Source organism: Arthrobacter livingstonensis, assembly GCF_003219815.1.
GTDB classification, from domain to species: Bacteria; Actinomycetota; Actinomycetes; order Actinomycetales; family Micrococcaceae; genus Specibacter; species Specibacter livingstonensis.
This window is the reverse complement of record NZ_QJVD01000007.1, coordinates 113,578-167,544: the sequence shown is the minus strand read 5'-3', so window position 1 is coordinate 167,544 and position 53,967 is coordinate 113,578. Positions and strand designations below refer to the sequence as shown.

At 66.3% G+C, this 53,967-nt stretch carries 59 protein-coding genes (1 of these 59 only partly in view); 39 read left to right on the top strand and 20 right to left on the bottom strand.

All coding sequences use genetic code 11. From position 1 onward, the window contains the following. Positions 1-111: 111 nt before the first annotated feature. Complete coding sequence (locus CVV68_RS08775) at positions 112-669, bottom strand: YceI family protein (RefSeq protein WP_110500616.1); 558 nt, start codon at positions 667-669, stop codon at positions 112-114. Positions 670-877: 208 nt separating this feature from the next. On the opposite strand from CVV68_RS08775, the gene CVV68_RS08770 reads away from it, so the two are divergent. The 5 genes from CVV68_RS08770 to ccsB all read left to right on the top strand — a co-directional run bounded on the left by CVV68_RS08770 (position 878) and on the right by ccsB (position 5,828). Then, on the top strand, positions 878-1,540 hold the full coding sequence (locus CVV68_RS08770; protein ID WP_110500615.1) for a histidine phosphatase family protein: 663 nt from the start codon (positions 878-880) through the stop codon (positions 1,538-1,540). 124 nt (positions 1,541-1,664) lie between these two features. Next, positions 1,665-2,258, top strand: coding sequence for a TlpA family protein disulfide reductase (locus tag CVV68_RS08765; protein WP_211320767.1), 594 nt, complete (start codon positions 1,665-1,667; stop codon positions 2,256-2,258). A 47-nt stretch (positions 2,259-2,305) separates the two neighbouring features. Further along, positions 2,306-3,022, top strand: a complete 717-nt coding sequence (locus tag CVV68_RS08760; RefSeq protein ID WP_110500658.1) for a cytochrome c biogenesis CcdA family protein — start codon at positions 2,306-2,308, stop codon at positions 3,020-3,022. After that, positions 3,022-4,728, top strand: a complete 1,707-nt coding sequence (gene resB / locus CVV68_RS08755; RefSeq protein WP_110500613.1) for a cytochrome c biogenesis protein ResB — start codon at positions 3,022-3,024, stop codon at positions 4,726-4,728. The genes CVV68_RS08760 and resB overlap by 1 nt, the downstream gene beginning before the upstream one ends. After that, on the top strand, positions 4,728-5,828 hold the full coding sequence (gene ccsB / locus CVV68_RS08750) for a c-type cytochrome biogenesis protein CcsB (protein WP_110500612.1): 1,101 nt from the start codon (positions 4,728-4,730) through the stop codon (positions 5,826-5,828). Before resB ends, ccsB begins: the two co-directional genes overlap by 1 nt. 199 nt (positions 5,829-6,027) lie before the next feature. Here the strand turns inward: ccsB and CVV68_RS24185 are convergent, their stop codons facing one another. Both CVV68_RS24185 and CVV68_RS08740 read right to left on the bottom strand, forming a co-directional pair. Beyond that, positions 6,028-7,020 carry a putative endonuclease domain-containing protein gene (locus CVV68_RS24185; RefSeq protein WP_245933426.1) on the bottom strand — a complete coding sequence of 331 codons (993 nt, stop codon included), beginning with the start codon at positions 7,018-7,020 and terminating at the stop codon, positions 6,028-6,030. A 349-nt stretch (positions 7,021-7,369) separates the two neighbouring features. Continuing rightward, positions 7,370-7,783, bottom strand: a complete 414-nt coding sequence (locus CVV68_RS08740) for a PLDc N-terminal domain-containing protein (RefSeq protein ID WP_110500611.1) — start codon at positions 7,781-7,783, stop codon at positions 7,370-7,372. Positions 7,784-7,854: 71 nt separating this feature from the next. Here CVV68_RS08740 and CVV68_RS08735 point away from each other — a divergent pair, with 71 nt between their 5' ends. Then, the gene (locus CVV68_RS08735; protein ID WP_110500610.1) at positions 7,855-8,184 is read left to right on the top strand and encodes a DUF4229 domain-containing protein; all 330 of its coding nucleotides are present in this window, start codon (positions 7,855-7,857) and stop codon (positions 8,182-8,184) included. A 74-nt stretch (positions 8,185-8,258) separates the two neighbouring features. After that, positions 8,259-8,897, top strand: coding sequence for a TIGR03085 family metal-binding protein (locus CVV68_RS08730; protein WP_110500609.1), 639 nt, complete (start codon positions 8,259-8,261; stop codon positions 8,895-8,897). Positions 8,898-8,964: 67 nt separating this feature from the next. Here CVV68_RS08730 and CVV68_RS08725 read toward each other — a convergent pair whose 3' ends face one another. The 4 genes from CVV68_RS08725 to CVV68_RS08710 form a co-directional block, all read right to left on the bottom strand. Further along, on the bottom strand, positions 8,965-9,843 hold the full coding sequence (locus CVV68_RS08725) for a 1,4-dihydroxy-2-naphthoate polyprenyltransferase (RefSeq protein ID WP_110500608.1): 879 nt from the start codon (positions 9,841-9,843) through the stop codon (positions 8,965-8,967). 62 nt (positions 9,844-9,905) lie between these two features. Further along, a complete protein-coding gene (locus tag CVV68_RS08720; protein ID WP_110500607.1) occupies positions 9,906-11,087 on the bottom strand; it encodes an AMP-binding protein in 1,182 nt (393 codons plus the stop codon). Positions 11,088-11,105: 18 nt separating this feature from the next. Further along, a complete protein-coding gene (locus CVV68_RS08715; RefSeq protein ID WP_110500606.1) occupies positions 11,106-12,086 on the bottom strand; it encodes a 1,4-dihydroxy-2-naphthoyl-CoA synthase in 981 nt (326 codons plus the stop codon). A 245-nt stretch (positions 12,087-12,331) separates the two neighbouring features. Next, a complete protein-coding gene (locus CVV68_RS08710; RefSeq protein ID WP_110500656.1) occupies positions 12,332-12,766 on the bottom strand; it encodes a VOC family protein in 435 nt (144 codons plus the stop codon). A 202-nt stretch (positions 12,767-12,968) separates the two neighbouring features. Between CVV68_RS08710 and CVV68_RS08705 the strand changes: the two genes are divergently transcribed. The 6 genes from CVV68_RS08705 (at position 12,969) to CVV68_RS08680 (ending at position 18,760) form a co-directional block, all read left to right on the top strand. After that, the gene (locus CVV68_RS08705) at positions 12,969-13,577 is read left to right on the top strand and encodes a GNAT family N-acetyltransferase (RefSeq protein ID WP_110500605.1); all 609 of its coding nucleotides are present in this window, start codon (positions 12,969-12,971) and stop codon (positions 13,575-13,577) included. Continuing rightward, on the top strand, positions 13,578-14,270 hold the full coding sequence (locus CVV68_RS08700; RefSeq protein ID WP_110500604.1) for a tyrosine-protein phosphatase: 693 nt from the start codon (positions 13,578-13,580) through the stop codon (positions 14,268-14,270). It begins immediately after the preceding gene. Positions 14,271-14,333: 63 nt separating this feature from the next. Further along, entirely contained in the window at positions 14,334-14,948 is a 615-nt protein-coding gene (locus CVV68_RS08695) for an RNA polymerase sigma factor (RefSeq protein WP_110500603.1), read from the top strand. Then, positions 14,945-15,685, top strand: a complete 741-nt coding sequence (locus tag CVV68_RS08690; RefSeq protein WP_110500602.1) for a peptidase M56 family protein — start codon at positions 14,945-14,947, stop codon at positions 15,683-15,685. The genes CVV68_RS08695 and CVV68_RS08690 overlap by 4 nt, the downstream gene beginning before the upstream one ends. A 149-nt stretch (positions 15,686-15,834) precedes the next feature. Continuing rightward, the gene (gene secA2 / locus CVV68_RS08685) at positions 15,835-18,114 is read left to right on the top strand and encodes an accessory Sec system translocase SecA2 (protein ID WP_211320766.1); all 2,280 of its coding nucleotides are present in this window, start codon (positions 15,835-15,837) and stop codon (positions 18,112-18,114) included. 79 nt (positions 18,115-18,193) lie between these two features. Next, positions 18,194-18,760, top strand: coding sequence for a dihydrofolate reductase family protein (locus CVV68_RS08680; RefSeq protein WP_110500600.1), 567 nt, complete (start codon positions 18,194-18,196; stop codon positions 18,758-18,760). Here CVV68_RS08680 and CVV68_RS08675 read toward each other — a convergent pair. Continuing rightward, positions 18,757-19,509 carry a M50 family metallopeptidase gene (locus CVV68_RS08675; RefSeq protein ID WP_110500599.1) on the bottom strand — a complete coding sequence of 251 codons (753 nt, stop codon included), beginning with the start codon at positions 19,507-19,509 and terminating at the stop codon, positions 18,757-18,759. The genes CVV68_RS08680 and CVV68_RS08675 overlap by 4 nt on opposite strands. Positions 19,510-19,615: 106 nt before the next feature. Here CVV68_RS08675 and CVV68_RS08670 point away from each other — a divergent pair, with 106 nt between their 5' ends. Beyond that, positions 19,616-20,629: an NAD-dependent epimerase/dehydratase family protein gene (locus CVV68_RS08670; protein WP_110500598.1), complete on the top strand. Its 1,014-nt coding sequence runs from the start codon at positions 19,616-19,618 to the stop codon at positions 20,627-20,629. A gap of 220 nt (positions 20,630-20,849) precedes the next feature. Here the strand turns inward: CVV68_RS08670 and CVV68_RS08665 are convergent, their stop codons facing one another. Beyond that, positions 20,850-21,056, bottom strand: coding sequence for a helix-turn-helix transcriptional regulator (locus tag CVV68_RS08665; protein ID WP_110500597.1), 207 nt, complete (start codon positions 21,054-21,056; stop codon positions 20,850-20,852). A gap of 19 nt (positions 21,057-21,075) precedes the next feature. Then, the gene (locus CVV68_RS08660) at positions 21,076-21,489 is read right to left on the bottom strand and encodes a hypothetical protein (protein WP_146238860.1); all 414 of its coding nucleotides are present in this window, start codon (positions 21,487-21,489) and stop codon (positions 21,076-21,078) included. Between the two features lie 145 nt (positions 21,490-21,634). Here CVV68_RS08660 and CVV68_RS08655 point away from each other — a divergent pair, with 145 nt between their 5' ends. The 5 genes from CVV68_RS08655 to CVV68_RS08635 all read left to right on the top strand — a co-directional run bounded on the left by CVV68_RS08655 (position 21,635) and on the right by CVV68_RS08635 (position 24,270). Then, complete coding sequence (locus tag CVV68_RS08655; protein ID WP_110500595.1) at positions 21,635-21,880, top strand: type II toxin-antitoxin system Phd/YefM family antitoxin; 246 nt, start codon at positions 21,635-21,637, stop codon at positions 21,878-21,880. Next, positions 21,877-22,131 carry a Txe/YoeB family addiction module toxin gene (locus CVV68_RS08650; RefSeq protein ID WP_110500594.1) on the top strand — a complete coding sequence of 85 codons (255 nt, stop codon included), beginning with the start codon at positions 21,877-21,879 and terminating at the stop codon, positions 22,129-22,131. The genes CVV68_RS08655 and CVV68_RS08650 overlap by 4 nt, the downstream gene beginning before the upstream one ends. 175 nt (positions 22,132-22,306) lie before the next feature. Then, entirely contained in the window at positions 22,307-23,341 is a 1,035-nt protein-coding gene (locus CVV68_RS08645; RefSeq protein WP_170133127.1) for an ATP-binding cassette domain-containing protein, read from the top strand. Beyond that, complete coding sequence (locus CVV68_RS08640; protein ID WP_211320765.1) at positions 23,238-23,963, top strand: ATP-binding cassette domain-containing protein; 726 nt, start codon at positions 23,238-23,240, stop codon at positions 23,961-23,963. The genes CVV68_RS08645 and CVV68_RS08640 overlap by 104 nt, the downstream gene beginning before the upstream one ends. 10 nt (positions 23,964-23,973) lie before the next feature. Further along, positions 23,974-24,270 carry a hypothetical protein gene (locus CVV68_RS08635; protein WP_110500591.1) on the top strand — a complete coding sequence of 99 codons (297 nt, stop codon included), beginning with the start codon at positions 23,974-23,976 and terminating at the stop codon, positions 24,268-24,270. A gap of 6 nt (positions 24,271-24,276) precedes the next feature. On the opposite strand, the gene CVV68_RS08630 is transcribed toward CVV68_RS08635, so the two are convergent. Together CVV68_RS08630 and CVV68_RS08625 are read right to left on the bottom strand one after the other, a co-directional pair. After that, positions 24,277-25,188: a serine protein kinase RIO gene (locus tag CVV68_RS08630; protein ID WP_110500590.1), complete on the bottom strand. Its 912-nt coding sequence runs from the start codon at positions 25,186-25,188 to the stop codon at positions 24,277-24,279. 241 nt (positions 25,189-25,429) lie between these two features. Next, complete coding sequence (locus CVV68_RS08625) at positions 25,430-26,164, bottom strand: hypothetical protein (RefSeq protein ID WP_110500589.1); 735 nt, start codon at positions 26,162-26,164, stop codon at positions 25,430-25,432. A 207-nt stretch (positions 26,165-26,371) separates the two neighbouring features. Here CVV68_RS08625 and pta point away from each other — a divergent pair, with 207 nt between their 5' ends. The 4 genes from pta to CVV68_RS23440 all read left to right on the top strand — a co-directional run bounded on the left by pta (position 26,372) and on the right by CVV68_RS23440 (position 30,535). Next, the gene (gene pta / locus CVV68_RS08620) at positions 26,372-28,480 is read left to right on the top strand and encodes a phosphate acetyltransferase (protein ID WP_110500655.1); all 2,109 of its coding nucleotides are present in this window, start codon (positions 26,372-26,374) and stop codon (positions 28,478-28,480) included. Then, entirely contained in the window at positions 28,480-29,619 is a 1,140-nt protein-coding gene (locus CVV68_RS08615) for an acetate/propionate family kinase (RefSeq protein WP_110500588.1), read from the top strand. The genes pta and CVV68_RS08615 overlap by 1 nt, the downstream gene beginning before the upstream one ends. After that, on the top strand, positions 29,612-30,196 hold the full coding sequence (locus tag CVV68_RS08610; protein WP_110500587.1) for a GNAT family N-acetyltransferase: 585 nt from the start codon (positions 29,612-29,614) through the stop codon (positions 30,194-30,196). The genes CVV68_RS08615 and CVV68_RS08610 overlap by 8 nt, the downstream gene beginning before the upstream one ends. 165 nt (positions 30,197-30,361) lie before the next feature. Next, positions 30,362-30,535, top strand: coding sequence for a hypothetical protein (locus CVV68_RS23440; RefSeq protein WP_170133125.1), 174 nt, complete (start codon positions 30,362-30,364; stop codon positions 30,533-30,535). Between the two features lie 133 nt (positions 30,536-30,668). On the opposite strand, the gene CVV68_RS08605 is transcribed toward CVV68_RS23440, so the two are convergent. Beyond that, a complete protein-coding gene (locus CVV68_RS08605) occupies positions 30,669-32,888 on the bottom strand; it encodes a S9 family peptidase (protein ID WP_110500586.1) in 2,220 nt (739 codons plus the stop codon). Between the two features lie 256 nt (positions 32,889-33,144). On the opposite strand from CVV68_RS08605, the gene CVV68_RS08600 reads away from it, so the two are divergent. The 5 genes from CVV68_RS08600 to CVV68_RS23840 all read left to right on the top strand — a co-directional run bounded on the left by CVV68_RS08600 (position 33,145) and on the right by CVV68_RS23840 (position 38,700). Continuing rightward, entirely contained in the window at positions 33,145-34,374 is a 1,230-nt protein-coding gene (locus CVV68_RS08600; RefSeq protein ID WP_110500585.1) for an acetyl-CoA C-acyltransferase, read from the top strand. After that, positions 34,374-35,198 carry an enoyl-CoA hydratase/isomerase family protein gene (locus tag CVV68_RS08595; protein WP_110500584.1) on the top strand — a complete coding sequence of 275 codons (825 nt, stop codon included), beginning with the start codon at positions 34,374-34,376 and terminating at the stop codon, positions 35,196-35,198. The genes CVV68_RS08600 and CVV68_RS08595 overlap by 1 nt, the downstream gene beginning before the upstream one ends. Continuing rightward, a complete protein-coding gene (locus CVV68_RS08590) occupies positions 35,195-36,085 on the top strand; it encodes a 3-hydroxyacyl-CoA dehydrogenase family protein (protein WP_110500583.1) in 891 nt (296 codons plus the stop codon). Before CVV68_RS08595 ends, CVV68_RS08590 begins: the two co-directional genes overlap by 4 nt. A gap of 58 nt (positions 36,086-36,143) precedes the next feature. Beyond that, the gene (gene paaZ, locus CVV68_RS08585) at positions 36,144-38,291 is read left to right on the top strand and encodes a phenylacetic acid degradation bifunctional protein PaaZ (protein ID WP_110500582.1); all 2,148 of its coding nucleotides are present in this window, start codon (positions 36,144-36,146) and stop codon (positions 38,289-38,291) included. A gap of 238 nt (positions 38,292-38,529) precedes the next feature. After that, on the top strand, positions 38,530-38,700 hold the full coding sequence (locus tag CVV68_RS23840; RefSeq protein WP_211320764.1) for a hypothetical protein: 171 nt from the start codon (positions 38,530-38,532) through the stop codon (positions 38,698-38,700). Positions 38,701-38,776: 76 nt separating this feature from the next. On the opposite strand, the gene CVV68_RS08580 is transcribed toward CVV68_RS23840, so the two are convergent. The 4 genes from CVV68_RS08580 to paaI all read right to left on the bottom strand — a co-directional run bounded on the left by CVV68_RS08580 (position 38,777) and on the right by paaI (position 42,038). Beyond that, positions 38,777-39,541 (bottom strand): DUF427 domain-containing protein, encoded by a 765-nt coding sequence (locus CVV68_RS08580; protein ID WP_110500581.1) that lies wholly within the window; start codon positions 39,539-39,541, stop codon positions 38,777-38,779. A 65-nt stretch (positions 39,542-39,606) separates the two neighbouring features. Further along, complete coding sequence (locus tag CVV68_RS08575) at positions 39,607-40,221, bottom strand: TetR/AcrR family transcriptional regulator (RefSeq protein WP_110500580.1); 615 nt, start codon at positions 40,219-40,221, stop codon at positions 39,607-39,609. Positions 40,222-40,268: 47 nt separating this feature from the next. Continuing rightward, positions 40,269-41,585: a phenylacetate--CoA ligase PaaK gene (gene paaK, locus CVV68_RS08570; RefSeq protein ID WP_110500579.1), complete on the bottom strand. Its 1,317-nt coding sequence runs from the start codon at positions 41,583-41,585 to the stop codon at positions 40,269-40,271. A gap of 15 nt (positions 41,586-41,600) precedes the next feature. Next, positions 41,601-42,038 carry a hydroxyphenylacetyl-CoA thioesterase PaaI gene (gene paaI, locus CVV68_RS08565; protein WP_110500578.1) on the bottom strand — a complete coding sequence of 146 codons (438 nt, stop codon included), beginning with the start codon at positions 42,036-42,038 and terminating at the stop codon, positions 41,601-41,603. Between the two features lie 158 nt (positions 42,039-42,196). Here paaI and paaA point away from each other — a divergent pair, with 158 nt between their 5' ends. From paaA to CVV68_RS08535, 6 genes are all read left to right on the top strand, one after another. Next, positions 42,197-43,237: a 1,2-phenylacetyl-CoA epoxidase subunit PaaA gene (gene paaA, locus CVV68_RS08560; RefSeq protein WP_245933425.1), complete on the top strand. Its 1,041-nt coding sequence runs from the start codon at positions 42,197-42,199 to the stop codon at positions 43,235-43,237. 2 nt (positions 43,238-43,239) lie between these two features. Continuing rightward, positions 43,240-43,572: a 1,2-phenylacetyl-CoA epoxidase subunit PaaB gene (gene paaB, locus CVV68_RS08555; protein WP_438502623.1), complete on the top strand. Its 333-nt coding sequence runs from the start codon at positions 43,240-43,242 to the stop codon at positions 43,570-43,572. Continuing rightward, on the top strand, positions 43,572-44,426 hold the full coding sequence (gene paaC, locus CVV68_RS08550) for a 1,2-phenylacetyl-CoA epoxidase subunit PaaC (RefSeq protein ID WP_110500575.1): 855 nt from the start codon (positions 43,572-43,574) through the stop codon (positions 44,424-44,426). The genes paaB and paaC overlap by 1 nt, the downstream gene beginning before the upstream one ends. Before the next feature lie 5 nt (positions 44,427-44,431). Next, positions 44,432-44,968 (top strand): 1,2-phenylacetyl-CoA epoxidase subunit PaaD, encoded by a 537-nt coding sequence (paaD, locus tag CVV68_RS08545; protein WP_211320763.1) that lies wholly within the window; start codon positions 44,432-44,434, stop codon positions 44,966-44,968. Continuing rightward, positions 44,968-46,185 carry a 1,2-phenylacetyl-CoA epoxidase subunit PaaE gene (gene paaE / locus CVV68_RS08540; protein WP_110500573.1) on the top strand — a complete coding sequence of 406 codons (1,218 nt, stop codon included), beginning with the start codon at positions 44,968-44,970 and terminating at the stop codon, positions 46,183-46,185. The genes paaD and paaE overlap by 1 nt, the downstream gene beginning before the upstream one ends. Before the next feature lie 179 nt (positions 46,186-46,364). Beyond that, positions 46,365-47,147 carry an enoyl-CoA hydratase/isomerase family protein gene (locus CVV68_RS08535; protein WP_110500572.1) on the top strand — a complete coding sequence of 261 codons (783 nt, stop codon included), beginning with the start codon at positions 46,365-46,367 and terminating at the stop codon, positions 47,145-47,147. A 4-nt stretch (positions 47,148-47,151) separates the two neighbouring features. On the opposite strand, the gene CVV68_RS08530 is transcribed toward CVV68_RS08535, so the two are convergent. From CVV68_RS08530 to CVV68_RS08520, 3 genes are all read right to left on the bottom strand, one after another. Further along, the gene (locus tag CVV68_RS08530; protein WP_110500571.1) at positions 47,152-47,703 is read right to left on the bottom strand and encodes a hypothetical protein; all 552 of its coding nucleotides are present in this window, start codon (positions 47,701-47,703) and stop codon (positions 47,152-47,154) included. A gap of 30 nt (positions 47,704-47,733) precedes the next feature. Next, the gene (locus tag CVV68_RS08525; RefSeq protein WP_110500570.1) at positions 47,734-48,507 is read right to left on the bottom strand and encodes an isocitrate lyase/PEP mutase family protein; all 774 of its coding nucleotides are present in this window, start codon (positions 48,505-48,507) and stop codon (positions 47,734-47,736) included. 213 nt (positions 48,508-48,720) lie between these two features. Continuing rightward, positions 48,721-49,173, bottom strand: coding sequence for an Lrp/AsnC family transcriptional regulator (locus CVV68_RS08520; RefSeq protein ID WP_110500569.1), 453 nt, complete (start codon positions 49,171-49,173; stop codon positions 48,721-48,723). Positions 49,174-49,418: 245 nt separating this feature from the next. On the opposite strand from CVV68_RS08520, the gene CVV68_RS08515 reads away from it, so the two are divergent. The 5 genes in view from CVV68_RS08515 to CVV68_RS08495 are tightly spaced (at most 49 nt apart) and all read left to right on the top strand, a layout consistent with a single transcriptional unit that may run on beyond the window. Next, positions 49,419-50,576 carry a thiamine pyrophosphate-dependent dehydrogenase E1 component subunit alpha gene (locus CVV68_RS08515; protein WP_110500568.1) on the top strand — a complete coding sequence of 386 codons (1,158 nt, stop codon included), beginning with the start codon at positions 49,419-49,421 and terminating at the stop codon, positions 50,574-50,576. A gap of 5 nt (positions 50,577-50,581) precedes the next feature. Beyond that, on the top strand, positions 50,582-51,646 hold the full coding sequence (locus tag CVV68_RS08510) for an alpha-ketoacid dehydrogenase subunit beta (protein ID WP_110500654.1): 1,065 nt from the start codon (positions 50,582-50,584) through the stop codon (positions 51,644-51,646). Continuing rightward, a complete protein-coding gene (locus CVV68_RS08505; protein WP_110500567.1) occupies positions 51,643-53,142 on the top strand; it encodes a dihydrolipoamide acetyltransferase family protein in 1,500 nt (499 codons plus the stop codon). The genes CVV68_RS08510 and CVV68_RS08505 overlap by 4 nt, the downstream gene beginning before the upstream one ends. A 31-nt stretch (positions 53,143-53,173) precedes the next feature. Next, positions 53,174-53,878 (top strand): MBL fold metallo-hydrolase, encoded by a 705-nt coding sequence (locus tag CVV68_RS08500; RefSeq protein ID WP_110500566.1) that lies wholly within the window; start codon positions 53,174-53,176, stop codon positions 53,876-53,878. Between the two features lie 49 nt (positions 53,879-53,927). Continuing rightward, on the top strand, positions 53,928-53,967 hold the start of the coding sequence (locus CVV68_RS08495) for an MFS transporter (RefSeq protein ID WP_110500565.1). The gene runs 1,157 nt beyond the window's last position; only the first 40 of its 1,197 coding nucleotides appear in the window; the start codon lies at positions 53,928-53,930; its stop codon lies off the right edge, out of view.

The following is a 53,967-nucleotide window of genomic DNA, read 5'->3' as shown; positions in this document are numbered from 1 at the left end:
GCAGCGGGCGTGGGCAGTTCCGGGAATGCGGGCGTGCGTTCCACAGTGGGCGAACAACAAAATGCCGGGCCGCCTCAGGGCGGACCGGCATTTTGAACTTGAACCAGGTGCCTATGCAGCCTTGACGAACGCAACGTCGAGGGTGATGGTGACCTTGTCGGAGACCAGCACGCCGCCGGCTTCCAGGGCAGCGTTCCAGGTCAGGCCGAATTCCTTGCGGCTGATGACGGTCTTGGCTTCGAAGCCTGCGCGGGTTGCCCCGAACGGGTCCACGGCCACGCCGTTGAACTCGCCCTTGAAGGTGACGGTCTTGGAGATGCCGCGGATGGTCAGCTCGCCGGTCAGTTCAAAGTCGCCCTCGTTGCCGGAGACGCTCGTGGTGGAGAACGTCAGGGTCGGGTGGGTCTCAACCTCGAAGAAGTCGGCTCCGCGGACGTGGCCATCGCGGTTGGCGTCGCCGGAGTCGAAGCTGGCGGCCTGGATGGTGGCGGTGACGGCCGAGTCCGACAGCGTCTCGCCGAGGGTCAGCGTGGCGTCCACATCGGTGAACTTGCCGCGCACCTTGGAGATGCCGGCATGGCGGACGGAGAAGCCGACCTCGCTGTGGGCGGCGTCAAAGTTCCAGGTGCCCTGGCTCAGGCCTACGGTTTCAACGGTGGTTGCAGTCATGTGTTGCTCCTAAGGAAATAAGGGGAGTGTAGCTTTCAGGGCCCCCGGTACTGGGTCCTTCACCGGGTATAAGCATGCGTTTGCATCTAGTATTCCCAGCAGGGGAAATTTTTCCAAAAGTTTTTGCCGGATGGGTGCCACTGTGCCGCCGGAGTCTGGGAATTCCCTGATTAACCCCAATCCGCGTAACTTTGAGAAACTTGGACACATGCCCCGAGTCACTGTTCACCTTTTGCGCCATGGCGAGGTTTTTAACCCCGATGGCGTTCTGTACGGCCGGCTTCCCGAATTTCACCTCTCCGACCGCGGCCGCGCGATGGCCGACATGGTCGCCGGACACTTTAAGGCGCTGGCCGACGGCGGCGCCGCCCCCGTTCATCTGGTGGCCTCACCACTGATCCGTGCCCAGGAAACGGCGCAGCCTACGGCTTCCGCCCTGGGCCTGGAGATCGTCACGGATCCGCGCATCATCGAGGCGGAAAACCACTTTGAGGGCATGAAGGTCAGCAAGGCCGAGCTGTTTAAGCCCACGCACTGGCGCTACTTCATCAACCCCCTGCGCCCGTCCTGGGGTGAGCCCTACGTGACCCAGGCGGAACGCATGCTCCAGGCGGCACGGGATGCCCGGCGTCGTGCCTGGGAATTGGGCGGGGAAGGAGCGCAGGCCATCATGGTCAGCCACCAGCTCCCCATCTGGTCGGCGCGGCGCAGCGCCGAGGGCAGGCGGTTGTGGCACGATCCCCGCAACCGCGAATGCACGCTGGCCTCCCTGACCTCGCTGACCTTTGACGGTGATGACGTGGTGGGTGTGAACTACAGTGAGCCCGCTGCAGCACTTTTGCCCGGCGCGGCCACCACCCCAGGCGCATGAACGCGTCCGCGGACTAGGCGAAACCGGCCATTTCGACGTACTGTAGAAATTCGGATGTAAGAAACCACCCGTGCCACGGCACCGGACCCGAGCAAGATGAAAGACAACTAGAGTGACTTCCTCGATGAGCCGCCGTTCATTGTTCGCCGCCACCGGCGCCGTTCTGGCCGTTGGCCTCGCTGCGTGCACGGCCAACGACCCCCTCGCCAAACAGGCTGCGGCAGGGGACAACAAGGGATTCGTGGCCGGAGATGGCTCCGTCACCGAATTCGCCCTGGACAAACGCTCAGATCCCGTGGAATTTTCCGGCAAGCTCTTCGACGGCAGCACCATCAGCGCAGCCAAGCTGCGCGGCAAGGTCACTATCTTGAACTTCTGGTACGCAGGGTGCTCCCCGTGCCGGAAGGAGGCCCCTGACCTGCAGGCCCTGAACGCTGAATTCGAGCCCCAGGGCGTGAAGTTCCTCGGCGTGAACATCCGGGACGAGGCCGCCACCGCCGAGGCCTTTGAGCGGGGCTACAAGCTGACCTATCCGTCCATCATGGACAAGGACGGCGGCGTGCTGCTGGCTCTGTCCCAGCTGAACCTGGTCAAGCCGTCCGCCGTCCCCACCACCCTGGTGCTGGACAAGCAGGGTCGGGTCTCTGCCCGGCTCCTGGGCGAAGCAGACAAGAGCACGCTTAAGGCACTGATCACCTCCGTGCTGGCCGAGAAGTAGGGCCGGTGGCCAACAACCCATTTGCCGAAATAATCAGCAGTGGCTCCATGCTGCTTGCCATCCCGGTTGCCTTGCTGGCCGGGATTGTGTCATTCCTTTCCCCGTGCGTGCTGCCCCTTGTGCCCGGCTACCTGGGTTACGTGAGCGGATTGACCGGCGCTGACCTGGAAAAGCAGCGGCGCGGGCGAATGTTGCTCGGCATTGGCTTGTTCGTTCTCGGGTTTTCCGCGGTTTTTGTCCTGTTTGGGGCCGTGTTCGGCCAGCTGGGCGCCTGGCTGCTGACGCCCGACGCCGGCTGGGTGACGCAGGTCCTGGGCGTGGTGGTCATTCTGCTTGGCGTGGTGTTCCTTGGCGGACTGAACTGGTTCCAGCGCGACGTGAAGATCCACGCCAAGCCCCCGGCGGGACTGTGGGGTGCCCCCGTACTCGGCATTACCTTCGGACTCGGGTGGGCACCGTGCATCGGCCCCACGCTCAGCGCAGTCCTGGCCTTGACCTATTTTGACGGGGCCACAGCTGCCAAGGGTGCGTTTTTGACATTTGTGTACTGCCTCGGGCTCGGCGTGCCATTCCTGCTGATCGCGCTTGGCGTCCGGCGCGGGCTGGGCGCCCTGGCGTTCTTCCGGACCCACCGCCGCGGACTGCAGTGGTTTGGCGGTGGCATGCTGGTTGTCCTGGGGCTGTTGATGGCCACGGGGCTGTGGGGCACGTGGATCAACCAGCTGCAATCCTGGGTTGCCTATGGAGCGGAACTGCCAATCTGATGAGGGAAAAATCGGTGCAAGAAGTGCAAACAAAAAACCCGTCCAAGGATGACGTCGAGCTGCCCCGGCTGGGCTTCGTTGGCATGCTCCGGTGGGCCTGGCGGCAGCTGACCAGCATGCGGACCGCGTTGTTCCTGCTGTTGCTGCTCGCCGTGGCGGCCGTGCCCGGTTCCTTGTTCCCGCAGCGCCCTTCCAACCCCTCCAATGTCACGCAGTACCTGACGGACCACCCTACATCCGGACCCATCCTGGACTGGTTCAGGCTTTTTGATGTGTACTCCTCGCCCTGGTTTGCGGCCATCTACCTACTGCTCTTCACCTCGCTGGTGGGGTGTGTGCTGCCCCGCGCCAAGATTCACTTCAAGGCCATGCGCTCGGCACCGCCGCGCACGCCCAAGCGCCTGTCCCGGCTGGCCGAATACGGCACCGTGGAGATCCCGGCCGGCAGCGGCGTCGATGCCGATCAGGCCATCAAGGATGCAGCTGCTGTCCTGAAGTCCCGCCGCTACCGGGTGGACGTGCGCGACCTCGGCACCGGGCGCCCGTCGGTGGGCGCCGAAATCGGCTTCCTGAAGGAAGTCGGCAACCTGGTCTTCCATGTTTCCGTTTTGGGAGTCCTTGCCGCCGTCGCCTACAGCGGGCTGGCCGGGTACAGCGGCCAGCGTGTGGTGGTGGAGGGCGAAACGTTCGTCAACACACTGGTGGGCTATGACACCTTCACCCCGGGGGCCTACTTCAACAGCGACCGCCTGAGCCCGTACTCGGTGGAGCTGGACAAGCTGGCGGTCAAATACGACAGGGAATCGCCGGGCCACTACGGGCAGCCGATCGATTTCACGGCGAGCCTGACCACCAAGGACGGCCCCGATGCCGCGGCGAAGCAGCAGGTCCTGAAGGTCAACGACCCCGTTGCCATGGGCGGCACCAACATCTACCTGGTCGGCAACGGCTACGCCCCGGTGGTGACCGTCAAGGACGGCACCGGGAAGGTCGCCTTCCAGGGTCCGGTCGTCACCATCCCCACCGACGGCGCCTACACCTCTCTGATGGTCATCAAGGTCCCGGACGCCAAGCCCAGGCAGCTGGGATTTGTCGGCTTCTTCCTGCCCACGGCCCTGATGGACACCAGTACCGGGGTGGCCTACGGCTCCGACCCGGATCCGTTCAATCCGCAGCTGAACCTCAATGCCTACACCGGCGACCTCGGGCTGGACAACGGAATTCCCCGCAACGTCTACACCCTGGACACCTCGAAACTCAAGCAGATCAACGGCCGCGACATGAAGTCCGGCGGGATTGTGCTTGCACCGGGCAAGAGCTACACCCTGCCGGACGGCAACGGTAGCATCAGCTTTGACGGCATCAAGCGCTTCGCTGCCCTGGACATCCGCCACGACCCGGGCCAGGTGTACGTGCTGGTGTTCGCCGTCCTGGCCCTTGGCGGACTCATGGCCTCCCTGTTCCTGAACCGCCGCCGCGTGTGGATCCGCACCGGAAACCATCCTGACGGGCGCACCATGGTCGAATTCGGGCTGCTGGCCCGCGGTGAGGACCACCGGCTGGCCGGGGAATCCGCGGCAATCAACAAGGCACTTCACGCGAAATGGGTGGTGCCAGCGGACTCTCCGGTGGAAGATGGTAACCGGACACCCCCTAACCAAACCGACACCGGAACCGGCGTCACCGTGTCAAGTAAGGATCAGTAATGCCAGGAATCAATGAAGGCCTTGCCCTGCTCAGTGAGCAATTCATGCTGATGGCCGGACTGGCCTACGCCGTGGCGTTTTGCGCCTTCACATGGGACTTGGTGACCTACAGCAAGACCGTGCGCAGGGGCCTGGCCGTCGAAACCGCCGGCGTCACGGCTACGGCAGGAGTCGCATCAGCCGACGCCGACCAGTTGGTGCGCGTTGGGGCTGCAGGCTTCATGGGCCAAGACTTGGGAGCTGGTCCCCAGGGTCGCGGTGTGCGCCCCAGCAGCAAGACCCACGACGGCTCGGACGGCATCACCGCCGGCGACTCCATGCGCTATGGCAAGGCAAAGCGCCGCGCCGCCAGGATTGCCGTGGCAATCACTGTTGTGGCCGCCGTCGTGCACGGCCTGGCGGTGCTTTTCCGCGGACTCGCCGCAGGGCGTGTGCCGTGGGGCAATATGTACGAATTCTGCACCACGGGCGGCTTCACCGTGGCGTTGATCTTCCTGTTGGTGCTGACCCGGCGCGACCTGCGCTTCCTGGGCACGTTCGTCATTGGCCTGGTGTTGGTGATGATCACGGCCGCGTCGGTCGCGTTCTGGACCCCAGCGGGCCACCTGGTGCCGGCCTTGCAGAGCTACTGGCTGGTCATCCACGTCTCCATCGCCGTCATGTCCTCCTCGCTGTTCACGCTGACGTTTGCCATGTCTGTGCTGCAGCTTTTGCAATCGCGCCGCGAGTCCTCCATCGCCTCCGGGAAGCCGGACAAGGCGCTCGTGATGCGCCTGGTGCCGAACGCGCTGAGCCTGGAAAACATGTCCTACCGCATCAACGGGATCGCGTTCGTGGGCTGGACCCTGACGCTGATGTTTGGTTCCATCTGGGCGGAAAAGGCTTGGGGCCGCTTCTGGGGCTGGGACACCAAGGAAGTGTGGACCTTTGTGATCTGGGTGGTCTATGCCGGCTACCTGCACGCCCGTGCCACCCGCGGTTGGACGGGAACCCGCGCCGCCTGGCTGTCCATCGTGGGCTATCTGTGCGTGGTCTTCAACTTCACGATCGTGAACGTGTACTTCTCCGGCCTGCACTCCTACGCCGGCGTGGGCAGCTAGCCGCCTCCGGCGCCGAAAGTACAGTTCTGGCGGGCTGAGCACCTGCCAGGATCGGCGATAGTACAGTTCTGGCGGGCTCCGTGCTTCGGAGGCAACCAGAACTGTACTGTGAGCACGTTTGCACCGGGCGGAGGCAACCAGAACTGTACTGTGAGCACGTTTGCTACTTGCCGGTCGGCCAGTAGAGCCGTACTTAGGCTCAAAGTGCGTCTTTCCGGGTGCCAAGAAGCCCTCGCAGTGATCGTCCAGCAAGGTTTTCCGGGTCTGGCCACCCTCCCTGCACCAGCATGCGGGCGATCTTGGTGATAGCCACCCGTCCACCCGCGAGCATGTCTTCCTTGTTGATTAGCACCTGGTTCCACCCCAGTGACTTCGTCATGAAATCCCGATCGTGGTCCTTGCCCTGTTGCTCTGGGGTGAAATGGTGGTCGCCGTCGTACTCAACGCAGGTCCTGTACTGCTGGCAGACGAGGTCCGGGGAGACGAGCGGGTTCCCGGCAGCATCAAGGAGCTCACCGTTTGTAACAAACGTGGGCAGCGGGGACCGTGCAATGATCAGTCGCAGCCTCGTCTCCGGCGGGGAGTCGGCGCCCACACGGACCAGGTTCATGGCCTCTCGCAATCGGCAGAGCCCACGCGCGCCCGGATGGCCGGCAATGTAGGCGTTGAGGGCGTCCAGTTCCACCATGGCGACTCTTGGCGGACCGTAGTTCCGCGTGTGTTGGCACACAAGCTGATCGCCAATGACCACCAGTTCATCAGGCCCCAGCAGGTGTGCAAGGTCGAGGAATGTGCGCTGAACGGTGGTGACCGGCACTCCGCCCACCACCGCCACATCGTTGCTTGCCAGATCCAGGCGGTGGCCCGTGACCCGACGCCGGCGGGGCATGCCAGTTCCCGTGGGTCGGGCCAAGTGCAGGGTCTGATCGTCCAAGCATCGTTGCGGAAGATACAAACCGTGAATTTTTGCGGCGGTCACGTGGCTGACGACGGCGGGTCCGGTGGTATCGGTATAGGGACGGCACGAATCCAGCAGGTCAAACGCCGCGCTCTTGTGCACGCGGATGCCCCGGCTCGGGATCCACAGGTCAGAGGCACGGGTCCTTGAACGGGAAATGCCGGACTGGCGTGCCTGTTCCACCGTGAAAGGTCGCACGGCGAGGTGCAGTGGCAGTGGCGCTGGTTTACTCATAGCTCCATTAGGGCGGACCCCTTGGGGCTAAATGTTGGTTTTAGCGCCAGTCCGTGGAATCTGTGGATAACAATCGGCCCCGTCGGACTAGGGCGGCCAAGGATTCTGCGCGGCATAGAAGCTGTGGATAACTAATCCGGTGCCCATGGCCGAATCCGCCAAGTGAATGTTCAGGAGCCCTCTGGGGTCTCCGAAAGTACAGTTTTGGCGGGCTGGGCAGTCGCCCGGGCTTCCGAAAGTACAGTTTTGGCGGGCTGGGCAGTCGCCCGGGCTTCCGAAAGTACAGTTTTGGCGGGCTGGGACCGGCCGAGGTCGCCATACGCGTACGTTCGGCCGCGGGGAAGCCGCCTTAGTGCTTGGTTTCGTCGTTCGGATGCTCTTCGCGCAGCTTGGCTTCCCGGGCCTTCAGCTCGTCCTTGAGCTTGCGCAGGCGTTCCGATTCCGCCTTCTGGGCGCGGGTCACTTCAAGGTTGCGGAGGAAGGCGGGGTCGTCGTCGGGCGCCACAAACTGCTTGGCACGGCCTGAATAGGAAGGGCCGCGCGGGGCCGGGACGGAACCGCCGTTGGGGCCGGGGGTGGAGGCGGCGTACTGGGGGCGGCCCAGAAAGAACCAAAGCAGCACCCCCAGGAGCGGCAGCAGCACAATCACCAAAATCCAGGCAGGCTTGGGGATGCTCCGGACATCGGCGGGTTCGCTGCGAATGCAGTCGATGAGCCCGTAGATGAAGAGAACAACACCGAAGATCACTGGGATATAGCGCATGCTTCATTCTACCTTTGACGGGCAAATCGGGCTCCGGGGCGGCGTTCAGGATCACGGGCTAAACTTGGCCCGTGGCTTTCTTCAAATACTCCCTGATCCGCGGCGTGCTTTTTGTGGCATTCTTCCTGCTGGCATATCTGGCCCTGCACTTCAGTCCCCTCACGGCAGCGTTGATTGCTGCCCTGTGCGCGTTCGTGGTCAGCTTCTTCCTCCTCCGCAAGCAGCGCGACGGCGCCACTGCCGTCATTGCCGACCGTTTCGCCCCGAATGCCAATACCACCCAGTCGGCCGGGGCCGTGGCCGACGCTGACGCCGAGGACGCCCTCATCGACGCGAATCCAGACGTCTGGGTCGATGCGGACCGTGCCACCAAGAAGCCCCACCCGCAGCCGGAAGGCTGACCGACAGGGCCACCCGGGCGTGCCAAGTACCAAGAAGACGGACCAAGTACCAAGAACCTGGAAAGGACCGTCAGATGCGGTGGATGGACAACGAACGGCTGGCACTTGTGGAGACATTCCGGAATGCCGACCCGGATTCCCCGACCCTCTGCGAGGGCTGGAATGTCCGCCGGCTGCTGGCCCATTTGGTGATGCGCGAGCACGCGCCGTTGAATCAGCTGCTGGATTTGGCGGCAAAACCGGAACCCGGGCGTGAGTTACGGCTCGGCGCACTTACGGCAACGGCCGAGTCTCCGGAGGGCTACGAGGCCCTGGTGGCGAGGTTCGCTGCCGGAACAGGCGCCGCAAATCCCATGACCTGGCTGGGCGATTCGGTCCAACTCGTGGAGTACGTGATTCATCATGAGGACGTCCGCCGGGGCGGGAACAGCATTGAGCCGCGTGTGCTGCCGGACGGCCTGCTTGAGGCCCTGTGGAAAAAGCTGCCGATGATGGCGAAGATGAGCTACCGCCGCAGCCCCGTCGGGGTCACCCTTGCCACCCCGGGCGGCGCCCCGAAACTTGTCCATAAGGGCCCCGGAGGGGTGCTGTTGTCCGGAGACCCCGTGGAAGTGGCGCTGTATATTTCAGGGCGCCAGGTAGCGTCACGTGTGGAAGCAACCGGCACTGCGGAAAACGTGGAGGCCTTCCACCATTGGGCCGCGGGCCGCTAGGCCTGCATTTCAGGGAAGCCCGCGGTGGCCGCCAGTCCCCCGCAGGGGGTGCCCGCGCAGCCGGACTTTACAGCGCCGTCAGCACCATGGCGGCCGCGAACAGCACGCTGAACCCCAAGTTGAGCAGGCCCGTCTGCTTCAGCAGCGGAATCAGGCTCTTGCGCTTCTTGCCCTTGAGCATCAGCCAGCTGGGCATCAGCATGAACGGAATCAGCAGCAGCACCAGCAGCACCCACGGCTTGGCCGGTGCCAGGAACATCATGATGGCCAGCGACAGCCCCAGCATCACCACGTAGCTGCGCCGCGCATTCCGGTCCCCGAGCCGCACGGCAAGGGTCCGCTTGCCCACCTTCCTGTCCGTGGGGATGTCGCGGACATTGTTTGCCATCAGAAGTGCGACGGCGATCAGTCCGGTTGCGACGGAGCCCAGCAGTGCCGCCGGGCTCACCGCCCCGGCCTGGGTGAAGGTGGTGCCCAGGGTGGCCACCGGACCAAAGAAGAAGAACACAAGGACGTCGCCCAGGCCCATGTAGCCGTAGGGGTTCTTGCCGCCGGTGTAGCCCCAGGCTGCCAGGACGGCACCGGCCCCCACCAGCAACAGCCACCAGGTTTGGGACAGGATGACCAGGCCAAGCCCGGCCACCATGGCCAGGCCGAGGGCGGTGAACGCGGCCATTTTGACCTGCCGGGGGGCAGCCGCGCCGGAGCCCACCAGGCGCAGCGGGCCAACCCGGACCTCGTCGGTGCCGCGGATGCCGTCCGAGTAGTCATTGGCGTAGTTGACGCCGATCTGCAGCAGCAGCGCCACGAAGGCAGCCAGTGCGGCCCGGCCCCAGTGCAGGGCGCCGAGGTCATATGCGGCGGCGGTGCCGATGATGACGGGGGCAACTGCCATCGGCAGCGTCCGCAGGCGCGCGCCTTCAATCCATTGACCAACAGTGGCCACAGCACTACTCCTTATCCGCAGGCCGGCAAAGACCTGTCAGCTTCCATTGTGCCGGGTCGGAGCTATTTGCGGTCCGCCGCCGCGTCCGACAGGAGTGCCAAAATGACCGTCCTATCTGGTTTTCCGGTCGACAACACGGGAAGCGCGGAGACGAACACCACAGTCTTGGGCACCATGTGCGGCTCCAGCGTCGCGGCGGCACCGGCCCTCAGCTCCTCGGCCGAGCAGGAACCGGCCACCAGCGCCGCCACCTGCTGGCCCCATTCGGGATCGGCCACGGGCCCCACGAACGCCTCGCGGACGCCCTGCACCCGGTGCAGCCCGTCAGCCACGGCGGCAGCGGAAATCTTCAAACCGCCGCTGATGATCACGTCGTCCACGCGGCCCAGCACCCGCAGTCGTCCCTCACCGTCCAGCTCGCCCAGGTCGCCGGTTTCATACCAGCGCACGGGTTCGTTTCCGGACAGGGCACTGCCGTCGAGCGGCTCCTGGAAGAAGGCGCCCGCGGTCAGGGCGGGGTCGCCCAGATACCCGGTTGCCAGGACGGCCCCGCCCAGCCGGATGCGGCCGTCGCGGATGGCGAGCTCCACGCCGTCGAGCGGGACGCCGTTGTAGATGCAGCCGCCGCAGGTCTCAGACATGCCGTAGGTGGTGACGACGTTAATGCCGGCGCTGCGTGCGGCCTCCAGCAGCACCGGGCTGGCCGGGGCGCCGCCGAGCAGGATGGCGTTGAAGCGGCGCAGGACAGTCAGCGTTTCCGCCGTCGGATTGGTGAGCAGGCGCGTGAGCTGCGTGGGAACCAGGGAGGTGTAGCGCAGCTTGTCCGTCAGTTCGGCCGCGGCCGCCGTGAACGCCTCGGGGGTGAATCCGCCGCTGAGGTCCATGGCCCAGGGGCGCGTGCCGGCAAACAGCGAACGGACCAGCACTTGCAGCCCCGCCACATAGTGCACCGGCAGAGCCAGCAGCCACTGCCCCTCGCCGCGCAGCGCCAGCGCGGTGCCCACCGAGGAGGCCGCCAGCGCGTCCACGCTGAGCATGGTCCGCTTGGGTTGCCCGGTGCTCCCGGAGGTGCGCACGACGGCGGCAATGTCAGTGTCGCTGTTGGCCGGCAGTCCCAGCTCGGCCTGGGGGATGAGTGTGAATTCCGGTGCCGCGCCGGGGGCGGCCGGGGCCTCAATTTGGACGGCCGGGCCTTCCCCGGACAGTGCTTCGGAGAGTGCCTTGAGCAGGGGTTCGATCGTCATGTGCGCCTATGCCGGGGGTTAGAAGTAGTAGGGGAAGCTGGACCAGTCGGGGTCGCGCTTTTGAAGGAACGCTTCCTTGCCCTCCACGGCCTCATCGGTCATGTAGGCCAGGCGGGTGGCCTCGCCGGCAAAGACCTGCTGGCCGGCCAGTCCGTCGTCGGCCATGTTGAAGGCAAACTTGAGCATGCGGATGGCCTGGGGGGACTGGCCGGCAATGTCCGCGGCGTATTCCAGCGCGGTGTTTTCCAGCTCGGCGTGGTCCACGGCCTCGTTGACGGCGCCCAGGCGGACCGCGTCGTCCGCGGAGTATTCGCGGGCCAGGAAGAAAACCGCCCGGGCTGCCTTCTGGCCGATCTGGCGGGCCAGCAGCGCCGAGCCATAACCGGCGTCGAACGATCCCACAGTGGCGTCGGTCTGCTTGAACTTGCCGTGCTGGCGGGAGGCGATGGTGAGGTCGGAGACCACGTGCAGGGAGTGCCCGCCGCCCGCGGCCCAGCCGTTGACGACGGCGATGACCACCTTGGGCATGGTGCGCATGAGCCGCTGGACCTCCAGGATGTGCAGGCGGCCGGCGCGGGCGGGATCGATGGTCTCCTTCGTCTCCCCGTCTGTATTTTGTACTGTATTTTGTACGGTGTACCGGTAGCCGTCGCGGCCGCGGATGCGCTGGTCCCCGCCGGAACAAAAGGAATGCACGCCGTCCTTGGGGGAGGGGCCGTTGCCTGTCAGCAGCACGGCGGCCACATCCGGGGTCATGCGGGCGTGGTCCATGGCCCGGTAAAGCTCGTCCACGGTGCCGGGGCGGAAGGCGTTGCGGACCTCCGGGCGGTTGAAGGCGATGCGCACCGTGGGCAGGTCCCGGACGATTTTTCCGTCGCTGTCCCGCTCAACCTGGCGGTGGTACGTCATGTCGGTGAAGTCGAAGCCCTCCACCACACGCCAGCGGCTGGGGTCGAAGATATCGGAAACCTGGGCGGGGAAATTGTCTGCGCTGCTCACCCTCACGATCTTAGCTGGCGGTGCCGGGCTGTTTTATTATGCGCATTAGTGGCAGCTGGCGTAACGCATGACGGAAGAATTGTTTTATTGTGCGCAAGGCTGAAGTGCTGGCGTTGCGCAGCACGGTTCCCGGCGCAACACTGGCAGCTGGCGTTGCGCATGAAGAAATTCAAGGCGACGGTTGTCCGCCATGAATTCACAAGATTCACAGGCATTCACACCGGCAGGCCGGACCGGGCGGCGGACTAGCCGATGCAGAATTCGTTGCCCTCCGGGTCGGCCATGGTGAACCAGGCGTGCGGACCCTGGCTGGCCTCCCACAGGAAAGTGGCGCCGCGGACTTCAAGGCGGGCCCTCACCTCAGCCATGTCCTCGCCGCCGAGCCGCACGTCCCAGTGGATTCGGTTCTTTCCGGCCTTGGCCTGGTCACCGGACTGGAACAGGATCCGCGGCTGGCCGCTTCCTGCCTCCGGTCCCGCGGTGATGGCCTGGCCGTCCTTCCACACGAGTACGCCGTTGTGCATCTTGGTCTGGTCCCCGGTGGCGAAGGCCTTTTCCACCATGGAGCGGATGAACGCCTCTTCGCTTGGCTCCACGGTCCAGCCCATGGTTTCCGCCCACCAGTCGGCAAGTTCGTGGGGCTTGAATGAGTCAACGACTATTTGCAGTGAATAGGCCATGGGAAAAGTCTGCCGGAGCTGCCCGTGGCCGTCCAGTACATAAACTGTGTGCAGGATTCGTTGCGGGTTTTGCGCCTGATGCCCCCGGCGTAAAACCCGGCTTGAGTTCAGCGCATGCGGAAAGTCGAGTTTGCTGATGCGCCGGACCAGTTTGCGGGTGGTGCGCATCCGTCAACCAAGGGGCATCGGATATTGTTTTTTCATGACAGCAATTGAGCCGGTAACCCTGCGTGGAAAGTACGTCACGCTCGAACCGTTGAGCCGGGACCACCACGACGGTCTGGTTCAGGCCGCCTCCGACGGCGAATTGTGGAATCTCTGGTACACGTTCGTTCCACGCCCGGAGGACATGAAGGCGGAGATCGAGCGCCGACTGGCCCTGCAGGAATCCGGATTGATGCTGCCGTTCACCACGCGCCTGAACGATCCCGCCACGGGGGAGCCGGGCAACGTCATCGGCATGACGACGTACATGAACATCGATGCCGGGCTGCCGCGGCTGGAGATCGGCTCGACCTGGAACGCCGCCGGCGTGCAGGGCAGCGGGACCAACCCGGACAGCAAGCGCCTGCTGCTGGGCCACGCCTTTGAAACGCTGGGCTGCGTGGCGGTTGAATTTTGCACGCATTGGATGAACATGCAGTCACGTGAAGCCATTGCGAGGCTCGGCGCCAAGCAGGACGGCGTGCTGCGTTCACACCGGCGCATGCCGGACGGCTCCCTGCGCGACACAGTGGTCTTCTCGATCCTCGCCAACGAATGGCCCCAGGTCCGCAGCGGCCTGGACCTGCGCGTGGCCAAGAAGCGCTAAATGCAGGAAGCCGGGGTCCCGCACTGGGAAGGTGCCGTCAACGCCCGCCTGCTCATCGGCGACATCTACCGGATGGGCCGCAGCGAGTGGCTTACCGAGAATGGCTGGCGGCAGGTGTACCGCGACGGCGTCCGCACCGTCATCGACCTGCGGAATCCCGGCGAGCGCAAGCGCAGGCCCACCGATCCGGCGGTGGGGGATGGCGCAATGGCCGGGTTCGACGTCGTCACTTCACCCACCGAGGATCCGGACAACGCCGAATACCAGGCGTTGGTCCAGCCCTACATGAACCATCCCCGGCTCTACGCGGACATCCTGCGGCTGTTTCCCGGACGGGTGGCCGCGGTGTTCAAGGAGCTGGCCGTGGCGCGCGGGGCGGTGGTGATCCATTGTTCTGCCGGGCGGGACAGGACCGGGCTGGTGGCCTCGCTGCTGCTGGCGCTCGCGGGTCAGGCGGAGCGGGTGGCCCGGGAGGACGAACTTGCCTCGCGCGGCATCAACAGCTGGCATTTGGTGGCACCCGTGAAGCACCCGTATGAGCACTACCTGGCGGAGGACGAAATTGCAGAAATCGTGGCGGACCGGGAACAGGCGCTGGAAGTCTTTGTGGGCGGGCTCGACGTGCGGGCCTTCCTGCTGGACAACGGCGTCACAACGGGGGAGATCGACGCCGTCGTGGCACGGTGCCGATAGGCGGACGCGGGAAATAGTCACCGTCAGGTGAAACCTTTCTCCCTGCCGCGGACAATACAGTGCATGGGGAACATGGAGGCCGCCGGTGAGCCGGCACTTTGGGAGCGCAGCCTGCGCGGCGACGGCGACGCGTTTGGCCTGGTCTTTGACCGGCACAACGCACGCGTATTCCGCCACGCCTACGGCTTCCTGCGGAACCGGCACGACGCCGAGGACGCCACGGCGGCGGCCTTCCTGGAACTGTGGCGCAGGCGTGCCAAGGTGCGCCTGGTCAACGGCTCCGTACTGCCATGGCTGCTGACCACCACCACGAACGTGGCCCGCAACCATCAGCGGGCCGCAAGGCGGTACCACAGCTTCCTTTCGGCACTGCCACGGGAAGTGGAATCGCCGGACGCGGCCGAGGAAGCAATGGCCCGCAACCCCTATGAAGCCCTGGAACCGGAGCTGGCGGCAGCCGTGCTCGCACTCGGTTCGGCAGATCGGCAGCTCGTGGCGCTCGTCGTGGTGGCGGGGTGCAGCATTGGCGACGCTGCCGACGTCCTGGACGTCACAGCGTCGGCCGCCAAAACCCGGCTGCACAGGGCGCGGCTGAAACTGCGGGCCGCACTGGAGCCGCACCCTCCGGCGGCGGCCGGACTGGCGGAACCGCGGGCACTCGAAGGGGAACTGCCATGAATCAGCTGGATCGCAAATTTCAGGGTGCGCTGCGGGCCGCGCTGGTGGCGCACGTATCTGCGGCGCCTTCCCGGACCAGGCGGCGCAGGGTATGGGCCGGGGCGGGCCTGCTCAGCGGCGTGGGTTTGTTGGGCGGAGTGGCGGCCGCGGCATCAGGGCTGTGGGTGGTGCCGGGAGCGGACATTGTCACTCCCCTGGCCGACGCTGTCACAGTGACCCGGAGCGGTACCGCAACCGTGGAACTGGGCGAGGTGCCGCCAGGCGCCACGGGGGTCTCGCTCTCCCTGAGCTGCCTGAGCGCCGGCACGTTCACGTTCGACGACGGTGCCTCCTCACGCTGTTCCGCCGCCGACGTCGGCACCCGGTCCGCGTGGACAGGGTACCGGCAGGAGCTGGCCCGCGGGCAGCACACCGTGACGATCAAGGCCGGACCGGGCGAACAGTGGCGGTTGACCATCACTTACGTGAACGCAGTGACGAGCCCCTGGGGCGTCAACGCGAAGGGGGAGACGTACGGCGTGGAAAATGCCAAGGGCTCTCCGGTGCTGATTGCCGTGGTCGCGACGAACGGGGTGGTGGGCTACGCATATTCCAAGGACCTGTCGCCGGAGCCGGACTTCAAGTCGCCGGAGGAGGCCCTGGCCTGGCAGTCCGCGCATGCAGGAACGTACGTGGAGATACCCGTGTACGGCAGCGACGGTGAAACCAAGGTGGGGGTGTTCCGGATCGGAGGGTGATTGCCTTCCTACCCGCAAGCCCGGCGTGTTGCCGCGCGCTCCACGCCGCAGGTACGTTGTAAGGACCACTGTCTGGACCAGCCCCTACGACTCGAGGCACCTTGCGCTTTCCCCAGCAATTCAAGAATTGGCTGTTCAACACCCCGGGTGTGACCGACACGGGGAATTTCAGCGGGGTGGTCAACAGGGCCGCCGAGCGGGCGGGGGCGGCGGACCCCGAAACCGGCCCGGCGCAGGCACGGGAGCTGCTCAGCCAAATAAGCGGGGGCTCCCGGCAATGGACCGGGCAACGGCTCGAGGACTACCTGTTTTGCGCCCGCATTCTTGCCGGGAAATCCCTGGACATGACGCCCTTCGACACCCAGCTGCTTTCGGCAGCCAACATGCTCCAGGGCACCGTGGTGGAAATGGACACCGGCGAAGGAAAGACGCTGGTGGGCGCCCTGGTGGCCGGTGCGCACGCACTGGAAGGGCGCCGCGTGCACGTCCTGACGGTCAACGACTATTTGGCGGGAAGGGATGCACAATGGATGCGCCCCTTCTATGAAAGCCTGGGCGTGCGCACCGCCTCAGTCACCACGGAGGCCACCGCCGCGGAGAAGAAAAAAGCCTATCTGGCGGACGTGGTCTACGTGTCCGTCAACGAACTCGGCTTTGACGTCCTGCGGGACCGCAGCTGCACGGGCCAGGACCAAGCCGTGCTGCAGCCCTTTGACGTGGGTATTGTGGATGAAATTGATTCGGTCCTGGTCGACGAGGCGGTGGTCCCGCTGGTCCTGGCCGGGCGGGCACGCACGGAGCTGCAAGGCGTGGACGTGGCGGACTTTGTCCGCAGCCTCAACCCGGACGCCGACTACGCCGTGGAGCCGGACCGCCGCAACGTCTCGCTGACCGACGCCGGGATCGGCCGGGCCGGGGCGAGGTGGCCCGGCGTCGAGCTTTACTCCGCTGAGGGCACGCCGCTGTTTTCCTCCATCAACGTGGCGCTGCACGCCGAGGTGCTCCTGCAGCGCGACGTGGACTACATCGTGCGGGACGGCCGGGCCCAGATCGTGTCCGATTCGCGCGGGCGGGTGGCGCACACCCAGCGCTGGCCGGACGGGCTGCAGGCCGCCGTGGAGACGAAGGAAGGCCTGGTGAAGACCGAACAGGGCGAGGTCCTGGACCAGCTGCTGGTGCGTGACCTCATCAAGTCCTTCGCCACCGTGACCGGCATGAGCGGGACCGCCGTGGCCGTCGCGGAGTACCTGCGCACCCATTACTCGCTCGACGCCGGGCGGATCCCACCGCACTTGCCCTCGATCCGCCGGGACCTGCCCGAGCGCATCTACGCGACGGCCGCCCACCGGGACGCCGCCGTCGTCGAGGCGGTCCTGGCGGCCCATGCCGCGGGGCAGCCGGTGCTGATCGGCACCCACGATGTCGCCACCTCGGAGCGTTTTGCCGCCGAGCTGGCGACCAGAGACGTGCAATGCCAGGTCCTCAACGCCCGCAATGACGCCCTGGAGGCTGGGATCATTGCCCAGGCGGGCCGGAAGTACGCCGTCACGGTCTCCACCCAGATGGCCGGCCGCGGCACCGACATCCTGCTGGGTGGCAAGGGGGCCGACGCAGCTGTCCACGGCGAGGTTGCCGCGCTCGGCGGGCTGCTGGTGGTCATCGTGGGCCGCTTTTACTCACCCCGCCTGGACGCCCAGCTCAGGGGCCGTGCCGGGCGGCAGGGCGATCCCGGGGCCAGCGTGGTCTACTCCAGCATCGAGGACCCGGCCGCCAACGGGCAGGAAGTCCACGGCCTGGAGCTCAGCAGTTCCCTGGCCGGGGACGCGGACGACGCCGGACTGGTCACCAGGGCGGGGGTGTCGCGGCTGCTGGACCGCACCCAGCGCCTGGCCGAGCAGGAGCGCTTCACCACGCAGGAAAACTCATGGAAGTACAACGAACTCATCGCCTACCAGCGGCGGGTGGTGCTGGCCGAAAGGGACCGCGTGCTCACGGACGATGACGCCGCGCTGGAACCCTTTGAGGGGGCGGAACGCCTTGAAGGGCTCCGTACTGCACTGGGCGGTCCGGAAGTGGCCCGGGTGTGCCGGGCCATCCTGCTGTTCCAACTCGACGCACACTGGAGCGACCACCTGGCGCTGCTGTCCGAGCAGCGTGCCGCCATCCACCTGCGCGCATTGGGCCGGCAAAATCCGTTGGATGAATTCCGCCGCGAGACCATCCTCGCCTTCGAGGGGTTCCTCGACCGGGCCGCGGACAGTGCGCGGGAGTCCTTTGACGCGCTGGACGTTGCCGACGGTGCCGTGGACCTGGACGCGGCGGGACTTCGCCGGCCGTCTTCCACGTGGACCTATGTGGTCAACGAGGATCCGTTTGGCAGCCCGTCGGATGCGGCCGTGAAATGGCTGCTGAAAAAACTGGGCAAATAGGCTGCCGTAACGCCGCGGAAAAGCGAATACTGGAGGGACACATGTGCATCGGCACGCCGTCTTGAGGGGATGAAAGTCTGTGGCCCAGCTTATTTACACCGCCAACACCTCGTTGGACGGCTACGTCAACGACGCCGATGGCAATTTCGACTTCACAGTTCCCAGTGATGAAGTCCACGGCTTCATCAACGACTTGGAACGTGGCCATGGCACCTATCTCTACGGAAGGCGCCTGTACGAGACCATGAAGGTCTGGGAGGCAATGCAGCAGCGGACTGACCTTTCGCCGGTGGCACGTGATTATGCGGACTTCTGGTGCCGGGCGCAGAAGGTGGTGTATTCGCGGACTTTGAAGGCCGCCGAAACAGCCAGGACCCGGATTGAGCCCAGCTTTGATCCGGAGGCCGTCCGTCGGCTGAAGGCCGGTGCCAGCACGGACCTGTCCTTGGGCGGCGCCGAACTCGCCGGCCAGGCGTTCGCCGCCGGACTGGTGGACCAAGTGCACCTGTTCCTCGCGCCTGTCATCATCGGCGGCGGCACCCGGGCGCTACCCGACGCCGTCCGGACCCGGCTGGAACTGCTGGATGAGCGCACCTTCGGCAGCGGCGTCGTGCATCTTCATTACAGGGTGTCGGGCCAGGCCTAGCGGCCCGGCAGGCCCCACAACAGCCAGATCGAGAACACGGCGGAGGCAGCGATGACCACTGCGAAGCCGGCCAGCCAGAGGATGGCCGGCACGCCGGTGGAGCGGGCGAGGATGTAGGCGTCGGAGCTGGCCAGCTGGTTGCGGCGGCGCGTGTGGACGGCGGCCACCTTGAACCAGTCGCGCACGGACCCCACGCCGAGCGCGATGCCCAGGGCAAGGACAACGTAGCTGACGGTCAGCGGCTCGGCAAACATGACCAGCAGCTGGGCCACGGCCGCGCTCAGCAGCGCCACCATGATGCCGGTGAAGTTGCGCAGGAAGATCAAGGCCACCAACAGGAGCAGGGCGCCAATGGACATTGCGGCGCCCGCCCAGCCGGCGGTCACGGACCAGACCAGGGCAACGCCCACCACGGCCGGTGCAGGGTAGCCCCAAAATCCGGACCATGTGGCGCTGAAGCCGCGCCGGCCGCTGCTGACCAGCTGTCCCGAATGGTCCAGGCCGATTTTCAGCCCGTGGACATAACGGCCGGTCATGAGCGCGGCAAAGGCGTGGCCCAGCTCGTGCACAAATGTCACATACAGCCCAAACCAGCGCCACGTCACGCGCGGAATGCTCAGCACAATGGCCACGGCAAGGATGCCCGCCAACACGGGGAAGGGGACAGACGGCGTGCCGGCATGGACAAATCCGGCCAGGACGGCCTGCCACCAGCTGCCTACGGCGTTGAGGGGTTGGTCAGTGTTCACTGTGGAAGCCTATGCGAGAAAGCTGTGGGTCCGTGTCTGCCGGACGATCCTGCGCCGAGCGTGAAATTCCTTGCCCCGGCCGGTCCGCACGGCTTTGCTGGAATGCATGGCAAATATCTTGATACTTGGCGGCACCGCATGGCTGGGCCGGACCCTTGCAGCCCAGGCGATGGAGGCCGGCCACGCCGTCACCTGCCTGGCCCGCGGCAAATCCGGCGATTTCCCGAAAGGCATGGCCGCCATCGAGGTTGACCGGGATGGCGACGGCGCCTATGCCGGGGCCGTCTCGCAGCAGTGGGACCTGGTGGTGGAGCTGACCCGCATGCCCGCCCATGCCCGCGCCGCTGTGGAGGCGCTCTCGCCGCGGGCCAGGCATTGGATTTTTGTCTCTTCCTGCTCCGTCTATGCGGACCATTCCACCCCGGAGGTGCCTGAAGAGGCGGAACTGCTCGAGCCCCTCGAGTCCACCGAGACCTACACTCCGGAGCTTTATGGCCAGGCGAAGTCCGGCTGTGAATGGCTGGCCATGGCGACCCGCGGCAATGCTGCGCTGGTGGTCCGTCCCGGGTTGATCGGCGGCCCCGGGGATCCTTCCGGGCGTACCACGTACTGGCCGCTGCGCCTGGCCGATCCCCGCGGGCCGGTGCTGGTTCCCCTCGATGACGGCTCGGCCTACCGCCAGCATGTGCAGCTCATCGATGTCCGTGACCTTGCCGCGTTCATTCTCGATGCGGGGCTGGCCGGGCGGACCGGCGCGGTCAATGCCGTGGGGCAGGCCGTGCCCCTGCAGGACGCGTTGTTGGCGGCGCGGGAGGCTGCGCACGCCAACCCGCAGATCGTCCCGTATCGGCTGTCCACCATGGTGGCCGACGGCGTTTCCCCGTGGAGTGGGCCGCGGTCCCTGCCGCTCGTGCTGCCATTGGAGGCGGACTACGCCGGATTTGCGCGCCGTTCCGATGCCCGGGCCCTGGAATGGGGGCTGGAGCGGCGTCCGCTCGAGGAAACATTCCGGGACATCATTGCCTGCGAGGAACCGTGGGCGGGGCGCCAGCTCGGAGCAGGACTGAGCGCCGCGGACGAAGGGCAGCTGATTGACATTGCCCGGTCTAAAGCTGTTTGAAGTTGTCCGCCCGGTGGCCGGGCATCGAGACCTGACAGCATGCGCAGAACTCGCTGGCGAGTCCGGCGCATGAGGTCACAGCATCGGCATGTGCCCGATTCGCTGTGGGTTGTGCGCACAGGCGCCTATGCGCACAACCGGCGTCGACTCCAGCGCAAAGCGAAACTCCATGCCCCCGGTGGTCGATCCTGCCGAGATGCAGGGCCCGGCCGCCCCCTCATTACAGTTGTTGGTCGCCCCCCGGATGGAAAAGCTGTTCAATGTGCTGCCCCAGCACTTCTGACAGTTTGAAGGCCAGGCCCAGGCTGGGATCGTATTTACCGCGCTCGATGGAAATGATGGTCTGCCGGGACACTCCCAGCTCAAAAGCCAGCTCCTGCTGGGTCAGGCGCAGTTCCTCGCGGCATTCGCGAACCCGATTCTTCACAGGGCGCCCAGGTGGTACATCACGCCGAGCCCACCAGGCTGCCTCGCTGCAGGCCAAATCGGATGCCAAAGTCCACCAGTGCCACCACAACAATGCCAATGAGCAGAGGTGCTGCGTTGAAAAGTTCAGGGTAGGTCATGACGAGCGCAGCGGACAGCAGCGCCAGTCCGATCATGTCCACGAATGCGGCCGACGACGATGCCACAAACACCTGTCGCTCCACCGAATCGGGTTGGGAGAGGGCCGGATACTGCCGGGACAACGGCGTCCTGGCATCGAGCGTCATGATGACAAAGCTAATGGCGCCGGCGGCGGCAACGACGAGGCCCTGGAACGCACCCCTCAGTGGACCTGCGGCGGAATCCACCATGAACCCCGTGAAAACGCCCCAGGCAATGACAAGCGCCGCCATGATGACAATACTTCGAAACATTCGTCTGAGCATGCCGTCAACGTACAGTTGATTTTGGATGAATGTCAAGGAAACTGTACTCAAGCCTGGAGGGGTGATTGTTCTGCTGTCGGTCCAATAGCGGCGTCAAGTGGTACAATATAAAGTACCACTATGGAGGTGTCGCATGGCGATCACAGCATCGGAAGCCCGGGCCCGGCTCTTCCCATTGATTGAACAAGTAAACAATGACAGGCTGCCCGTGGAGATCATCTCCAAGAAAGGCAGCGCAGTCCTCATGTCGCTGGCGGACTATGAGGCGCTCGAGGAAACTGCCTACCTCCTGCGTAGCCCCGCCAACGCGGCGCACCTTTTAGAGGGCGTTGCTCAGCATAAGGCCGGTCAGCTGCACGCTCACGAACTCAGTGAATGAACATCGCATTCTCAGCCACGGGCTGGGCTGACTACCAGTACTGGGCCAAGACTGACAAGGCGACCTTGCGGCGCCTCAACGCGCTCATTAAAGACTGCCTGCGATCGCCTGAAGATGGCATTGGCAAGCCTGAAGCGCTCAAGCACCAATTGGCTGGGTACTGGTCCCGCCGGATCACGGACGAGCACCGCCTCGTCTATGCCGTCGAAGAGGACCAAATTGTGGTTATTGCTGCCCGCCACCACTACTGACCGGCCGCGGGCCGCCTTGACAACACTGCCATGCCACACTTTAAAAGTTCGCATCCCCTCCGTAAGGAATTCCCTTGAAGCTCATGGCCGGCTTCGCCTAACAAGCGCCGCAGCGACCCATGCCCGCCCCAGAGGAGTGCATGCGGCTCCCGGCGCACACGCTTCGAGGAGACCCATGCAGAATACCCATCCCATTACGCTGTCCCACGCCACTTTTTCCTGGGCTGACGGCACCCCTGCCCACACCGACCTCACCACCGCATTCACGGCGGGCCGCACCGGACTGGTCGGGCCCAACGGCATGGGCAAGACGGCGTTGCTGCGACTGATCGCAGGAGAACGGAAGCCCGACGGCGGCACTGTGGTCACGTCGTCGACCGTCGCCTACCTGCCCCAAAGGCTGACCCTGCGCACGGACCGGACCGTCGCCGGGCTGCTTGGCCTGACGGACAAGCGGCGCGCCCTGGCCGCTGTCCTGGCCGGGCAGGAGGACGCCATGGCCGAGAACCTGGAACTTATCGGCGACGACTTGGATCTTGAGGAACGTTCCGTTGCCATGCTGGCCAGCTACGGACTGCCTGCCACAGGCCCCGAGTTCCTGGACCGGACCGTTGACACGCTGTCTGGTGGCGAGGCCATGGTTGCCGCACTGGCCGGTCTGGAACTGGCGGGCCGGCCCATCACGCTGCTTGACGAGCCCACCAACAACCTGGACCGGACCGCGCGGAACCGGCTGTACCAGTCGGTGGAGCGGTGGCGCGGCACCCTGGTGGTGGCCACGCACGACCGCTCCCTGCTGGAACGCGTGGACGCGATCGCCGAACTTCGCCCAGTCCGCAGCCGCGCCTGGGCCGGGGAACGTGTGCAACTCATCCGGCACGGCGGCAACTGGGACAGCTATGTTTCCGAATTGGACGACGAACGTGAAACCGCCGAGCGGATGGTGCGCGACGCCGGTGCCAGGCTCGCGTTGGAGAAGCGCCAGCGAATCGAGGCCGAGACGAAGATTGCCCGCCGTGCCAGGCAGGGCCGGAAGGCCGCCGGCTCGATGCCCAAAATCCTGGCCAACGAGTTGCGCAAGCGGGCCCAGGAATCCGCCGAAAAAGATGCGCGGCACCGTGGGGGACCGCGAGGGCGAGGCGGCCGCGGCCCTGTCGGATGCCCGCGACGCCTTCCCCGCCGATTCCCGCATCCGGATCGAACTGCCTGACACCGCGGTTCCCTGGGGCCGGACAGTATTGGATGCGCCCGGCAGCGTGGTAATTCTGGGTGAAATGTACGACGCCGGGGCGCCCGTTACTTCTGATTCTCGCCTCGTGTTGCGGGACCCGGAACGCGTGTCGCTTACTGGTCCAAATGGGGTCGGCAAGACAACGCTGCTCAATGCGCTGCGGCCGCTGGCAACCGTGCCGGCGGGGTATTTGCGGCAGCGGATTGGTTCCGGCCGGGAGTCCTGGGAGGGCCTTGACGACGCCCTCTCCGTTGTCGACAACGTCCGGCGCGGGGCACCGGAAGCGGCGTTGGCGTCAGTGCGCGAGCAGCTGGCCCGCTTCCACTTCCGCGGGAATCTGGTCAACCAGGCCGTGGGGGAGCTGTCCGGCGGCGAACGCTTTCGGGTTGCCTTGGCCCGCATCCTGCTGGCCCGGCCGGCGCCGCAGTTGTTGTTCCTGGACGAGCCCACCAACAACTTGGACCTTGCGTCGACAGAACAGCTGGTCTCCGCGCTCGGCGATTACGAAGGCGCGCTCATTGTCTCCAGCCACGACGACGCATTCCTGGCTGAACTGGCCCCGGAGCGCCGCTGGGAGCTGCGCCGGCTCAACAACTACTAGGCTGAAGCGTGTGATCGAGCCGACAAGCACCACCCGCCGTTTTGAGCTGACCCTGCGCAAGCCGTGGCTGGGCTGGTTCCCCAGGCCGACCGTCGTCGTCAATGGTGTGGGACAGCCAGCCCAGTGGGGGACCAGGAACTGGAAAGTTCCCGGCGACGACACCGCGACGGTGAACATTTTCCTTTTCAACCGGTGGTGGAAGTACGGAGAAGTGAACTTTAGTGTTGAGCCGGGCGCCTTAGCACCGCTGGTCTATTCGGCGCCCTGGCTTCCCTTCCTCCCCGGCAGGGTCCGGCCCGTTCGCTGATCGCTGTCACCACGCGGCGGCGAGGAGCTCGCCCAGGAGGGCGCCGCCGTCGACCTCCAAACCGCGGGAAGTGAACCAGGCGCACATGTTCCGGCAGTCCCGGGCCAGGAGGTCCGCGGCCTGCAGGTTACCGGCCAGGTCCACCAGCTGGGGCAGGTCGATGACCACCAGGCGGTCGCCGGCGGCCAGCACGTTGTACGGTGACAGGTCCCCATGGGCAAACCCCATGCGCGCAAACGCCGCCATGGCTTCCACCACCTGTTCCCAGTAGTTCTGCAGCTTCGCCGGCCCTGGATGGGTGGCCTGCAGACGGGGTGCGGCAACACCGGGATTGTCGGGGTCCTCAATGAATTCCATCATGATCTCGGTCCCGGAAATCTGCACCGGATAGGGCACGGGGATGCCAAATTCGCGTGCCATGCGCAGGTACGTCCATTCGGCGTCGGCCCAGCGTGCGGCCTCCACCGCGCGGCCGTACGTGCTTCCGCCCTTGATGGCGCGGGCGTCGCGGGAGCGCCGCACGGACCGGCCCTCCGTGTAGGCGGAGGAGCGGTGGAAGAGGCGCTGGTCCGAGGACCGGTACCGCTTGGCGGCGAGTATGGCGCTTCGGCTTTCAGTGGCGCGCTCCACGAGGAACACGTCGGCCTCCTTGCCGGTCTTCAGCACGCCGAGGTCGGTATCGATGGCCCCCGCGTCCTCGATGACAAAGTCCGGATAGGGCGCCGGGCCGCGCATTAGCTTTTCCAGGTCCGGCCACGTGGACCAGCGCTGGTTGTCAGCGAGGGAATCGTCGAGGACGTTCCAGTCAGCCGGGCGGGGATCGGGATCGAAAACGCCGCGCGGGGCAGTACCACGGCGCGTTTTAATGGGTGAAAAAGACGGTGCTTCGAAGTGCTGTTGGTCAGCAGAAAACTTCATGGGTGAATCGACTCCTGTGGAAGGACAAGCTGATGTTTTGGGCGCGAACTGCTGCACGAACATTCATGGGGTCCTCCTTAGGGTCGAAAAGCGGGCACGTCTGTGAATCAACACAATCTGACCACGCCCGGGAGCTGCGTGTCAACGAAAATTGTGGCGCGGGGCAGCATGGACGGGCACCTTGTCCCACACGGCCCGCGCCCGCACGGCTACGCGCCCGCACGGCTACGCGCCCGCACGGCTACGCGCCCGCTTTAACGGCGCTGTCGCGGCGCAGCCGGCCCCACGCCACAAAGCCGTATAGGGCCAGTGCCGCCTGGGCCATGAACAGGAAGATCAGCACGGAGCCCCGCGCGGACAAGGCGATCCCGGCCATAGCGAACACGGCGGAGGCGGCGATCAACAGCCAGGCCCAGCGGGAGCGGTGCGCCAGCCCCACGAGTCCGGCCGGGAGAAACCCCTGAAGGAAGCCGCTGAGGAAGAGCGGGGCCAACGGAATCGAGAGTCCCGGGCCGGAACCGTAGGCACCCGGGCTGCCGGAATTGAGAACCATCGCCGGGATCAGGCCGGCGGCGGCAAAAACCACGGCAACCACCAGCGGCGCCGCAGCGTCCGTAGCGTGGAAGTTCCGCAGGTAAAGGTCACGGACCATGGGCCCGGCCACGGCCGCCCTCCTGAAACACAGCAGCCCGTACCAGGCAACGGCCGCGCCCACGAGCAGCGGGATCCACGAGCCCACAATGTACAGCACCACGCCCAGAGGGGACGAAAGAAATCCGAACGGAAGACTGAGCATCCCGGACAGCAGGGACATCGCGAAGGACGCAATCACCAGCCACCAGCCAAGCTCGCTCCGCCGGCCCAGGAACACCAGGGCGGCGCACATGATCAGCACGCCCAGAATTCGCAAGCCCAGGGACAGGGCCTGCGGGGCACTGTAAATGGGGCCAAACAAGATGTCGCCGATTCCGTCCATGCTCCAACCCTACGCGGATTCGTTCGTCCGCCGGGGCGGCTGAAATGTCGGCACGGCACAGGCCCAAGGCGGGGAACGGCGTCGTCCATCCGGACGTGCGAAAACACCAACCCAGGGTTCCCGGCCCGGGTGATTCCGGCCGCTTTTCGCGCCGTTGCCGGGCCGGGCGTGTTTGGATTGGGGGAGACGGACGAAAGGCGGTTCCCCATGTCCCGTGGAATTTATGTCAGTGCCACCACCCCCGGCTCCGGAAAGACGCTGGTGTCGCTGGGCCTGGCCGACGCCCTGCACCGGCACGCGGACAGGATTGGCTTTTTTCGGCCCATCACCGCAGGCACGGACCCCGAACTTGACCCGACCGTCACCATGTTCCGGCGTATGTACAAGCTCGCGCCGGAGGTGTGCCGCGCTGGCCTGACGGGCGCCGGGGCCCGGGCGCTGCTCGCGGCCGGGAAGCGCGCGGAGATCGACTCACGCTGCGTGGATATTTACAGCGAAATCGCCAAGAAGTGCGACGTCGTCATTGTGGAAGGCACCGACCTCACCGGCCAGGACGCGGCCGTGGAATTCGACCTCAACGCCAGGCTCGCCAACAACCTGGGACTGCCCATGCTCGCCGTGATCGGCGCCCGCGGCCTCACCGCCGATGAGGCCGCCGACGCCGTGGATGTGGCCCGCAAGGAACTGGTGGCGGCGAACTGCTCGCTGCTGGCCATGATGGTGAACCGCGCGGACCCCGGCACGGTGGACGCGATCAAGGCGGCCGTGCGCCCCGGGGCCAGCAGCCGCCCCGTCTATGTCATCCCGGAAATCGCCGAGATCTCCAGGCCCACCGTGGATGAGGTGGCCAAGGCCCTGAAACTGCGGCAGATCGCCGGCAGCCCGGAGCTGGAACGCGACGTGCACGCCATCAAGGTCGCGGCGATGACCGTAGGCAACTTCCTGCACCTGCTCGACGCCAATGACCTGGTCATTGTTCCCGGCGACCGGGCCGACGTCATGGTGGCGTCGCTGGCCTCCGCGTTCTCGCCAGAATTCCCGGTGCCCTGCGGCATGATCCTCACGGGGGGCCTGGCACCTGACCCGAACGTGCTGCCCATCCTGGCTCATGCACCTTTCCCCGTTTTTGCCTCCCCGGATGACACGTTCAGTGTCGCCCGGGCCGTCAGCGAGGTGCGCAGCGAGATCCATTCCGGGCAGCGCCGCAAGGTGGCGGCCGCCATGGGCGCCTGGTCGCGCAGCGTGGACGAAGCCGAACTGCTGGAGCGGGTGTCGCTGCCGCGTCCGGCCACCATGACGCCGCTGCGCTTCCTGCACGACTTGATTGAGCGGGCCCGCGGTGACCGCAAGCACATCGTCCTGCCCGAGGGCAGCGACGTGCGCGTGCTGCAGGCGGCCGAAATCCTGCACCGGCGTGACGTGTGTGACCTGACCCTGCTGGGCAAGCCACAGGCAATCGGAGAACTGGCAGCGGCGCACGGCGTGGACCTGAACGGCGTGGCGATCGTGGACCCGGAGACATCGGAACTGCGTGAAAGCTTCGCCCTGGAGTACCAGCGGCTGCGCGCGCACAAGGGCGTGGACCTGGCCCGGGCGCGCGAAGTCATGACGGACGGCTCCTACTTTGGCACCATGATGGTCCAGCTGGGCCTCGTGGACGGCATGGTCTCCGGTGCCGCGCACACCACGGCAAACACCATCCGCCCCGCGCTGGAGTTCGTGAAAACCCGCGACGGCGTGCGGATTGTCTCCTCCGTGTTCCTGATGCTGCTCGCGGACCGGGTGCTCGTCTACGGTGACTGTGCCGTCAACCCCGAACCCAACGAGGAACAACTGGCCGACATCGCCATTGCCTCGGCGGAGACAGCAGCCCAGTTTGGGGTGGAGCCGCGCATCGCCATGCTTTCCTACTCCACCGGCGGCTCCGGCTCCGGCGCCGCGGTGGACGAGGTGCGCCGCGCCACCGGGCTGGCGCGCGCCGCCCGCCCCGACCTCGCCATCGAAGGCCCCATCCAGTACGACGCCGCCGTGGACGCCACGATCGCAGCGTCCAAACTGCCGGCCTCGGAGGTGGCCGGGCAGGCCACCGTATTTATTTTTCCCGACCTGAACACCGGCAACAACACCTACAAGGCCGTGCAGCAGTCCGCGGGCGCCGTGGCCGTGGGCCCGGTCCTGCAGGGCCTGCGCAAGCCCATCAACGATCTCTCCCGCGGCTGCACCGTGGAGGACATTGTGAACACCGTGGCCATCACCGCCATACAGGCCCAGGCAGCCCTGGATTCCAGCAATTCCACCGAAACGAAGGAATCCTAATGCGTGTGCTCGTCATCAACTCCGGCTCCTCCTCGCTGAAGTACCAGGTGCGCGACACCACCAGTAATCAGGTCGGGGCGAACGGGTTGATTGAGCGCATTGGCGAGGGTGCGGGCGGGCCGGCGGACCACGGGGAGGCCATGGACCAGGTGGAGGCCGAGCTGGAAGGCGTGCTGGCCGGTAAGCCGCTGGACGCCGTCGGACACCGGGTGGTGCATGGCGGGGAGCGCTTTGGCGAGCCGGTGCTCATCAACAATGAGATCACGCGCGCCATCGAACGGCTGAACCCGCTGGCACCGCTGCACAACCCCGCCAATGTGCTCGGGATCCGCGCCATCACGGCGAAGTGGCCGGAGCTGCCGCAGGTGGCCGTGTTTGACACCGCCTTCCACCGCACGCTGCCGGAGCACGCGTGGCGGTATGCGGTGCCGGATTCGCTGTACCGCCAGTACGGGATCCGCCGCTACGGCTTTCACGGGACCTCGCACGAATTTGTCACGGGCCGGGCCGCGGAACTGCTGGGCATCCCGCTGGAGCAGTTCAACGCCGTCGTGGCGCACCTGGGCAACGGTGTCTCGCTCACAGCCATCCAGGGCGGCGCCAGCGTGGACACGTCCATGGGGTTCACGCCGCTGGAGGGGCTCGTCATGGGCACCCGCAGCGGCGACCTGGACCCGTCCATCCTCATTTACCTCCAGCGCCAGGGGCTGTCCGCAGACGAGATCGACACGATGCTCAACCGCGAATCCGGGCTCAAGGCGCTCGCCGGAAACAACGACATGCGCGCCATTGTGGACGCCGCCGAGGCGGGGGACCAGCGGGCGCAGACGGCGCTTGCGGTCACGTCCTACCGGCTGGCGAAGTACATTGGCGGCTACCACGTGGCCGTGGGCGGCGCGCAGGCGCTCGTGTTCACAGCCGGCATTGGCGAGAATTCTTCGGTATTCCGTGCGCAGGTTGTGGGGCGGCTGGGAGCCCTGGGCCTGAAGCTCGACGTCGAAGCGAACCGTTTGCGTTCCGGTTCGCCCAGGGTGATCAGCGCCCCGGATTCAGCGATCCCCGTATTGGTGGTGCCCACGGATGAGGAGCGGGCCATCGCGGAGGCCACGGCAGCCGTTGTAAACTCGATTCATGGTTGAAATTCCCTACCCGCTGACGACCGAGCGGCTGGTGCTGCGCCGGTTCGCCGCGGGCGACCTGGACGCGTACTACGCCTACCAGCAGCTTCCTGCAACGGCCCGGTACCTGCTCAACGAGGCCCGCAGCTACACCGAATGCATGGGGCGGATCGCCATGTATGTTGATGCGCCATTTGAACAGGAAGGCCATTGGGCCAGTTTTGCGATCGAGCGGGCCGGTGCGCCGGGGCTCGTGGGGGAGATCGCGTTGAAGTGGAGCGCCGGCGGAACGTCGGGGGACGGCGTTTCGCCCGAGCGCGTCGGCGAGATCGGCTGGACGCTGGCGCCCCAGGCACAAGGGCTGGGTATTGCCACGGAGGCAGCCCGGTCCGTGCTCGAGCTGGCCATGGACGGTTTCGGCTTCCACCGGGTGGAGGCGCGCCTGGATGCCCGCAACAGCGCCTCCGCGGCCATCTGTGAACGGCTCGGCATGCGGCGCGAAGGCGTGCTGCGGGACAACATGTACCTCAAAGGTGAATGGACCTCGGAAGCCATATACGCGGTGGTGCGCAAGCCGCCGGCAGCCGGCGGGGCCTGATCACGGGCAGCCGCTGAAAGCGCTGTGATGAGACTCACGCGCAATGAATGGAGATCCGCTTGAGACGGCGAGGCCGGGCGGGCATGATGAAAAGGACGGGGTTGACCCGTTCCTGCTTTCGCAACGACGCGACGGCAATGGTTGAAATGAATGAGGCACCGAATAATGACGTTCGAATCCACTGACTCCGTAACACTGAAAATCTGGGACCGGTCTGCCATGGACCACACGCTGGATGCAGCCGTCCACGATCTTTCCACCCGCGCCAACGCCCCCAAGCACAGCATCGCGGTCACCTGCAGCGGGCCCAACACCTTTACCGTCAGCCTGAACCGCTAAGCTCCCGGGCGCAATGCTGCGGGCAGCAACGCCGGTCGCGCGGACGAATAATGACACCGATCCCGCTTTCGGACACAGCGATCGCTGTAGCGAAAAGCGGGATCGGTGTCATTATTCGTTTCCGGCCTTGGGGCTATCGCAGCGTGGTGGCCCCAATGGCGTCGGCCAGGAACGCGTAGTCCCAGGCGCGGGTCTTCCAGCCTTCGTACCGGCCGGAGGCGCCACCGTGCCCGCCGTCCATTTCGATCTTGAGTACAATCGGCTCGGACCCGGTTGAGGTGGCGCGGAGCACCTGAACCCATTTGGCCGGCTCCACATACAGCACGCGGGTGTCGTTGAAGCTGGTGACGGCCGCGATCTTCGGGTAGGCAACGGCCCGCACGTTCTCATACGGGGTGTAGGACTTCATGTAACTGTACACCTCGGGGTCGGTGATCGGGTTGCCCCACTCCTCCCACTCCAGGGCCGACAGCGGCAGTTCCGGGTCCAAGATGGTGGTCAGGGCGTCCACGAACGGCACCTGCGCCACAATGGCCGCGTACTTTTCCGGCGCCAGGTTCGCCACGGCGCCCATCAACAGCCCGCCGGCCGAGCCGCCCATCGCGCCGATCCGCGCCGGGTCCACCCAGCCGGACTGCGCCAGCCAGTCGGTGGCCGCCACAAAGTCACTGAAGGTGTTCCTCTTGTTCAGCTTCTTGCCGTCCTCGTACCAGTGCCGGCCCATCTCGCCGCCGCCGCGCACGTGCGCAATGACGAACACCACGCCGCGGTCCAGCAGCGAAAGCCGCGGCACGCCAAAGCCGGGATCCATGCTGACCTCGTAGGACCCGTAGCCGTACACCACACCGGCATTGGAGCCGTCCCGGGCCAGGTCCGCCCGGCGCAGCACGGACAGCGGAACCTTGGTGCCGTCACCGGCCACGGCCCACTCGCGCTGCGCCACGTAGTCCTCGGAACGGTAGCCGCCCAACACCGGGGTCTCCTTGCGCAGCAGCAGTTCGCCGCCGCCGGAGCCTGCCGGCGACACGGCCGTGGGCAAAACAAAGTCATAGACGCGCGGGGGCGTGAAGTCGGAGGTGTAGACCAGGCGGATCACGGGGGACTCGAACTCCGTACCGCCCATGGATGCCGTGTACAGCTCCTCGCCGAAGACAGGCTCGACGCCGGCCGCCTGCTTCACGGTTCCCAGTCCTTCCAGCGCGGTCACCTGGATACGCTCGATGGTGTCCTTGCGCAGCGAAACCACCATGTGGGTGGCCGTGACCGTGGCGCCGTTGATGCGCACCGCATCGTCATGGGCAATGACGGTGGCCCATTCCTGGGCGGCCAGCGGCTTGGTGAATTCGACGCCGTCGACCAGGGAAATCATGGAGTTGGCAGCGTCACGGTCATGGGTGAGCAGCACCTTTTCGACGCCCTCAAGGAGGAAGGGCTCGGCGTCGTACAAGATCTGCTCGCTGCGCGGGATCAGGACCTGCGGGCCCCTTTCGGGGGAATCGAAGTTGAGGAGACGGGTTTCGCTGAACTCGGAGCAGCCGATGCTGATGGCCAGGTGGCGGCGGTCGGCGGTCAGGCCAAAGCCCGTCCACATGGCGACGTCGTCTTCCTGATAGAGGACTTCATCCTGCTCCACCGGCGTCCCCAGCACGTGGGTTTTCACCTGGTACGGGCGCCAGGAATCGTCAGCCACCATGTAGTACAAGGTGGTGCCATCGGGAGAGAAGGTCAGGCCGTAGAACGCCTTCTCAATGGTGTCCGGCAGCAGTTCGCCGGTGCGCAGGTCCTTGATCCGTACCGTGAACAGCTCATCGCCGGCGAAGTCCGCTCCATAGGCATAGAGGTTTCCGTCGCGCGTGACGGCTGCGCCGCCCAGGGAGAAGAACGGCTGGCCCTCGGCCTCCGCGTTTCCGTCCAACAGGATCTGTTCGCCGGGCACGTCCACGCCCGGCTCGACCACCGGGGGAGTCCAGTCCCCGACGTCGCTGCCGTCGCCGTCAGCCTTCACCCGGCACTGGATGGCGTAGGCGCTCCCCTCGACCATGCGGGAGTAGTACCACCAGCCGTCCTTGCGGCTCGGCACGGACAGGTCGGTTTCCTGCGTGCGGTTCTTGATCTCGTTGAAAATGTCCGTCCGGAGCTGTTCCTGGTCCGCCGTGACGGCATCCGTGTAGGCCTGCTCCGCGTTCAGGAGCTCCACCACGTCCGGGTTTTCCTTCTCGCGCAGCCATTCGTAGTTGTCCGTGAACGTGTCGCCGTGGTGGGTCCGATCTACGGGCACCTTTTTGGCCACGGGCGGGGCAGCCGGGGCTGTTTCGGTGGGAGGCGGTGTGGATGCGGCGTCGGGGATCGTCATGAAACCCACTGTAGCGAGGGCGGCCCTGGCGCAAGGGCATGTATGCCGACAGCGGAGCGCCTCCCTCCCCAGCTGTGACGCGGTTGTGGCTAATTTCCCGCGGAAATTCAGCATCTTCTGCGTCACAGTTGCGTGGGCGGTTGACCGTGCGCCCCATCACATGGAATATTTATAGAACGAACGGTCGGTAAATTGGCGGCCGGGACCTTGGCGGCAGCGAAGCCGCGCCGCACAGCACGCTCGAAGGGTACCTTTCATGGCCACAGAAACACCGCAGGCATTCCTGGTGGGCGGCGTCCGGACGCCGGTTGGCCGCTACGGCGGTGCCCTGTCCAGCGTGCGCCCCGACAACCTTGCGGCGCTGACCATCAAGGAGCTCATCACCAAAAACGGCATTGACCCCGCCGACGTGGACGAGGTCATTTTCGGCAATGCCAACGGCGCAGGCGAGGAAAACCGCAATGTTGCCCGCATGGCGTGGCTGCTGGCCGGCTTCCCGGACACCGTCCCCGGCATCACCGTGAACCGGCTGTGCGCCTCCGGCATGAGCGCCATCACCATGGCCAGCCACATGGTCAAGGCTGGGGCGGCAGACATCGTGGTGGCCGGCGGTGTCGAGTCGATGTCCCGTGCCCCGTGGGTCATGGCCAAGCCGGAGAAGGCCTTCGCCAAGCCGGGCGCCACTTTCGACACGTCGATCGGCTGGCGCTTCACGAACCCCAATTTCCTCTCCGGCGAGCTCTCCCGTGACGGCAAAATGACGTTCTCCATGCCGGAAACCGCCGAGGAAGTGGCCCGCCGCTACAACACCTCGCGCGAAGACTGCGACGCCTTCGCCGTCCGCTCCCACGAACTCGCGCTGAAGGCGATCGCGGCCGGGCACTTCACGGAAGAGATCGTGCCCGTCACCGTGCACGGGCGCAAGGGCGACACCGTGGTGGACACCGACGAGGGCCCCCGCCCCAGCACCACCGCGTCAGTCCTGGCCGGCCTGCGCCCCGTGGTCAAGGGCGGTTCCGTCGTCACCGCCGGCAATGCGTCCACCCTGAACGACGGTGCCTCCGCCATCATCGTCGCCTCCGAACGCGCCATCAAAAAGTACGGGCTCACCCCGCGCGGGCGCATTCTGGACGGTGCCTCCGCCGGGCTGGCCCCGGAAATCATGGGCATGGGACCGGTCGCCGCCAGCCGCAAGATCCTCGAACGGCAGAGCATCAGCGTGGGCCAACTCGGCGCCGTCGAACTTAATGAGGCATTTGCGTCCCAGTCCTTGGCCAGCATGCGCGAGCTCGGCCTGGACGCCGGCACAGTCAACAATTGCGGCGGCGCCATCGCACTGGGCCACCCGCTTGGCTCCTCCGGCTCGCGGATCGTGGTCACGCTGCTGGGCCGGCTGGAGCGCGAGGCGTCCGCCGGCAGCCTGGGCCTGGCCACGATGTGCGTGGGCGTGGGCCAGGGCGCGGCACTGCTCGTGGAGCGTATCTGATGGCAGATCCATTGTTGCCGCGGCCCCTGACGGACGACGCCGGCCCCCGCCTCGATCCCGCAGCATTCGCCACACTGCTGGTCACCGAGGGGGTGGACCGCGTGGCTGTCCAGCTCAACCGGCCGGCGGTCAGGAACGCCATCGACGCACAGATGGTGGATGAGCTGCACTCCGTCTGCGCGCACCTCGAAGCATTGCCAAAGGTTCTCATCCTGTCCGGGATTCCCAGCGACGAGGCCGCCGGGACCAAGGGCATTTTCGCCTCCGGCGCGGACATCGCCGAACTGCGCGAACGCCGCCGCGACGACGCACTGGCCGGCATCAACTCCGGATTGTTTGACCGCATTGCCAGGCTGCCCATGCCCGTTATCGCCGCCCTGGACGGGTACGCGCTGGGCGGCGGCGCCGAGCTGGCCTACGCCGCCGACTTCCGCATCGGTACCCGGGCGCTGCGCATGGGCCAGCCCGAAACGTCCCTGGGCATCATGGCCGCCGCCGGCGCCACCTGGCGGCTGAAGGAACTCGTGGGCGAGCCGGTGGCGAAGCAGATGCTGCTGGCCGGGCGGATCCTTACCGGTGAGGGCTGCCTCGCTGTTGGGCTGATTACTGAACTGCTGGAGTCCGCCGCACTGCTCGCGGCCGCGCAGGAGCTGGCCGACAAGATATGCGCCCAGGATTCGTTGGCGGTGCAGACCACCAAGCGCGTGTTCCATGAACCGCGCGAGGCCCACCCCGAGGCGGACAACCGGGCACAGGCGGAATTATTTGAATCGCCCGCCAAGTTTGACCGCATGCAGGCCTTTCTGGACAGGAAGAAGAAATGACCCCCACACCCGACGCTCCCTCACCTTCGAGTGCCTTTTTGCCAACCCTCCCTCAGTTCGTGGGTGTTCTGGGCGGCGGCCGCATGGGCGCCGGGATTGCGCATGCCTTCCTTATGGCAGGCTGCGAGGTGCTGGTGGTGGAGCGCGACGGCGACGCTGCCGCAGGCGCCCGGGCCCGCGTGGAAGGCGCCCTGGCCAAGTCGGTGGAGCGCGGCCTGGCGGGCAACCCAGACGGATTTCTGGCCCGGCTGGAGGTGTCCACCGACTACGCCGACTTTGCCCGGTGCGGGCTGGTGGTCGAGGCGGTACCGGAAATCTGGGAGCTGAAAGTTTCCTCGCTGCAGGGCGTGGAAAAGCACCTGGGACCCACCGCGACACTGGCGTCCAACACGTCCTCGCTGTCCATGACGGGACTCGCCGCGGAGCTGGAGCGACCGGAAAACTTCATCGGCCTGCACTTCTTCAACCCCGTCCCGGCGTCCACGCTGATCGAGGTTGTCATCGCAAAGCAAACGAGCCCCGCACTGGTGACCACGGCGCAAGGCTGGGTGGCCGCGCTGGGCAAGACCGCCGTCGTCGTCAACGACGCACCGGGCTTTGCCTCCTCCAGGCTTGGCGTGGCGATTGCGCTGGAGGCCATGCGCATGGTGGAGGAGGGCGTGGCAAGCGCCGGGGACATCGACGCCGCCATGGTGCTCGGCTACAAACACCCCACCGGACCGCTGCGCACCACGGACATCGTGGGCCTGGACGTGCGCCTGGGCATTGCCGAATACCTGGCGGAGACGCTCGGTGAGCGCTTCGCGCCACCGCAAATCCTGCGCGACAAGGTGGCCCGCGGCGAACTGGGACGCAAGAGCGGCCGCGGATTCTTTGACTGGAACTAATTTCTTTACCGGGCTGAAATGCCCGCACCAAGACCAACACTGAAAGGACGTGCCGGCCATGGCCATTGCAACGTCAATTGAAACGGTTCCCAGCTACATCCAGGATGCCTGGTGGACTCCCGCCGACGGCGTGCGGGCCACCGATGCCCGCGATGCCAGCACCGGCGAGGTGCTTGCCCGCGTCTCGGCCGAGGGGCTGGACCTGGCCGCCGCTGTCGGCCATGCGCGCACCGTGGGGCAAGCCGAACTTGGCAAACTGACCATCCACGAGCGCGCGCTGAAACTGCGTGAGCTGGCTGCCTACTTGAACGACCAGCGCCAGGAGCTCTACGCCATCTCCGCCCGGACCGGCGCCACAAAGATCGACTCCATGGTGGACATCGACGGCGGCATTGGTGTGCTGTTCACGTTTTCCTCCAAGGGCCGGCGTGAACTGCCCAACGCCAACGTGATTGTGGACGGCCCGGTGGAGGTGCTGAGCAAGGACGGCTCCTTCATTGCCGAGCACATCTACACCCGCATCCCTGGCGTGGCCGTGCAGATCAATGCCTTCAACTTCCCCGTCTGGGGCATGCTGGAAAAGTTCGCCCCGGCCTTCATTGCCGGCGTGCCCACCATCGTCAAGCCGGCCACGCCCAGCGGCTACCTGGCCGAGGCCGCGGTGCGGGCCATCGTCGAGTCCGGGGTCCTGCCCGCCGGTTCGCTGCAGCTGATTTCCGGCTCCGCCCGGGACCTGGTGGACCAGCTTGACTACCGCGACATGGTCTCCTTCACCGGCTCCGCCAGCACGGCGAACCTGCTGAAGAACCACCCGAACGTGGCCCACGGCGGCGTCCGCTTCACCTCCGAAACCGACTCCCTGAACGCGGCCATCCTGGGCCCGGATGCCGTTCCCGGCACGCCGGAATTCGACGCGTTCATCAAGTCAGTGGTCACCGAAATGACGGTCAAGGCCGGCCAAAAGTGCACATCCATCCGCCGCACCATCGTCCCCAACGAGCTCCGCCAGGCCGTCATCGATGGCATCGGCGCACGCATCGGCGAACGGGTGGTGGTGGGCGATCCCCGTGCCGAAGGCGTCACCATGGGCGCCCTCGCCTCGCTGGAGCAGCTCGCGGACGTCCGCTCCGCCGTCGAGACCATGCTCGCGGCCGGCGGCGAGCTGGCCTGGGGAACCCTGGACGCACCCCGCGTGACACGCGCGGACGGGTCCGTGGCCGCCGTCGCCGACGGTGCGTTCATGTCCCCGGTGCTGCTGAGCTGGGCCGACGCCGAAGCCCCGGCCGTGCACACTTTGGAGGCGTTTGGCCCCGTCACAAGTGTGATTGGGTATGACACGCGCCCCGGCTTCGACGGACAGGGAACGGACGTCACCGAGGCGGTCAGGCTCGCCGCGCTGGGGGCCGGCTCCCTCGTGGCGACCGTGTGCACCAACGATCCCGACATTGCGCGCCAGCTGGTCACCGGCATTGCCGCGCACCACGGCCGCGTACTGGTGCTCAACCGCGAGGACGCCCGCACCTCCACCGGCCACGGTTCGCCCGTGCCGCACCTGGTGCACGGTGGTCCGGGGCGGGCCGGGGGCGGCGAGGAGCTGGGCGGCATCCGCTCCGTCAAGCACCACATGCAGCGCACCGCCATCCAGGGCTCGCCCAACATGCTCACGGCCGTGACCGGCATGTGGCACACGGGTGCGGACCGCGTGGCCGCCGGCGACCCGGAGTTTGGGGCCGTGGCAGGCGCCGTCCACCCTTTCCGGAAATCGCTGGCTGAGCTGCACATCGGCGACGCGTTTGCGTCCGGGCTGCGGCAGGTGACGCTGGAGGACATCACGGCGTTTGCACAGACCACCGGCGACACCTTCTACGCCCACACCGACGCGGCGGCTGCCGAAAAGAACCCGTTCTTCCCGGGCATCGTTGCCCACGGCTACCTGCTGGTGTCCTGGGCCGCGGGGCTGTTCGTGGAGCCCGCGCCGGGCCCCGTCCTGGCCAACTACGGGCTCGAATCTTTGCGCTTCATCACGCCCGTGGCGGCAGGAGATTCCATCCGGGTCACACTGACGGCCAAGAAAATCACCCCGCGCGTCACCGACGAATACGGCGAGGTCTGCTGGGACGCGATCCTGCACAACCAAGACGGCGAGATCGTGGCCACCTACGACGTCCTCACGCTCGTGGAGAAGGTGGACACTCTCTACAAATAGCCGCCAGCCGCTGATCGAGCACCGGCTATCGATCCCCACCCACACGCGTAGTCGCGGTCATCGTGACTGCGGAGGTCGAAATGGACATTTGAGCCTGAACTATCAGGCTCAAATGTCCAGTTCGACCTTCTGGCGCAATTCGGGGCCCGGCTGCGGCGGGTGTTCCGTGCCGGGCCAGTCACCGGCATGCGCACAATGCCCATGTCAGTCCGGCGCGTGAACTTCCGGCACTTTTGGCATGCGTCAGATTCCCGATGAGTTTTACGCTTGGCCCGCCCTGTACCAAACTCCCCTCGAGTCCGGCGCACGGCGAAAGCGGGGCATTCCGCACGTGCACCATGACCTTGAATCGCAAACGGACGCTCTCGGCGACGTGCTTGAGATCGTCCTGCCTCCGAACGCCGCGTGACCCTCCCTAGGTGAGAGCGCCGGGAAAGGCACCCGCTTCTGCGGGAGCGTTTGATGCGGTGTGGAGTGCCGGCCGGCTACAGCTCCCTGACGTCCACGCGGTTGTCGTAGAAGCAGACCAGTCCTGCGATTTCCGCGGCAAGCGGCAGCGGCTCTCGGTAGCTCCAGGCAACGTCCTCCCCGGAACCGCCGGCCAGCCGCCAATAGCTTGCCGAGCCCTTGTACGGGCAGAGCGTCACGGAATCGGTGGGGATCAGCTGGTCCCAGTCCACGTCGTTCGGCGGCAGATAGATCCGCTCAGCCAAGGCGGTTTCAAAAACCATCACGGGATTACTGGACTCAGCCAGCGCCACCCCTTCGGCCGTGACGCGTACATGCCGGGCGCTGTGGCGGATGTCCACGCGGTGAAAGGGGTCGCGCGGGTGCGACTGGACGGCGTCGTTCTCCTCCAGCCAGTTGAACGCGGCGGGGTCAAAGGCCACATAGCCGGTGAGATCGGGATCGTCGAGCTCAAACGCGGCCCCCGCTGCGCTTTGCCCTCCGGCGGAAACATCCAGCGCCGTTCCCGGCGAGCTGTGCCGGCTGAATGGTATGCCGGGGTGCAGCACCGTGGGCATGTCCGGCCAGGGCTGTGCCGGAGTGGCAGGGCTGAGAACACCCACGACGTCGTTCGCCGGGGCCGCATAGCACGGCACCACGCGCCCGGGTTCCCAGAGGGCGACTGCGCCGCGGGAATCAAGGACAACATCGTCCCCGAGCATGGCGCGGATCCGCTTGGTGGTGGGTTCAAAGCGCAGTTCGTCGGAGAGGGCCTGGAGGGCGTCGGAAATTTTGGTGGCCATGCGTAAATCGTGCGCTTGTCGCGCAGAGGAGTCAACGGGGCACGACTCCGGTGGCCCGGCGTTGGCTACTGGTGCAGCCCTTGGAAGGACATGGTGATGACGTCGTCCGCCAGCTTTTCGGCGGACAGCGCACCTCCTGGCTTGTACCATTCCACGATCGAGTTGATGGTGCCGAACAGCAGTCGGGTGATGGTTCCCGGGGCGATGTCGGTGCGCAGGGAGCCGTCTTCCTGGGCGGCCGCAACGAGTCCGGTGATGGTGCGGTCAAAAACGCGGCGGCGGGCCAGGGCCTCGCGTTCCATCTCCGTGTTGCCCCGCAGGCGCAGCAGCAGTGTGACGAACGGCAGCCGGTCCACCAGCACCCCGATCGTCCCGCGGAGCACAAATTCAAGGCGGGAATCCGGCGCTCCGGAGGTGGCGCCGTCGAGCTTCAGGACTCCTTCCAGACCGCCGAGGGCCTCCTCCAACGCCAACCGCAGCAGGTCCTCCTTGGAGGGGACATGGTGGTAGATGGCGGACTTGGAGATGCCCAGGTGCCCGGCCAGGGTGCCCATCGACGTGGCCTCGTAGCCGTGCTTGTTGAACACGTCCACGGCAATGTGCAGCACGGACTGCTGGTCATAACCGGGCCGGCCCCGCTTGGCGGCGGCGGCGTGCGGGCTGGTGGCGGTGCTGGGCATGGTTCCTAGTTTCTCATGTGCGCCTCGACGGGCTCGACCGCCGGGACTTAGACCCTGGGCCGGTTGTCATAGATGCGGCGCAGTTTGCCGTTGGAGCGTTCCAGCGAGCCGGGTGTGACGACATCGATGGTGCACGAGGAGCCGACGTGGATCTTGATCTGGGATTTCAACGCCAGGGCTGCGGCGCTGCGTTCCTCCGCCGTGGTGTTTTCGCGGGGTTCGATGTGGATGGTCATCTCATCCATCCGGCCGCTGCGGGTCAGTTCCAGCTGGAAGTGCGGGCTGAACACCGGGATGCGCAGGGCGATTTCCTCGATTTGCGAGGGGAACATGTTGACGCCGCGCAGGATGATCATGTCGTCGCTGCGGCCGCTGATCCGGGACATCCGGCGCATGGACGGGCGGGCCGTTCCCGGCAGCAGGCTGGAGAGGTCCTTGGTGCGGTACCGGATGATGGGCAGCGCCTCCTTGGTGAGCGTGGTGAACACCAGCTCGCCCTTGTGCCCGTCGGGCAGCACCGTGGTGTGGTCAAAGGGGTCGATGATTTCCGGACGGAAGTGGTCCTCCCAGATGTGGTTGCCGTCCTTGGTCTCCACGGATTCACCGGCGACGCCGGGGCCCATGACCTCGGAGAGCCCGTAGATGTCGCAGGCGTCCAGGTCCAGGCCCTGCTCCAGTTCGTGGCGCATCTCCTCCGTCCACGGCTCCGCCCCGCATACGGCAAACTTCAGGGATGTGGCGCGGGGGTCGATGCCGCGGTGGATCATGGCATCCATGATGGTCAGCAGGTACGTGGGCGTGCACATGATGGCGTCGGGCTTGAAGTCCTGGATCAGCTGGATCTGCTTCTCAGTCTGCCCGCCGGACATGGGGATGACGGTGGTGCCCAGCGCCTCGGCACCGTAGTGGGCGCCCAGCCCGCCGGTGAACAGGCCGTAGCCGTAGGCGACGTGCACCTTCATGCCGGGCCGCACGCCGGAGGCGCGCATGGAGCGTGCCACCAGGGAAGCCCATACATCGAGGTCGTTTTGCGTGTAGCCGACCACGGTGGGCCGGCCGGTGGTGCCGGAGCTGGCATGGATGCGCACCACTTCGTTCTGGGGCACCGCGAACATGCCGAACGGGTACTCCTGACGCAGGTCCTCCTTGGTGGTGTACGGAAACTTGGCCAGATCTGCCAGCTCCAACAGATCCGATGGGTGGACGCCGACTTCATCAAACTTGCGCTTGTACAGCGGGACCCGGTCATAGGCGTAGGCCACCGTGTCCTGGAGCCGGGAGAGCTGCAGGGCCTCCAGCTCGTCGCGGCTCATCAGTTCCGCAGCGTCCAGCATCGAGGGGTCGGTTTTTGTGGAGTCGGTCATCGTGGGACGGACCTTTCAGTTCGTGTGCCTGTTGGGAATGGTCCTGCTGCGGCCGCGGAATTCTGCGACCACGGTGGGGGTGCCGCCGTTCTCGGCTGTGACCTGGACGTCGTAGAGCCCGCTGCGGCCCTGTTGCTGGCGGCGGTTGGCGACGGCCGTGAGGCGCTGGCCAGCACGGGTTGGCGCCAGGAAGTTAACGTCGACGCCGGACGCGACGGTCACATAGCCACTGTCACCTTTCGCCGGGTTGCACGCCAGAGCGAAGGCCGAGTCGGCGAAGGCGAAGATCATGCCGCCGTGCGTGATTCCGAACCCGTTCATCATCTCCGGGCGCAGCGTCATGGCAATCGTTGCGTGTCCGTCCTCCAGCCCCAGCACTTCAATGCCCAGCCATTCGGACGCGTAGTCGTTGGACAGCATGGGGTGCTGTGCCCCGGCCCCGCTGGACGCCATGTGTTGCCCCTCACTTTTTCTTACCGAATGTTCATTAGGTAATACCCTTCCGACCCCTTCTGTCAATCCGGGCGTCACTGGATTGACGAGGCGCCCGTCACACTATATTCTGAACGAACGGTCGGTAATTAATGTCGGCACCACATTGAGGAGTTGCCATGGCACGGAATATGCAGCAGGGGGGCCGGTCCGCCCCAAGGAATGCAGCGGAGGCACCGGTTGTAGAAGCACTGTCCGCGGAAGACGCCGCCGGCTTGGAAAATTTCGACCGGATCATCGCCAAGGATTCCCGTGTGGAGCCCAGGGACTGGATGCCGGAGGCCTACCGCCGTTCGCTGGTGCGCCAAATTTCCCAGCACGCGCACTCGGAGATCATCGGCATGCAGCCCGAAGCCAATTGGATCACCCGGGCGCCCAGCCTCAAGCGCAAGTCCATCCTCATGGCCAAGGTCCAGGACGAGGCCGGCCACGGCCTGTATCTGTACTCCGCCGCCGAGACGCTCGGCACCACGCGCGACGACATGATGGACGCGCTGGTGGCCGGCAAGGCGCGCTATTCCTCCATTTTTAACTACCCCACCGTCACCTGGGCGGACATGGGCGCCATTGGCTGGATGGTGGACGGTGCCGCTATTTGCAACCAGGTTCCCCTGTGCCGCGCATCCTACGGTCCCTACGGACGCGCCATGGTGCGAGTGTGCAAGGAGGAATCCTTCCACCAGCGCCAGGGCTTTGAGATCCTGCTGGAGCTGGCCAACGGCACCCCGGAACAACGCGCCATGGCCCAGGACGCCGTCAACCGCTGGTACGCGCCATCCCTGATGATGTTCGGCCCGCCGGACGACGATTCCCCCAACTCCAAGCAGTCCATGGCCTGGAACATCAAAAGGTTCAGCAACGACGAGCTGCGCTCCCGCTTTGTGGGGATGCTCGCCGAGCAGGTCAAGGTGCTGGGGCTGGAGCTGCCCGATGACCAGGTCCGTTTTGACGCGGACACCAAAAAGTGGGAATACGGCCCGCTGGACTGGGAAGAGTTCAAGGAAGTCCTGGCCGGCCGCGGCCCCTGCAATGCCCAGCGCCTGGAACGCCGCCGCTCCGCGCACGAAGACGGCGCCTGGGTCCGCGAGGCCGCCGCAGCTTACGCGGAAAAGCAGGCCGCCCAGCACACCGCCGCGAACGCACAGAAAGCAGCAGCCTAAAGATGGGTGACAAGGAAGCAATGGAAAGTCCGACGCCGGAACCCACCGAAGGCGCCCACCGCTGGCCCCTGTGGGAGGTCTTTGTCCGCTCCAGCCGCGGACTCAGCCATGTCCACGCCGGCTCACTGCACGCGCCGGACGCTTCCATGGCGCTGCGCAACGCCCGCGACCTGTACACCCGCCGCAACGAGGGCGTGTCCATCTGGGTGGTCCCCTCCGACGCCATTGCCGCCTCAGACCCTGATTCCAAGGGCTCCTTCTTCGAGTCGCCCCAGGGCAAGGACTACCGGCACGCCACCTACTACACGAAGAGCGAAGGGGTGAAGCACCTCTAATGAACCAGCAGACCAATTTCGGCGATTCTTCCGCTTCCGCCACCCGCATTACGCCCGGCTTCGCCCTCCGGCCCGAGGACATTGCGCTCGCCGCCGAACAAGGCACGGCAAAGCCCGGCGAAGACGTTGGCGAATACGCGCTGCGGCTCGGCGACGATGCACTGATCCTGGCCCAGCGCCTGGGCCACTGGATCTCCCGCGCCCCGGAACTTGAGGAGGACGTGGCACTGGGCAACATCGCCCTGGACCAGCTGGGCCATGCCCGCTCGTTCCTCACGTACGCCGGAGCCGCCTGGGGCAAGACGGAGGACGAGCTCGCCTACTTCCGCCGCGAGTCGGAATTCCGCTCCGCGCACCTTTTTGAGCAGCCCAACGGCGACTTTGCCGCCACCATTGCCAGGCAGTTCATCGTGGCGAACTACCAGTTCCCGCTCTACCGGGAACTGACAAAATCCTCCGACCCCATGCTGGCCGCCATCGCCGCCAAGGCCGTCAAGGAAGTGGACTACCACCTGGACCACAGCACCCAGTGGGTCTTGCGCCTGGCCGGCGGGACGGCGGAATCCCGGCGCCGCATGGAGGCCGGCCTCAAGCTCATGTGGCCGTTTGCCGGCGAGCTGTTCGAGGACGACGAGCTCACCGCGCGGCTGGGCGGGGCCGGCGTCGCGCCCTCCTCCCTGAAGGACGAATTTGACCGCTCCACGGGCGCCGTCCTGGCCGAGGCCGAACTGGACGTGGCCGGGCACCCCATGGCCACCGGCGGTGGCCGGCATGGCCACCACTCGGAATACCTGGGCCCCGTGCTGGCCGAGATGCAGGTCCTGGCACGCGAATTTCCCGGGGCGGGCTGGTGACAGTCATGGATACGGTCCACAGGACAGCGCCGAGCAGGACAGCGCGGCAGCGGGCCTGGGACATCGCCGCGCGCGTGTGTGATCCCGAAATTCCCGTGCTCACCATCGCGGATTTGGGCATCCTGCGCAGCGTGGACGTGTACGACGCCGGTCCGGGCCGGACGGCAGTCCAGGTCACCATCACGCCCACCTACTCCGGCTGCCCCGCCATGGAAGCGATCCGGGACGACGTCCTGGCCGAGTTCGCCAGGGAAGGCTACTCGTCCGCGAGCGTGGCCATGGTGCTGTCCCCGGCCTGGACCACCGACTGGATGAGTGCCGAGGGCAGGGCCAAGCTGGAGGAATACGGGATCGCCCCGCCCAGCGGCAACTCGCGTGCCGGAGGCCACAGCGGCCCCATCCGGCTTGCGTTGCAGGTCAAATGTCCGCAGTGCCAGTCGCTCAATACCAAGGAACTTACCCGCTTCGGCTCCACATCCTGCAAGGCGCTCTACGTCTGCCAGGACTGCAGGGAACCGTTTGACTACTTTAAGGTGCTCTAATGAGCGTTCCCGCAGATGCCACAGCCCGGCGGCGGGCCTCGTTCCACACACTCACCGTCAAGGCTGTCCGCCGGCTCACCGAGGATGCCATCGAGGTCACGTTCGCCGTGCCTGCAGCGCTTTCCGGCTACTACGACTACCTGCCGGGCCAGTACGTTGCGCTGCGTGTACAGATGCCGGACGCCGACGGCGTGGACCGCGAGGTGCGCCGCAGCTATTCCATTTGCGCCGTGCCGGTGCAGTTTGACGACGGCAGCTCCGAGGTCCGGGTGGCCATCAAGAGGGACATTGGCGGGGAATTTTCCACCTGGGCCAACAAGGAACTGGCGGCCGGTGCCGTCATGGACGTCATGAGCCCCATGGGCGCCTTTATCTCCAAGCACGGCGGCACGGACGCAGCGGGAATCAGCGGCGGCGTGTCCAACGTCCTCAACAGCATGAACCACCCCGCGGACAGGGAGCGCGACGCCGGCACCTACGTGGCCATCGCCGCCGGCTCGGGGATCACCCCGGTCATGGCCCTGGCAAAGTCACTCCTGGCCGGCAACCCCGGCACCCGCTTCGACCTGGTCTACGCGAACAAGGCCACCATGGACGTCATGTTCCTGGAGGAGCTGGCGGACCTGAAGGACCGGTATCCCCGGCGGTTTGCACTGCACCACGTGCTCTCCCGTGAACAGCGCATCGCCCCGCTGATGAGCGGGCGCCTGGACGCGGAAAAGCTCGAAGCCCTCCTCGGCACCGCCATCCACGCCGACGACGTCGATGAATGGTTCCTTTGCGGGCCCTTTGAACTGGTGCAGCTGTGCCGCGACGTGCTCCAAGCCCGCGGCGTCAACAGGGACCGGGTCCGGTTTGAACTGTTCACCACGGGCCGTCCCGACCGACCCGAGGGACAGGCCGGCCGCGCCGTGGTGGTGGACGAGTCCGGGGAAACGTACAAGATCACCTTCACCCTGGATGGGCTTACCGCGGACATCCTCAGCCCGACCCATGCACGCGAGTCGATCCTCAACGCCGCCCTGCGCGTGCGTCCCGACGTGCCTTTCGCCTGCGCCGGCGGAGTGTGCGGCACCTGCCGGGCGAAGCTGGTGTGTGGCACGGTGGAGATGGAGGAGAACTACGCCCTCGAGCCCGACGAAGTCGAAAACGGCTACGTCCTCACCTGCCAGTCCCGCCCCACCACCGCCGAGGTCACCGTTGACTACGACGGCTGACGCCGTGCTGCGCGGAATTGGGGGCAGGTGCCCGCACCGCGCCACACACGACTCCGTCGGTGTGTCCGCGGCGACGCCCACCACGCCGCCAGCCCCCAATTCCGCTCCGCCCGGTGGTCGCGTTGGTCGGGTCCGTCGAGACACCGCGAACCGGAAACCAGCCCAACTGAGGAGTGTCCATGATTGAGCTTTCCATTGCCGACGGCGTTGCCGAGATTGTGCTCAATGCCCCGGAGAAGTTGAATTCGCTCAACGAGGCGGCGTTGGGGGAGCTTGGCGCCGCGTACGACGACGCCGCTGCAGCAGTTCGGGCGGGCACCGTCCGGGCACTGTTGCTGCGGGGTGAGGGACGGGCTTTCTGCGCCGGGCGCGACATTGCCGGGGTGGACGGCGCCACCGACGATGTCAGCGGATACCTGGACGGACTGCTGACACCGCTCATGAAGAAAATCGCCGCTTTCCCGGCGCCCACCTTTGCCGCAGCGCAGGGCGCCTGCCTCGGTGTGGGGCTGGGCCTGCTGATCGCCACCGACGTGGTGTACGTGGCCGAAAACGCCAAGATCGGCTCGCCGTTTGCCAACCTCGGTGCCACCCTGGACTCCGGCGGACACTGGCTGTTCACCGAACGGCTCGGCACGCACCGCACCCTTGACCTGATCTACACGGCCGAGCTGATCGGCGGCACGGAGGCCGTGGCGGCCGGGCTGTTCAGCCGGGCCAAGCCGGCGGAGGAACTGCTCGCCTTCACCCGTGCTGCCGCAGCCAAGGCCGCGGCCGGGCCAACCCAGGCATTCAACGCCAGCAAGGCCCTCGTGGCACAAATCCGGGACCGTCGGCTGGGGCTCTGGGACGCCGTCGCACTTGAAAGCCAGGCGCAGGCGGGGCTGTCCGCAACGGCCGACTACGCCGAGGGATTCGCCGCGTTCACGGCCAAGCGGAAGCCGGACTTCACCGGCCGTTGACGCTTCAACGTGCTGAGCGGGCCGCCTTGCGCACAAACGGCCATGCGATGGTCAGCGCCCCCAGAACCAGCAGGATGATTGCTTCGCCGGGAAAATCGAGAAGGCGCAGCAGGATGGCTGCGGCCACGTATGGCAGTGCTGCCCACTTCAATGGTTGAAACTTCAGCCGGCTGCCCCAGGCAAAAAGCATGACGGCGAAGAAGAGGCTCAGTTCAAAGCGGGCGGACCATTCGATGAAGAAGAAGATGATCGCCAGGATGAACATCAGCCCGGCGGCCGAGACGCTCTGGCGGCGTGCCTCGGTGGGATGGGTTCGCTTGGAGAAGGACAGCGGCAGCCAGAGCAGCGCCGCGCAGAATGCCGGGACCAGCGGCGTCAGGAAGAAGACGGGGGCGCTAATGGTGGCGGGGTCGCCGGCGCCGAGCAAAAGCATGAGCCCCGAGAGCAGTGCGCCCAGGCCCGCGGTGGCGAAGACAAGCCTGTTCACCGCTGGCGCTTCCTGGACTGCAATGGCGGTCTCAGCTGCTACGGCCCGGACGGTGTGGTGATTCTTCATGGATCAATCGTCGCAGACTATTCCCGCCAGTCAGTTCAGCGGGCGCGTTCCTTCCGGGAGGGCGCCGTCGTTCATCAGGGCGGTGGCGGCGTCGGCGATCGCGGTCATGGCCACTCGCTGGATCCACGGGCCGTATGAAATCCGGGCCACGCCCAGCTCCTGAAGCCTGGACGGTGTGAGCGAGCCGGGCACGTTGATGACACTGACCTTGCCCCGGCCAATTCCGGTCACAAGTGCCTTGACGGTGGGCTCGTCCAGTTTTCCGGGCACGAACACGCAGCTGGCCCCCACTTCAAGGTAGGCGCGGCCGCGTTCGACGGCGGCCTCCAGCACCTCCCTCGGGTCACGGTCCGCGCCGCGCAGGAAGGCGTCGGTGCGGGCGTTGAGGACAAACTCAATTCCTTCGGCGGTGCCTGCGGCGACGGCCTGCTTCATCTGCGCAACGGCCTGCGGCAGCGGGCGCATCTGGTCCTCGATGTTGGCCCCGACAATGCCCACGCCCACCGCCTTGCGGATGGTCTCACCGGGGTTGCCGTAGCCGGCCTCAAGGTCAGCTGTGACGGGCAGGTCCGTCGCCGCTGCGATCCGGCCGATGGCCTCGATCATGGTGGCCACCGGGATGTGCTCGCCGTCCTCGTAGCCGTAGGATGCGGCGATTGAGTGGCTGGCGGTGGCCAGCGCCTTCGTGCCGGGCAGGTCCGAGATGACCTTGGTGCTGATGACGTCCCAGACATTGGCCAGTTGGAGGATTTCAGGCGCATTGTGCAGGCGGAGAAGTTCTGTTGCCTTGCTTGCTGTGCTCATGGAACGAGCCTAGCCCTCATTGCCTCCGGCGTCAGGACCAAGATCGCGAAGCCGCCAACCACCCAGGAAATGATGCCGGCAGCTCCGGCAGTCCGCAGGGCACCCCTGGCGCTGAAAAGCCGTCGCATTTCAATGATGGAACCGGAGCGGGCCTGCAGGAACGGACCCAATTTCAGGCTGCGGCTCCTGCCCGGCTTAAGCCAGTTGGTTCGGTCACCGGTTGTCAAGGTCCTCAAAGATCAAAAACGTCTGGGTGTCCTGCACACCGGCCATGGACTGCAGCTGGTCAAAGATCACGCGCCGGAGCCCCGTGTTGTCCTCCGCGCGCACCAGCAACATCACATCAAAGTCACCGCCCACCAGGGCAATGTGCTCCACTTCGGGGATGGCGCGCAGTTCCTCCTTCAATTCCCGCCAGGAATGCTGGCTGACCTTCAGCGTCACGTAGGCCGAGGACTTCAGCCCGGCCTTCACGGGGTCCACCAGGGCCGTGAACTTGGTCAGCACGCCGGTGGAGGTCAGCCGGGAAATGCGGGCATAGGCGTGCGCCCGGGAGATGTGCGCATTCTCCGCCACGGTGGTCACGGAAAGCCTGCCATCGCGGGTGAGCTCGGCGATGATCCTGCGGTCCACGTCGTCCAGCGGTACGGGGGAGTGCTCTGGCATGGGGTCCTTTGCGGCGGCGGGGAAGGGCGTGAGACGTACTGTGCTCGTAATGCACGTCACCTGGAAGTTATGTCTTCAATAATACGACCCCTATTCGCAATATTCCAGAGATACCGAAAGGCATGGATACAAAACGTAATCCACTCCCATACTTGAGGGACGGAACATCTTTACGCAGGCGGCCCGCCAGTGCCCCGCAGGGGGTCGGGTGGGCGGCGCAGCTCCCTGGGAGGAGTGGGACTTCAATGACGAACCACCCGGAATTTATCGATCACACGGGCAATGCGGGCCGGGACAGCGGTTATCTGCTGCCGTCCGGCGCGCCGGTCCAGCTGATCTCACCTGACGGCTCTCCGGCGCCCGAGGGCGGCTACAAGGAGAACTACAGCCTCCCCGACCATCAGATGTTGTTGGACGGCTACGAACGCCTCGTCGTGGGACGGCGGGTCAATGACCAGGCCAATGCCCTGGTGCGGCAGGGGCGGATGGCGGTGTACCCGTCGTCGACCGGCCAGGAGGCTTGCCAGGTCGCCGCCGACATGTGCCTGCGCCCCAGCGACTGGTTGTTCCCCACCTACCGGGACACCGTGGCCATCCTGGGCCGCGGCGTCGATCCCATGGAAGCCTTTGAGTCGCTGCGCGGCGACTGGCACGCCGGCTTTGACCCGCACCAGTACAACACCGGCCTGCCCACCACGCCGCTCGCCACCCAGCTCCTGCATGCCGTCGGGGTGGCGCATGCCGCCAAGCTGCGCGGCGAGGACACCGTGGTGCTGGCGCTCTGCGGGGACGGAGCCAGCAGCGAGGGCGACTTCCACGAGGCCCTGAACTTTGCCGCCGTCTTCCACGTCCCGGTGGTCTTCCTGATCCAAAACAACCAGTACGCCATCTCCGTCCCGCTCATTCACCAGTCCGTGGCACCGTCGCTGGCCCACAAGGCGGTGGGCTACGGCATGCCCGGCGAGCGCGTGGACGGCAACGACCTGGCCGCGCTTCTGGCGGTGCTGGGCAGCGCGGTGGAGCGCGCGCGCGACGGCGGCGGCCCGGCCCTGGTGGAGGCGCACACCTACCGGATGGAATCCCACACCAACGCCGACGACGCCACCCGGTACCGCAGCGCCGCCGAAGTGGCGCAGTGGGTGCCCAAGGATCCGCTGTTGCGCCTACAGAAATACCTGGCCGACGCCGGGCACCTGGCCACCGCCGACACCGAACGCATCGCGGCGTCCGCCGAATCCATGGCCAAGGTGCTGCGCGATGGCCTGAACGCCGAAACCGTCCTGGACCCGGCCGACTTGTTCAGGTTTGTCTACACCGAGCCGACGCCGCAGCTGCGTGCGCAAAGCAGCCAGCTGGCGGCTGAACTCGCCGCCGGCCAGTCCCTTGAAGGAGCACTCCCGTGACCACCATGGCGCACAAGGCACAGGCTGAAACGCCCGCGGCCGAAGCCGAGCTCTCCGGCGTTCAAACCATCACCTTTGCCAAGGCCCTGACCCTGGCCATGTCCGACGCCATGGCGGCGGATGCCGCAGTGCTGGTCTTCGGCGAGGACGTCGGCACGCTGGGCGGCGTCTTCCGCGTCACCGACGGACTCACCCGGCGCTTTGGCGAGGACCGCTGCTTTGACACGCCGCTGGCCGAATCCGGCATTGTCGGCATGGCCACGGGCATGGCCATCAACGGCATGAAGCCAATCGTGGAGATGCAGTTCGACGCCTTCGCCTACCCCGCCTTTGAACAGATCACCAGCCATGTGGCGAAGATGGGCAACCGCACCCGCGGACGCGTCCGGCTGCCCCTGGTGATCCGCATCCCCTACGCCGGCGGCATCGGCGGGGTGGAGCACCACTGCGACTCCTCCGAGGCCTACTACGTCCACACGCCGGGCCTGACGGTGCTGACGCCGTCGACCGTCACAGACGCCTACATCATGCTGCGCGATGCCATCGCGTCCCCGGACCCCGTGGTGTTCATGGAGCCCAAGAAGCTCTACTTCTCCAAGGACACCGTGGACCTGGACGCCCTCCGTGCACGGTATGCCGCCGGCAGCACGGCGCCGAGCACCATCGGCCGCGCCGCGATTGCCCGCGAAGGCACCGACGCCACCCTGATCGCCTACGGGCCTTCGATGGCCGCAGCGCTTGCCGCCGCCGAGACCGCGGCCGCCGAGGGCCGCTCCCTGCAGGTCATTGACGTCCGTTCCCTGGTCCCGTACGACGACGAGACCATCAGCGCCGCCGTCCGCTCCACCGGGCGGGCCGTGGTCATCGCCGAAGCCCCGGGTTTCGCCTCCATGGCCGCTGAAATCGCGGCCCGCATCCAGGAGCGCTGCTTCCACTCGCTCGCCGCCCCGGTGCTGCGCGTGACCGGTTTTGACATCCCCTACCCGGCGCCGCGGCTGGAGAAGCACTACCTGCCCGGCGTGGACAGGATCCTTGACGCCGTCGACGAACTTCAGTGGGAGGAATCATGAGCATGCAGGTATTCATGCTGCCGGATCTGGGTGAAGGCCTCGTCGAGGCAGAGCTTGTCACTTGGCTGGTGGGGGTGGGCGATGCCGTCCACGTCGACCAGCCAATCGCCGAGGTGGAAACTGCCAAGTCCGTCGTCGAGGTGCCCTCGCCGTTTGAGGGTACCGTTGCCACGCTGCACGGCGCCGAGGGGGACACGCTGGAGGTTGGCAAGCCGCTGATCTCGGTAGCGGCGCCGGCACCGGCTACCGACTCCGGGGCCCCTACCCCTGCCCGCTCCGCGGTGCCCACCACACCCTGGGCAGGGGCCCCGGAGCCTTCCGCCGGTGGGGCCGCCGCGTCCGGCTCTCCCGTCACGGTGCCCACTACGACAGCGGCAGGGGCGTCGACGCCCTCCGAAGGTGCGGGACCCGCGCCCGCGTCCGGCTCGGGCAATGTACTGATCGGCTACGGCACCAGCGGCCACGGCGGACCGGGGCGGACCCGTCCGTCGCGGCACCACCACGTGACGCAGGAATCCGTCATCGCGGCGGCTGAAACTGCTGCTGCGGCTGTTGCCACGGCGCCGCAGCGCCGGGCGCACCTGGTGGTTTCGCCGCTGGTGCGCAAGATGGCGCACGACTCCGGGCTCTCGCTGGCCGATATTCCCGGCACCGGCGCTGACGGGCTGATCCTTCGCCGGGATGTGGAGTCTGCCATGGTTCCAGCCGCTGCCCCGTCTGTTGCCCCGTCTGCCGCGCCCACCGGGAGTGCCGCTGGCCAACGCGCCGCCGGCGCCGTTGATTCCAGGACCGGGCTGCGCGTGCTCTCCCGGACGCCCCTGACCGGCGTGAAGAAGGCCGCGGCGGCCGCGCTGTCCCGCAGCCGACGCGAGATCCCCGAGGCCACTGTCTGGGTGGACGTGGACGCCACGGCACTCGTGGGACTGCGGGCGTCCATGAAGGCCAGGGACGGCTCGGCCCCCAGCCTGCTGGCGTTTGTGGCGCGCTTTGTCACCGCCGGGCTGGCCCGCTTCCCGGCGCTGAACACCCAGCTGGCCAGCGCGGACGGCACGGACACCGTCGTCGAATTTGACGGCATCAACCTGGGCTTCGCCGCGCAAACCGAGCGTGGCCTGATGGTTCCGGTGCTGCGCGGCGCGCAGGGCCGCAGTGCCCGGGAGCTGGACGGAGCCATCCGTGCCGTGACGGGAAAGGCGCGCGAAGGCAAGGCGGGGACTGCGGAGCTGTCCGGCGGCACCTTCACCATCAACAACTACGGCGTGTTTGGCGTGGACGGATCGGCGGCCATCATCAACTACCCGGAAGCCGCCATGCTCGGGATCGGGCGGATCGCGGACAAGCCCTGGGTCGTGGACGGGCAGCTTTGCGTGCGGAAACTGACGGAGCTGACGCTCGCCTTCGACCACCGCGTCTGCGACGGCGCCGTGGCCGCCGGGTTCCTGCGCTTCGTTGCCGACGCCATGGAGAATCCCGCAGCTGCGCTCGCGGACCTCTAGGCTGGGGGCACCACAACCCGGGAGGACACGGATGGAGCCGCAACCGACATGGCAGGATCTTGGCGGAGGCAGCTACGTAATGCGCAGCGGTGCCGCCCGGGCGCTGGTCAACATTGGGCTGGTCGTCGGATCCGAGCGGGCCCTGGTGGTCGACACCGGTTGCGGACCGCGCCACGCCACGGAAATCCTGGCCGCCGTGCGTGCGGTGACCGGGCTGCCGCTGGTGGTGGCCAACACACACGCCCACTGGGACCACTTCTTCGGCAACGCCGTCTTCAGGAACGACGGCGCCGCCGACTTTTGGGCGCACGCCGCCGCCCGGCGGGACATGGCGGGGACGGGGGAGTCGCAGCGGGAGGCCGTGTCCGGCGTCGAACCTGAAATGGCGGCGGCGGAGCGCCCCGGCACGGAACTGGTGTTCCCGACACACCTGGTGCAGCAGGATCCCGTGAAACTGGACCTCGGCGGCGTGGCCGTCTCGCTGTTCAGCCTGGGTCCGGCCCACACCGACGGAGACCTCTTGGTGGGCGCTCCGGGCGTGCTCTTCGCGGGCGACGTCCTGGAGGAAGGTGCGGAACCCCAGTTTGAGGAAGCGGACCGCAGCGGGTGGATACGGGTTCTGCGGACCCTGGCCGGAATGGGCCGGCAGTACCCGGTGATGGTGCCCGGGCACGGACGGGTGGTGACTGCGGAATTCGCGGCCCGGATGGCGGACCGGATGGAGAACTCCGGCTAATTCTTCAGGGCCCCGGTTGCAGGCCGTGACGCGGTCTAGAGTTGAGCCAGTGAGCAAAAACGCGAATCCCGGTGACTTTAGCCTCTGGT

Excerpts from the sequence above, each read along its gene's own strand:
- CVV68_RS08705 (WP_110500605.1), top strand. The coding sequence starts at position 12,969 with ATGACAGCAATTGAGCCGGTAACCCTGCGTGGAAAGTACGTCACGCTC.
- CVV68_RS08500 (WP_110500566.1), top strand. The coding sequence starts at position 53,174 with ATGGAGCCGCAACCGACATGGCAGGATCTTGGCGGAGGCAGCTACGTA.
- CVV68_RS08720 (WP_110500607.1), bottom strand. The coding sequence starts at position 11,087 with ATGACGATCGAACCCCTGCTCAAGGCACTCTCCGAAGCACTGTCCGGG.
- CVV68_RS08575 (WP_110500580.1), bottom strand. The coding sequence starts at position 40,221 with ATGCCCAGCACCGCCACCAGCCCGCACGCCGCCGCCGCCAAGCGGGGC.
- CVV68_RS08775 (WP_110500616.1), bottom strand. The coding sequence starts at position 669 with ATGACTGCAACCACCGTTGAAACCGTAGGCCTGAGCCAGGGCACCTGG.
- CVV68_RS24185 (WP_245933426.1), bottom strand. The coding sequence starts at position 7,020 with ATGAGTAAACCAGCGCCACTGCCACTGCACCTCGCCGTGCGACCTTTC.
- ccsB (WP_110500612.1), top strand. The coding sequence starts at position 4,728 with ATGCCAGGAATCAATGAAGGCCTTGCCCTGCTCAGTGAGCAATTCATG.
- CVV68_RS08530 (WP_110500571.1), bottom strand. The coding sequence starts at position 47,703 with ATGAAGAATCACCACACCGTCCGGGCCGTAGCAGCTGAGACCGCCATT.
- CVV68_RS08740 (WP_110500611.1), bottom strand. The coding sequence starts at position 7,783 with ATGCGCTATATCCCAGTGATCTTCGGTGTTGTTCTCTTCATCTACGGG.
- CVV68_RS08695 (WP_110500603.1), top strand. The coding sequence starts at position 14,334 with ATGGGGAACATGGAGGCCGCCGGTGAGCCGGCACTTTGGGAGCGCAGC.
- CVV68_RS08645 (WP_170133127.1), top strand. The coding sequence starts at position 22,307 with ATGCAGAATACCCATCCCATTACGCTGTCCCACGCCACTTTTTCCTGG.
- CVV68_RS08630 (WP_110500590.1), bottom strand. The coding sequence starts at position 25,188 with ATGAAGTTTTCTGCTGACCAACAGCACTTCGAAGCACCGTCTTTTTCA.
- paaI (WP_110500578.1), bottom strand. The coding sequence starts at position 42,038 with ATGGCGTCCAGCGGGGCCGGGGCACAGCACCCCATGCTGTCCAACGAC.
- CVV68_RS23840 (WP_211320764.1), top strand. The coding sequence starts at position 38,530 with ATGCGTCAGATTCCCGATGAGTTTTACGCTTGGCCCGCCCTGTACCAA.
- CVV68_RS08615 (WP_110500588.1), top strand. The coding sequence starts at position 28,480 with ATGCGTGTGCTCGTCATCAACTCCGGCTCCTCCTCGCTGAAGTACCAG.
- CVV68_RS23440 (WP_170133125.1), top strand. The coding sequence starts at position 30,362 with ATGACGTTCGAATCCACTGACTCCGTAACACTGAAAATCTGGGACCGG.
- CVV68_RS08670 (WP_110500598.1), top strand. The coding sequence starts at position 19,616 with ATGGCAAATATCTTGATACTTGGCGGCACCGCATGGCTGGGCCGGACC.
- paaD (WP_211320763.1), top strand. The coding sequence starts at position 44,432 with ATGGATACGGTCCACAGGACAGCGCCGAGCAGGACAGCGCGGCAGCGG.
- paaE (WP_110500573.1), top strand. The coding sequence starts at position 44,968 with ATGAGCGTTCCCGCAGATGCCACAGCCCGGCGGCGGGCCTCGTTCCAC.
- CVV68_RS08730 (WP_110500609.1), top strand. The coding sequence starts at position 8,259 with ATGCGGTGGATGGACAACGAACGGCTGGCACTTGTGGAGACATTCCGG.
- paaZ (WP_110500582.1), top strand. The coding sequence starts at position 36,144 with ATGGCCATTGCAACGTCAATTGAAACGGTTCCCAGCTACATCCAGGAT.
- CVV68_RS08580 (WP_110500581.1), bottom strand. The coding sequence starts at position 39,541 with ATGGCCACCAAAATTTCCGACGCCCTCCAGGCCCTCTCCGACGAACTG.
- paaK (WP_110500579.1), bottom strand. The coding sequence starts at position 41,585 with ATGACCGACTCCACAAAAACCGACCCCTCGATGCTGGACGCTGCGGAA.
- paaA (WP_245933425.1), top strand. The coding sequence starts at position 42,197 with ATGGCACGGAATATGCAGCAGGGGGGCCGGTCCGCCCCAAGGAATGCA.
- pta (WP_110500655.1), top strand. The coding sequence starts at position 26,372 with ATGTCCCGTGGAATTTATGTCAGTGCCACCACCCCCGGCTCCGGAAAG.
- CVV68_RS08760 (WP_110500658.1), top strand. The coding sequence starts at position 2,306 with ATGCTGCTTGCCATCCCGGTTGCCTTGCTGGCCGGGATTGTGTCATTC.
- CVV68_RS08605 (WP_110500586.1), bottom strand. The coding sequence starts at position 32,888 with ATGACGATCCCCGACGCCGCATCCACACCGCCTCCCACCGAAACAGCC.
- CVV68_RS08595 (WP_110500584.1), top strand. The coding sequence starts at position 34,374 with ATGGCAGATCCATTGTTGCCGCGGCCCCTGACGGACGACGCCGGCCCC.
- CVV68_RS08610 (WP_110500587.1), top strand. The coding sequence starts at position 29,612 with ATGGTTGAAATTCCCTACCCGCTGACGACCGAGCGGCTGGTGCTGCGC.
- CVV68_RS08765 (WP_211320767.1), top strand. The coding sequence starts at position 1,665 with ATGAGCCGCCGTTCATTGTTCGCCGCCACCGGCGCCGTTCTGGCCGTT.
- resB (WP_110500613.1), top strand. The coding sequence starts at position 3,022 with ATGAGGGAAAAATCGGTGCAAGAAGTGCAAACAAAAAACCCGTCCAAG.
- paaC (WP_110500575.1), top strand. The coding sequence starts at position 43,572 with ATGAACCAGCAGACCAATTTCGGCGATTCTTCCGCTTCCGCCACCCGC.
- CVV68_RS08515 (WP_110500568.1), top strand. The coding sequence starts at position 49,419 with ATGACGAACCACCCGGAATTTATCGATCACACGGGCAATGCGGGCCGG.
- CVV68_RS08700 (WP_110500604.1), top strand. The coding sequence starts at position 13,578 with ATGCAGGAAGCCGGGGTCCCGCACTGGGAAGGTGCCGTCAACGCCCGC.
- CVV68_RS08505 (WP_110500567.1), top strand. The coding sequence starts at position 51,643 with ATGAGCATGCAGGTATTCATGCTGCCGGATCTGGGTGAAGGCCTCGTC.
- CVV68_RS08655 (WP_110500595.1), top strand. The coding sequence starts at position 21,635 with ATGGCGATCACAGCATCGGAAGCCCGGGCCCGGCTCTTCCCATTGATT.
- CVV68_RS08625 (WP_110500589.1), bottom strand. The coding sequence starts at position 26,164 with ATGGACGGAATCGGCGACATCTTGTTTGGCCCCATTTACAGTGCCCCG.
- CVV68_RS08770 (WP_110500615.1), top strand. The coding sequence starts at position 878 with ATGCCCCGAGTCACTGTTCACCTTTTGCGCCATGGCGAGGTTTTTAAC.
- CVV68_RS08510 (WP_110500654.1), top strand. The coding sequence starts at position 50,582 with ATGGCGCACAAGGCACAGGCTGAAACGCCCGCGGCCGAAGCCGAGCTC.
- CVV68_RS08525 (WP_110500570.1), bottom strand. The coding sequence starts at position 48,507 with ATGAGCACAGCAAGCAAGGCAACAGAACTTCTCCGCCTGCACAATGCG.
- CVV68_RS08520 (WP_110500569.1), bottom strand. The coding sequence starts at position 49,173 with ATGCCAGAGCACTCCCCCGTACCGCTGGACGACGTGGACCGCAGGATC.
- CVV68_RS08590 (WP_110500583.1), top strand. The coding sequence starts at position 35,195 with ATGACCCCCACACCCGACGCTCCCTCACCTTCGAGTGCCTTTTTGCCA.
- paaB (WP_438502623.1), top strand. The coding sequence starts at position 43,240 with ATGGGTGACAAGGAAGCAATGGAAAGTCCGACGCCGGAACCCACCGAA.
- CVV68_RS08535 (WP_110500572.1), top strand. The coding sequence starts at position 46,365 with ATGATTGAGCTTTCCATTGCCGACGGCGTTGCCGAGATTGTGCTCAAT.
- CVV68_RS08710 (WP_110500656.1), bottom strand. The coding sequence starts at position 12,766 with ATGGCCTATTCACTGCAAATAGTCGTTGACTCATTCAAGCCCCACGAA.
- CVV68_RS08690 (WP_110500602.1), top strand. The coding sequence starts at position 14,945 with ATGAATCAGCTGGATCGCAAATTTCAGGGTGCGCTGCGGGCCGCGCTG.
- CVV68_RS08650 (WP_110500594.1), top strand. The coding sequence starts at position 21,877 with ATGAACATCGCATTCTCAGCCACGGGCTGGGCTGACTACCAGTACTGG.
- CVV68_RS08640 (WP_211320765.1), top strand. The coding sequence starts at position 23,238 with ATGCGCGGCACCGTGGGGGACCGCGAGGGCGAGGCGGCCGCGGCCCTG.
- CVV68_RS08600 (WP_110500585.1), top strand. The coding sequence starts at position 33,145 with ATGGCCACAGAAACACCGCAGGCATTCCTGGTGGGCGGCGTCCGGACG.
- CVV68_RS08660 (WP_146238860.1), bottom strand. The coding sequence starts at position 21,489 with ATGTTTCGAAGTATTGTCATCATGGCGGCGCTTGTCATTGCCTGGGGC.